We start from the raw sequence: 55,763 nt of genomic DNA on the forward strand, positions 1-55,763 counted from the left end.
ACATCGCTGCGCGATGTGCAAGCGAACCCCCGCGCTGCGCGCGGGGGTTGCGCTCCGCTCCGCGGGAGCGCTGGCGGTTCGCTGCGCTCTCCGCTCAACCCGAGTGCTGCGCACTCGGGTTGGCACCCCCCTGCGCTGCGCTTCGGGGGTGGGGCTGCTGCGCAGCCTGGCCCGGACTGCGTTCGGGCTGTGCGGTTCTTCGCTGCGCTCCGAACCGCGGGCCTCACGCTGCGCGCGAGGCGGTGAGCCGCGCTCCGCGCGGCTTGGGCTGGCAGCAAGGAGGGGTCCGGGGTGATCGGTCGTCAGCTTCTGAGGCCTTGGTAGCGGGGGTGTCCTGCTGCTTCACTCTGAGATTTTCCCGGCGGGCATCCACGGTTTCGGGGAGGGCGCGGGGGCCTGCACAGCACTGCGGAGCATCTCTTTCAGCGTTTTCGGTGGGCCTGCTTCTCCTCCTGAGAGTGCATCAACCGGCCTACTGACACCCGTATATGGCACTCACGGTTCCGCTGCTTGAGGAGCACCACCCAGGCCCCGTCCGGGGTGAGGAAAGCATGGCGGGCCGGCTCGTCTCCGGGCTGAGCGTGCCGGGCGAGGACTCCCGGCAGGTAATGCAGGGCTGCGTCCTTGGCTGCCGCGGTGGCTTGCTCCTGGTCGCCGTTGATGTGGTGAGTGCCTGCCAGCATCCATCGGTGCAGTTTCAGTTCCACGCCGTCGGCGCGTTCGGTCTCTCTGGTGTCCTCTTCGATGAGGACGTACCACTGGTCGGTCATGATCGAATCCTACCTACTGTCGGTGACTGGAAGCGCCTGATGATTTTTGATGCAGCATGTACTGTTGGCAAAAGTCGGTTACATGGTTCAGGCCCGGGAGCGGGATGTGGCTAGCGGGATGTGGCTAGATGCCTGTCTATGAATACTATCCGGATGAATTGGCGCTGCTCGATGTGGTCAGGCGGGCCCGCGGGCTCGCGCTGAACCGAGTGAGGGAGTACCGGCGGGCTGCCCAGGACTGTGAAGGGCACGCACGTCATGCCCCTGCGGAGCCGCGAAGGCCGAACGAACGGGACATCGCCTCGTGCCGGCGCCTCGAATGGGCTGGATCGTTCGAGTCATGGAGGAGCAGCGGCTGGCCGTGTACCTCCCGGACGAGGACCGGAGAGTGACTTGCCGTGAAGAACTGCGGGTGCAGCGTGTGCCTGTAGAGGCTGCCGTGGGCGAGCGTTTCGGTGACGGGCTGCCGGCCGAGGTGCTGCGGTACCGCGTCTACCGGATCACGGCCCAACCCGTCGCCTCTGTAAGAGATCAGCCGCTGATCCGCTGTGTCTTCGCCGGCTCTGAGGGTGCGGCCGTCGAGCACCCCCAGGCCACGTTCAGCCGGTCTGCCAGCCTCTACGAGGACTGCGGCTACCGGATCATTTCCGTCGATCAGGTCCTTCCCGAACCGGGGGCATTTCCTTGATCCAGCTCCGAGAACATCAAGTAGACCAGAAGTCGAGTTTCCGAAAGTGGGTGGGATTCCCTGCAAGATCACCGGTTCCCCCTCAGGGGGCCCGGGGCACGATCGTCTCCGCGACCGGCTCGGGCAAGACGATCACGGCCGCCTCGTGCGCGCTGGACTGCTTCCCCAGCAGTCGGATCCTCGTGACCGTGCCCACCTTGGACCTGCTCGCACAAACCGCCCAGGCATGGCGCCTGGTGGGCCACCGAGCCCCGATGGTCGCGGTGTGCTCGCTGGAGAACGACCCGGTGCTCAACTCACTGGGAGTGCGCACCACTACCAACCCGATCCAGCTCGCACTGTGGGCCGGGTCCGGGCCAGTCATCGTGCTCGCCACTTACGCCTCCCTTGTGGACCGTGAGGACATCGACGCACCCGAGGGCCAGCGGAAGGTCCGCGGGCCACTGGAGGCCGCCCTGGCGGGCGGAGACCGGTTGTACGGACAGCGCATGAGCGGCTTCGACCTCGCGATCGTGGATGAGGCGCACGGAACCGCTGGTGATCTTGGGCGGCCGTGGGCGGCGATCCACGACAACCAGCGGATCCCCGCCGACTTCCGGCTCTACCTGACCGCGACGCCGCGCATCCTCGCTGCGGCCCGGCCGCAGAAGGGCGCGGACGGCCAAGAGGCGGAGATCGCGACCATGGCCGACGACCCGAACGGCACCTACGGCGCGTGGCTCGCCGAGCTCGGGCTCTCGGAGGCGATCGAGCGGGAGATCCTCGCCGGGTTCGAGATCGACGTGCTGGAGATCCGCGATCCCTCGCCGGTCCTCGGGGAGTCGGAGGAGGCGCGGCGTGGCCGGCGCCTGGCGCTCCTGCAGACCGCCCTGTTGGAGCACGCGGCGGCGTACAACCTGCGTACGGTCATGACGTTCCACCAGAAGGTTGAAGAGGCAGCCGCGTTCGCGGAGAAGCTGCCGAAGACCGCTGCCGAGCTGTACGTCAACGACGCCACCGACGACGACCTGGCCGCCGCCGACAAGCTGCCGAAGTCCTCCATCGACGCGGAGTTCTACGAGCTGGAGGCCGGCCGCCACGTACCCCCGGACCGGGTCTGGTCGGCCTGGCTGTGCGGCGACCACCTCGTGTCCGAGCGGCGGGAGGTCCTACGGCAGTTCGCCAACGGCATCGACGCGGCCGGGCACCGGGTCCACCGCGCGTTCCTCGCGTCCGTTCGCGTTCTCGGTGAAGGCGTGGACATCACCGGCGAGCGGGGCGTGGAAGCCGTCTGCTTCGCGGACACCCGCGGCTCGCAGGTCGAGATCGTCCAGAACATCGGCCGGGCACTGCGGCTCAACAAGGACGGCTCCACCAAGGTCGCCAGGATCATCGTGCCGGTGTTCCTGGAGCCGAACGAGGACCCCACCGACATGGTCGCCAGCGCCTCCTTCCGCCCCCTCGTAGCCGTCCTCCAGGGCCTGCGCTCGCACGATGAACGACTTGTTGAGCAGCTCGCCTCCCGTGCCCTCACCAGCGGCAAGCGCAAGGTCCACGTCCAGCGCGACAAGGACGGCCAGATCGTCGGGGCCGACGGCGAGAGCGACGACGGCGGGGGCCAGGAGGAGAACGACGACACACAGGCCGCCGCCGAAGCAGCCCTGCTCCACTTCTCCAACCCGCGCGACGCCACCACCATCGCCGCGTTCCTGCGCACACGGGTCTACCGCCCGGAGTCCCTGGTGTGGCTGGAGGGCTACCAAGCCCTCATCCGCTGGCGGAAGGAGAACGCGATCACCGGCCTCTACGCCGTTCCCTACGACGTCGAGGTCGAAGTCGGGGTCACGAAGGCATTTCCGCTTGGGCGATGGGTCCACCAGCAGCGGAAGGCCCTGCGGGCCGGGGAGCTGGAAGAGCGGCGCAAGACCCTGCTGGACGCCCCGGAGGCCGGGATGGTCTGGGAGCCCGGCGAAGAGGCGTGGGAGACCAAACTCGCCGCGCTGCGCTCCTACCGGCAGGCCACGGGCCACCTTGCTCCCCGCCAAGACCAGGTCTGGGGCGAGGGCGACGGCGAGGCGATGGTGCCCATCGGTCAGCACATCGCCAATCTGCGCCGCAAGGGCGGCCTCGGGAAGGACCAGGAGCGGGCGGCGCAGCGCGCCAAGCAGCTAGCCGCGATCGACCCGGACTGGAACTGCCCCTGGCCACTGGACTGGCAGCGCCACTACCGCGTCCTCGCCGACCTGGTCGACGCCGACGGCAGCCTGCCCGAGATCCAGCCGGGCGTGCTGATGGACGGCGACGACATCGGGCGGTGGCTCCAGCGGCAGTCCCAGGCGGGCACCTGGGCGCAGCTGTCGACCGAGCAGCAGGAGCGGCTGTCCAAGCTGGGCGTACAGCCCGTCCAGACGCCGTCTCCCGCCCCTGCGGCCACGCGTACGACGAAGGGCCCGAACAAGGCACAGGCGACGTTCCAGCGCGGCCTGGTGGCCCTCGCGCAGTGGGTGGAGCGGGAAGGCGTCCACCGGCCTGTCCCGCGCGGCCACGGTGAGCCGATCGTGGTCGACGGCGAGACGGAGCCAGTGATCGTGAAACTGGGCGTATGGGTCTCCAACACCAGGACCCGCCGCGACAAGCTCGCACAGGAGCAGCGCGCTGCCCTCGCGGGACTGGGAGTCGAGTGGGCATGAGTGCTGCTTGATCGGTGCGCAGACCTCTCGGGTCCGTAACCAGGTGTGGCTCGCAGATGGTTACGAGAAGCGGGGCCGACGGACTGGGGTGGCATGAGCGGCGAGAGTCAGGCACCGGCAGCAGTTGGGAGGCTCGCGTTGCCGCGCGGTGTGCTGCGCGTGGGGCCGCTGCAGGGCGAGATGACGCAGTCGTTCCTGACGCGGCTGGCGGCGCGCTACGGCATGGGGTTCGGGGACCTGCTGGCGGCGGTCCTCGATGTGGACGGGCTGCCGAACTCGATGGGCAGGGCACGGCTGGACAGTGAGATCTATCTGAACCAGGAGGCCCGGGACCGGGTAGCACAGCTGTGTCGCGTCCCGCAGGATCGTCTGCTGCGGGCGCTGCCTGCCTGGGCTCAGGAGGAGCCCCGTCGACGGTTCGCTACAGGGCCAGCAGCGCAGTTTCACCACACCGCGGAGAAGGTGCGGTGCTGGGGGCCGGCTTGCCCTGGATGCACGGCGCGGCGTACCGGAATGAGGGAGACCGCTCGCCTGTATCTGGGGCCGCAGCAGCGGGTATGCCTGTCTCATCGCCGGTGGCTGATGCATGTACCGGGCACGGCGGGCCGGGTGGTGGACCTGGCCGGGTGCGGGCAAGTGCTGGACGCCCAGCGCTGTCACGTGAGGCTGCTGCGTCGTTCCGCGCTGGCGTCGGATGCGTTTGAGGTGGCGCGGGCGGTGACCTCGTCGTGGTGGTGGCAGACGTGGCCGCAGGAGCATATGTGGTCGGCGCGGCTGCGGAGCCTGGACAGTGCTGGCTTGGACCAGGATGCGTGGCGGGTTGTGGCTCGGGAACTGGTGGTCTATCCGGAGACCGTTGCCCTGGCCACGCTGCTTGCCAGTGACGGCTTCCGGCGCCGTGTGGTGGCCGATGCGCAGGGCCATGTTCCCTTTCGCCTGGCTGATCTGCCGTCGCTTTTGACTACTGTTGCGGGCTGTGTGCGGAGGCCCTGGTACGTGGAGCAGCTGGCGCAGGAGACGTCAGGTCCTCTCTTTGCGTGGGCGTATCAGTGCGTGCGGGCGCAGGGCGGGACAAGGGCTGCGGAACAGGCGATGTGGGCGGTAGCTCCGGCGCACCGTCAGCGCCCTCTGGTGGACGAACTCGCGGTACGGGCGCGTGTGGGGTCCGGCGGCCGTAGTGCGGGGGGTAAGCGGCGGCGCGGACACAGCCGGCAGGCTGACGAAGCCTTCGCGGCTGGCCTGGTGCATGCCAGCCGCTACGTGCGCGAACACGGCAACCTTGCAGTCCCGCAGGACACCGTGGTCGATTCCTATCGGCTTGGGGAATGGCTGAGCAACGTCCAGGCCAGAGCGTGGGCGATAGCGCCGGACCGTGCACAGGCTCTCGCGGTTTTGGACCCGTGGTGGAACGTCCCCTGGTCGGTGCAGTGGCAGCGCTCGTACTACCGGGCGCGCGATCACGCCGCAGTCGCCGGCCCGCCCGATGCGGCCACGGGATTCCCCGGCACGCAGATCCTCAACGGCGAGTGGCTGTATCTGCAGTGCACCCGCTACAGCACTCTCCATCCTGAGCAGCAGCGTCTGCTGGCGGACATCGGGATCACGGCCGAGGCGGCCTGCACCGCTCTGCCGCGGCGGGTCCCCGTCCAGGCCGGCTTCGAAACGGGGCTGACGCACGCCAGGTCTTACGTCGCCGAGCACGGTCACCTGGCCGTCTCGGGCAAGGACGCGATGTACCAGGGGTATCCGCTGAGATCGTGGCTCGTGCACCAGCGCCGCAGGGCCCGCGAGAACCGGGAACCCACGGAGCACTCCCGCGCACTCGACGCCGTCGATCCCTGGTGGAATCCGCCCTGGGCGCTGACATGGCAGCGCTTCTACGCACAGGCCCGGCGGCTGGTGGAGAGCCGGGGCGGGCTCGATGTGGGGGGCGGCTTTCCTGGAGTCGAAGCAGATCTCGCCCTGTGGTTGTCGCGGCAGTGCGCCGCATATCGGCGTTTGGACCCCGGTCAGCAGCGCCTGCTGGCAGACATCGGCATCACGGCCGAGGAAGCCGCAAAAGTGCAGGGCGGGACGGGGGCACCCCAGGCCGTGAACGAGCAGGTTGCTGCTGCCGGTCTGTGGGCTTTGGACGGCATGACCCATGCTCGTTGCTTCGCCGCGGTACACGGGCACCTTGCGGTTGCCTCCGAGTACGTGCACGACGGGTTTGCCCTGGGCCGCTGGCTGGTGGAGCAGCGCCGCCAGGACCGTCGGCACGCTCAGGCCACCGAAGGCATGTGGCTGCGTGGCCGACTGCTGGCCGAACTGGATCCCTGGTGGAACCCGCCCTGGCCCTATCCCTGGCAGCGGAGTTACCAGCGGGCCCGTAAGCGATGGCGGAAAGGCCAGCTGAAAGTGCCCGGCCCGCATCGCGGCAGGGACGAGGACGAGGTCACAGTGTGGCTGCACCGTCAGTGCGTCCGGCACGACGTTCTGCAACTCGATCAGCAGAGTCTCCTCGCGGACATCGGCATCACCTCTGTCGTCGCCCGCGCAGTGACCGAAGCCGATCGAAGCCCCACCCGCGTAGACACAGGGCTCGCCCACGCACATAGCTATGCCGCCGAACACGGGCACCTCGCCGTGGCCGAACGGACCCGCCACAACGGCTATCCCCTCGGTAGCTGGCTCCTACGCCAGCGACACCGCGTGGCTGACGGGCGCACCGATCCGGCCCGGATTGCCGCGCTGAACGCCCTTGACCCGCATTGGAATCCGCCCTGGCCCCTGGCGTGGCAGCGCGCCTACCACCGGGCACACGCCGCCCCGGCCAGCGGCAACCTGACCGTGGCCCAGCGTCGCTGGTTCACCACCCAGACAAGGCTGTGGGACAGCCTCCATCCCACCCAGCAAGAGCTCCTGGCCGCCCTCGGCGCCGCGCCCGCCACCGAACCCGTACCAGCTCATACAACCGCGCACCGCTATCCACCAGGCGAAGGCCTCCCTCACGCCCGTGCCTATGCCGCCGCTCACGGCCACCTCGCCGTGTTCAAACACGCCCAGCACCACGGCTTCGCCCTGGGGCACTGGCTCATCCAGCAGCGGCGCAAAGCCCGCACCGGCCTCCTGTCCGCCCTCACCCTGCAAGAACTCACCATCCTCGACCCCTGGTGGAACCCGCCCTGGCCCTTCGCCTGGCAACGCAAGTACCACCAGCACCGCACCCTCCACACCACAGGCCAGTCCCTCCCGCCCGAACTTCAGCGCTGGGCCCGCAAACAAACCGTCCTCTGGCACCAACTCCACCCCCACCAACAGGCGCTGCTGAGCACCATCGATATCCGCCCTGAGACTCCGAGTTGGCAAGGCGCCTTGCGTGGAGCGTGACGGTGAGACTTCCGAGAGTGATCACGTAGGGCTAGTCTTTCCTCCTTGTAGGCGAGGGGGCTATATGCGGTACGAGCAGCGCGCCTATGCGCGGGTTAAGTTCCTTGAGCTCATGGCGGAGTTGTACGAGAACGAGTTCGAAGACTTCTTCCACCGGCTCATGTGCTCGAGGTACCCAGACTTCCTGGATGTGCGCACCGCAGGCAGTCTGGGCGATATGTCGGCAGACGGTCTCACACTGCATTCCCGCAAGTTGTATGCCTGCTACGCCCCGCAGACGGTGAAGCCGAGCAAGGTTCGCAAGAAGTTCCACGGCGACCTGGCCGGTGCGCTCGCCAAGCGCAGCGGGCAGTTCAACACGTTCGTGTTCGTGCACAACGATCGACGCGGTGTTCACCCCGAAGTGACAGCAATGCTGTCCGAGGCGGCCACCAGCACGCCGGCCCTGCTGTTTGAGCAGATGGGTAGCCGTCGCTTGTGGCACGAGTGCATGCAACTGGACCAGGTGATAGCGGAAGACGTCCTCCGATGCGAGATCCCGATCAAGGAGATGACGTTCGGAATCGGGATGGATGATCTTGAGCCTCTCCTGAAACAGCTTCAGGAACTCCGGACTTCCTCTGACCCGCTCATGCCTCTGCCAGACGTGCGCATCGAGAAACTGGACTTCAACCGGCTTGAAGGCGAAGCACGCGAGGACCTGCTCCGCGGGATGCGGCAGGCCCACCTCGTGGACGCCTTCTACGCGGGCAATATGCGGGAGCTGGAACACGATGAGGTCGCGCGGGGCTTCCGCGTGTACTACGAGCAGGTTCGCAGACACTGGGCCGATCCTGAAGACGTGCTGTGGCAGCTGCAGATGTACGTGCTGGGCAACGCGCAGCCGCAGCCCAAGGTGCTGCGTGCCGCCCTCGTTGTACTCGCGCATTTCTTCGGGCGGTGTGACATTTTCGAAGCGCCTCCAACTGGCTGGCAGCCCGGGATCGGGATATCGGCATGATCACTCCTACGAAGGGCATTGCGCCTGACCGGTGCCTGCTCGCCGTCGGCGCCCAGGTCCTGCTGCAGTTGGACGAACCGCGGTCTGTCAGTCAGACATGGGCCCGGCTGAAGACCTGGCGGGCCGGTCACGGCCACGCCTCGCCCGTATCGTTCGGCTGGTTCGTCCTGGCACTGGACGTGCTCTACAGCACGGGAGCCATAGAGCTGGACCAGGACATCCTCGTTGCAAGGAGCATGCATGCTGCGCCGCTTGAGCGCTGACGACGGGCGCTTCAAAGAGGTGTCCTTCGTCGAGGGCCTGAACCTGATCGTCGCCTCCACCACCGCCTCCTCCGCAGACACTGACAGCCGCAACAGCGCCGGCAAGTCCAGCCTGATCGAGCTGATCCACTTCCTGCTCGGGGCCCGGGCCACAAACACCACGCTCGCCATGAACAAGGCGCTGCGGCACATCACGTTCAACCTTGAACTGGACTGGCCCGGCCTGAGCAGTCCGCTCAAGGTCCGCCGCAGCGGCCAGCGTGCCGGCTTCGTGACGCTCGACGAGGACGTGACCGGGACGGACGACGGTGCCATGTTTCCCCGCACTGGCGCCGTAGAGCTGCCCGTGGAGCGGTGGACACAATTGATCGAGCGGGACCTCTTCGGTCTGCGCGGTGACCATCCAGGCGTAAGCGGAAGGGTGCTGCTCTCCTTCCTCGCCCGGCGTATTTCGTCGCACGGCTTCAACGAGCCGACCCGTACGTTCTCCCGGCAGTCCGCCCCGGAAGCCGCCTCCAACCTCGCCTATCTGCTGGGCCTGGACTGGCAGCTCGTCGACGAGTACAGACAGCTGGCCGCCCGCAAGGCAACACGTACCCAGCTGAAGAAAGCGGTCGATGACCCCGTGTGGGGGCGCATCGTGGGTTCCACCGCAGACCTCAGAGGCCAGATCACCCTGGCCAAGGCACAGGTGGAGCGGCTCCGTGCACAGGTTGCAGCCTTTCAGGTCGTCCCCGAATACGAACGCCTCAAGGACAGAGCGGACCAGGTCAGCCGACGTATCAAGCAGCTGGCGCAGGAGGATGTGATCGACCAGCACAACCTCGAAGAGCTCCAGGCAGCCGTCACCGAGACCACCGACGTCGAAGTCGACTACCTCGAGCCCGTCTACCGAGAACTCGGCGTCGTCCTCAACGATCAGGTGCGCCGGCGGTTCGAGGACGTGAAGACGTTCCACCACTCAGTGGTCCGCAACCGCCAACGCTTCCTGGAAGAAGAGGTCGCCGAGCTCACCGAGCGGCTTCAGTCGCGCCGCTCGGAGCGGGCACGCTTGGGCGAGGACCAGGCCCGCCTCCTTCGAGAGCTTGCCGAGGGAGGAGCGTTGGAGGCTCTGACGACCCTGCAGACGGCCCTCGGGCGTGAAGAGGCCGCGCTCCAGGCTCTGCGTCACCGCTTCGAAGCGGCTCAGACCCTCGAAGCGAGCGCCCGGCAGATCACCGCGAAGAGCGTGGAACTGCAGCAGGCGGTCGACACCGATCTCCAGGAGCGCCGTCGGCAGACCGACGAAGCCATCCTGCTGTTCTCCCACTACGCCCAGCGCCTCTATGGGGAAGGGCGCGAGGCCTACCTCGCCATCGAGGCCGGCCGCAACAGCCTGACCATCACCCCGCGCATCGACAGCGACGGCAGCCGTGGCATCAGCAACATGGTCATCTTCTGTTTCGATCTGACCCTCGCGGTCCTGGCACACCGCCACGGCCGTGGCCCCGACTTCCTCATCCACGACAGCCACCTCTACGACGGCGTCGACGACCGGCAAGTCGCTGCTGCCCTGAAGCTCGCCGCCGAAGTCACCGTGGAGGAGGACCTGCAGTACATCGTCACGATCAACACCGACAGCCTGGGTATGGCCGCACAGCGCGGCTTCGATCCCGAGCCCTACATCCGCAACCCCCGCCTCACCGACGAACACGAAACCGGCGGTCTCTTCGGATTCCGCTTCAAAACGGCTGGCAAGAGATAGACCAGCGTTGCCCCATCCCGGCGGAGCCTTTGTGGTCGGGTAGCCGGGTCACGTGGCCGTGACCCGGCTACCCGACCACAGCCTTGTGTGACTGAGCACTTGATTTGGCGAGTTGAGTAAAGCCGCTCGCTCGCGTGCATGAAGCCGGGTGATGGGGCTCCGCGTTCATCATCCTGACTTTCGCTGCCGGACTGCACCGGTACTGAACCAGTGCACCAACGTTGCAGCCAGATGGACCGCCATCTGCGCTTCGTCTTGACGCTGCGGGCGGAAGGTGGGGCCGCCAGCATGTCGAGCAACGTGCCCCTTCCAGAGCAGACCGATCAGCTCGGTCAGAGGAGCAACAGAGCCGTCGTTTGTTCCCTCGATCGCAAGTTCCCACTTGTCACTAGCATCCCTGAGGTGTGCATGAACTTTGCCAAGGGTCTCTTTCGTACCTTTCGGCAGCACGACCGGGATGGCCGCAGCCTCAGCGGCTCGGATCGCCTCGTCGTATGCCTTCGACGGATCTGGGTGCCGCCCGTACGTAGCGATCCATGCCGCCCGAAGATGCGTTCCGGTGTCCATGCTCATTGCCTGCTCGGCAGCGATAGCCACCGTGGCGTCGACTCGGCGCTGCAAGCACCGCTGACGCCAATCGACCTCAAAAGCCGAGCCAGCGTCCATGAGCATTTCGTCGAGCCTCTCGACCGCTGCTGCCTTGCTTCCCTTCGGCCAAGAGAAGTCCGGGAGCCAGTCGGCCAGACCGGCTTCCCTCGTGGGTTCAGGGCCTGCGACATCAAGCTCCCACCACAGCCCCTTGTCGAGGTGTAGCACCACGTCGACAACATCAAGTAGCAGTGAGAGATCGCTGGCAGCAACGGCCTCGACAAGCTGCTCGGGATCTGGAGTGTCGAGAGCAATGCGCATCTGCAGAGCAACTCGTCCTGTGAGCTTCGGATGGTCGGCGAGGTACTCGGCAATCCAAGTTTTCAGCGGGCGAATCAGATGATCCGGTACCTCTTCGAACAGAGCCTGTTCCCGCGTCGAGATGTGGCGGCGCGATAAGGGCTGCCAGTCGACATTATTCGGATCTGTCACGAAAACCCCCAAGTGGTCGTTTTTTCGAATGCCACTGTGGCATCGACGAGACGGTCTGCGCGCGGGTTTTCGGCGCTAACTCGCGCGGTTACTCGCCAACTGAAGCGCTCAGTCACAGCCTTGTGACTGACAGGACTCGCTGTTCAAGGTCTACAGGTCGAACTTGAGCGCCAAGAACCCGGCGGCGGTTGTTGCTTGGTGAACCCCTGGCTTGGCAGCAGCGTAAAACCCAGAGCTGGGCGAGGCTCGCGCAGTTGGCCAGCTCGCTTCGATGCTGGTGGGTGTAAGCCGTACCGCCTCCGCAGTAGCGTCTCCCCAGCTGACGTCGTACCAACTGGCGGAAGGACTCCGTGAGTCGACTTACGGAGCCACGGGTAATGCAGTGGCGGCCCATCCCCGCGGGCGCGGGGATGGGCCGCCACTTCAACGAGTCGTCCGGCCTTCTCGCATGAAGGCCTCATGGAGGCTTGGTCTACAAAGACTCTCCCGTCTGTGGGCGCGCGACGCGCTGTCGTGTCAGCACCGTGGCCCGCCGGTGGTGTGGTCCAAGTGCGCCAGGAAGTCCTCAATCTCACGCACGAGAGCTTGCGTTGCTTCAGACAGCCCGACTCCGGCTTCCCCCAAAGCCGAGTCGACCCTGTCTGTAGCTACACGGATACCGGCTGACCGGCATACAAAGCCACTCACGAATGATCTGAAAGCTTCCTCAGCGCGTTCTTTCTCGTGCCCACAGCATGTCGATAGCTCTTCTTCACTTTCGACATCGAGGATATGAAGATAGTCCCGAGCATCTTCGTCACCCTTGAGAGCTGCCCTTTCCCACCAGCTTCGCGCTACATTATCCCTGTCCAGGAGCTCAAGGATTTCTGCCACACGCCGTGTTTCTTGCGGTGTCGCGGAATCATCGATTTCCTTTTTCAGGAGAGCGTGCAGTTCACGGACCGCGCCGATTCGATGGGTTCCGTTTCTGTGGTCTTCCAGGCAGGGGCGGGGGCCGGGGGCCAGCCCGAAGGCTGGCCCCCCTCCGCCTGGACAGGGTCCTCGCTGATCCGAGAGCCCTTTGAAAATGCCTGCTCAGAGCCTTCGAGCAGGAGCCAGAGGGCGAGGAGCCGGATGGTTCCCCGCTCCTCGGGCTGGTGCGTCCAAGCGGACAGGTATGTCATGCGGTGGCCTCCTCGCTGTGCTCGTTGATGGACTTCTTCAGGTTGTTGGCGGCGGCTTTAATGTAGCGCTTCACCGACTCCTCCTTTATCTGGAGGCGCTGCGCAACCACTGCAGGGCTGAGGTCCTGCAGAACACACAGGGTGATAACCTCGCGCTGCCGTTCAGGAAGGCTGGAGACGAGTTCGCCAATTCCTTCCTTAATCATTTCGTAGGCGGCCTCGGGGATTCCGATGCCTGATTCCGTTTCGGGCAGTTCATGAACCGGTACCGTGACCATCCGCTTGTTCCGACGGAACTGGTCAATGACCGCCCTCTTCACTGCGATGCGGCCGTAGGCGGTGAGCGACCCATCCTGTGCAGAGATCGTCGCCCACCGCCGGTACATGTTCAGGTAGACGTCCTGCACAGCATCTTCTGCGCTGTGCAGGTCGCCCGCCTCGACCCGGGCCAGTCGGGAGAACGCCTCGATGGTCTCGAGGACGAAGGACTCGAAGTCCGCTCCCGGTACGGCCTCGCTCACGCGGCCTCCTGCGTGGCGATGGCCCGGTGGCCTGCCGGCTCGGCTGCGTCCTTGCGGAACAGCCAAGCCGGCCGTCCCTGCTCGAAGCGGGCCGCGGCGCCGCCGTCGGGCAGGGACTGCGCCATCGCGACCATGGTGGCACGCTGCTCGCGCTCCGCCCGGGTCTCGATGTGCGCCTTCACAAGCATCTCCACGACGCCCTTGGCTCGGCGCATCGCGAAGAACAGCAGGAGCAGCAGGGGAACCCCGCCCGCTCCTGCCCAGTACGACCAAGTCATCGACCAGGCCTCCCAGTAGAAACGAACTCGTTGATAAAGGCCCAAGGGCCTTCACTTCCTTACACGCCGCCGGAGGCCAGATCCGGATGCCGAAGACCAAGATCTTTTCCCAACTCCCCCTGCCTCCCGGCCTGTCGCATCGTCTTCGCAGGTCACAGGGGTAGCAAGAGGTGACAGGGGAAACGGTCTGAAGGGTCCCGTCGAGTGGAAGTGACGGCGCCGGGGAGAACGGGGCGCCTGGGCATCCGCTGCAAAAGCGCCCGCCGAGACGGCGGACACGAGACCGTGGTGGAGTGACCCATCACCCCGGCCTGCTGCGGACCGCTCCCCTGCCGAGGGAGACGACCTCGTCGCTGATCTGCCGCATCGCGAGCCGTTACGGGATGGAAGCGAAGGTGTTGCGGTCGTGCTGGCAGTGGCGCAACTACCCGCCCGGGCACGACGGAGGAGGCACGCGGGCCGACGCCGAGGTGCTGCTGAACGCGCCCGGACGGCAGCTCCTGGCAGGCCTGTGCGGCGTCGAGGAAGACGTCCTGGCGCGGGCGTTGCCCTCCTGGAGGCAGGAGGACTCCAAGCTGTCGGCCGGAAAGAACGGGGTGCCGGCGGCGGCGTGGCGGACCGGCGGCGCGGTTGCCGGGCCGGTCGCCTTCGGCTGCCGCCTGTGCGCGGCCCGGCGTACGGGGACGGCCGTGCGGGTGGTGCGGTACGCGCCGCGATGGGAGCGGGTGTGCGCCCGGCACCGGCGGTGGCTCCTGGACGCGGACGCCGACCAGCCTCTTGAGCACCTGGACGCGCGGAGTGTGCCGGAAGTGGCCGCGGCGCAGCGGCGGTGGACGGGCGTGGCGCGGCGGGCAGCACGGGCCGGAGCAGATCCGGAGAAAGTGTTCGCTCTGGCTTATGCGGTGGTCGCCCGGTGGTGGGAGCAGGCCCTGCACTGGGATCGGGAGACCATCTGGCCGCGGCGGCTGCACCAGGTCGCGGGCGGCAACGCCGGGACGGAGCTGGAGCGGTGGCGGATCGTGGGTCGGGACGCGGTCGTCTTCCCCGAGGTGGTGGCCGTGGCCGACGCACTGCTGGACCGGCCATGGCCGAGCTGGCGTGGCGCGACAGCGGGGCCGGGCGTCCGCGGCCGCTGCCCGCCGACGGGGCGTTCTGCCGCCGGCTGGGCGAGCGGGTCGGGCGGGGGTGGCTGGGGCCGCTGGCTGCCACCGACTACGGCGGCCCGCTGACCTCGTGGATGGGCGCCGTCATCCGCATCCGCCGCGGCGCGGGGGGCCCGCCCGGCTACGGCAACGATCCGTGGTGGCTGAGGCAGGAGCACCAGCCCGCCACCATGGCCGGACACTTGCGCGTCCTGTCCAAGGAACGCAGCTCGCCCGGTTCGGGCACCACGTGGCGCTCTACGGTGCCGGCCGAGCAGCGGGCACTGATCACCAGCCTGGTCAACGACGCCGAAGAGCAGCTGACCCAGTTGCGCGGTGTCCAGTACGGCAAGACCGCCGACGCCACGCAGCAGTTGCTGGGCAACCTCGGCCATGCCGCCACCCTGATCGACCAGGCCGTACGGGAGACCACAGCAGCAGCCCTCGCGGCCGGGATGGCCCTGGAGGATCTGGCGCGCTGGGCCCGCCTGCCGGCCGACGCCCTGGCCGAAGCACTCCCGGCCCACCGCAACAGGCAGCCGGGAAGGAGCGGTGAGCAAGTGTCAGGAGGCAGGCAAGGTGTGGACGGATCGTGATCCGCAGGGCATACCTCATCGCCCGGCACTCGTGATCAAAATCCGTGAAGCCGCCCGCCGCACAGGCAGGACGGGCTTGACTGGGGCGCGTGGGCAGCAAGGACACAGCGGCCGCAGCAGGTGGCCGCTCACAGCACATACAGACGGACACCGGATCCGAGTGGGAAACGGTCTTCGTCGACCCCATCGGGCAGGTGGTGCAGCAGCGGTGGGCGGACGCGGTTCTCGCGGTGTCCTTCGAGGAGCTGGAGCCGGTGTCGGCGTTCCCGGTGGTGCCGGGGCGGCGGTGGGGTCCTGGGCAGTGGTGGTCAGCCACGACCGGCCGGCATGTGGCGTGCGGGTCGGCCGCGATGCGGGCGCAGCTGATGGTGCTGGACCGCGACCCCGAGGTGGTCGGCCTGGCCGGGCGGCCGGTCCGTCTGCTGTGGCGGGACGCGCGCGGCCAGGTCCGCTCGTGGGTGCCGCAGCTCTTCGCCCGCCACCGCGACGGCACCGCCCTGCTGGCCGACTGCCCCAGCCACCCGGAGGCCGGCGGCGAGCGGGCGCAGCGGGCCGCGACGGTCCTTCAGGCGGCGTGCGCGCAGACCGCCTGGAGCTACCGGCGCCTCGAGCCGCTGGAGAAGACTCTTTCGGCGAACCTGAAATGGCTAGCCGGCTACCGCCACCCCCGCAACGCCGGCCGTCCCCCTCTCGCGGCTGCCGTACGTGAGGTGTTCGCCCAGCCGCGGCCTCTGATCGAGGGCGCCAAAGCGGTAGGCGACCCGATCGAAGTCCTGCCCGCCGTCTTCCACGCCCTGTGGCACGGACACCTCACCACACCCCTGGACGTACCGCTGAACGAGCGGGCCCTCGTCAGCACCGGCGCCGGCGGTGCGAACGGCTGCGGCGGCCCGGGCAGCGGGGATGGACGGTGAGCGTGCGGCGTGGCGGACGGCCGGTGCTGCAGGTCGGAGCGCACGTCCGCTTCCGTGACCGGACCTGGCAGGTCATCGCTGTGGCGGGGCAGCAGGTCCACCTCGCCGGTGAGACAGGCGAAGACGAGACGGTCGTGGCCGGGCACCTGTTCGCCGACCTGTCCTTCGCCATCGTGGGCGCCGAGATGCCCCAGGCCGTGACGCAGTGGGGTCTGTTCGAAACCGCGCCCGAGGACGCGCGGCGCAAGGCGCTGGCCTGGCAGCGGCACATCCGTGAGGTGGAGTCCGGCCTGCCCGGCGGGACGGACAGCGACGGGGTGCCCCGGGCCGAGTACGACCCCGACCGGTTCACGCTCGCGCAGCGCGAGGAGGCCAAGGCGGCGGAGCTGACCGCGATCGGCTTCGGCCCTGTCTCCCGGACCACGGTGCAGCGCATGCGCCTGGCCTACCGCAAGCAGGGACTGTGGGGGCTAGTCGACCACCGCACCACCCGCCGCCCCAGCCCGACCGGGCGCACCGATGAACGCGTCATCGCCGCCATCGAGGAAGCGCTGCGCCGCCAGCGCGGCCGTTCCAAGGGCACCGTCAAAGGCCTGACGCCCCTGGTCGCGCAGATCCTGGAGGACCGGTACGGCCGCGTCACAGTGCCCGCCCCTTCCCAGGCCACCTTCTACCGGCTCGTCCACCAACTCGCCGGTCCCGCCGAACACCCCCACCGCCCCGCCCGTACTCTCCCCTCCCCCACCGGCGGACGGGCGTTCACCCCGACCGTGGCGCTGCGGCCGGGCGAGCAGGTGCAGGTCGACACCACCCGGCTGGACGTCCTGGCCGTCTTCGACGACGGCACCACCGGCCGGCCCGAACTCACCATCGCCGTCGACGTCGCCACCCGCGCCATCCTCGCCGCCGTCCTGCGCCCCGCCGGCACCAAGGCCGTCGACGCCGCCCTGCTGCTCGCGGAGATGGCCGTGCCGCACCCGGCCCGCCCCTCCTGGCCCGAAGCGCTGCGCCTCGCCCACACCCAACTCCCCCAGCTACAGCGGCTGATGGGCCTGGACGAACGCCTTCAGGGCGCAGCCGCCCGGCCGGTCGTGGTGCCCGAGACGATCGTCGTGGACCGGGGCAAGGTCTACCTGTCCACGGCGTTCAGCGCCGCCTGCGAGACCCTCGGCATCAGCGTCCAGCCCACCCCGCCCCACGCCCCCGCCGCCAAAGGCATCGTCGAGCGCACCTTCGGCACCATCAACGCCCTGCTGTGCCAGCACCTGCCCGGCTACACCGGCTCCAACGTCACCCGCCGCGGACCGGACGCCGAAACCGAGGCCTGCTTCAGCGTCGCGCAGCTGCAGGACCTGCTGGACGAATGGCTGATCCACTACCACCACCGCCCCCACGAAGGCCTGCGCCACCCCACCCTGCCCAAGAAGGCCCTGACCCCGAACCAGATGTGGGCCGCGCTGGTCGCCGTGGCCGGCTATGTGCCACTCCCCCTGAGCGGCAGCGACTACCTCGAACTGCTGCCGGTGCGCTGGCAGGCCATCACCGAACGCGGCATCCGCGTCGACCACCGCACCTACGACCACGATGTCCTCGCCCCCTACCGCGGCCAGCCCTCCCCTGTCACCGCGCGCGGCGGCAAATGGGAAGTCCACACCAACCCCCACGACGCCCGCCAGGTATGGATCCGCCTGCCCGACGGACACCTGACAGAGATCCCGTGGATCCACCGCGACCACATCCACCAGCCGTTCAACAGCGCCACCTGGCAGCACATCAAAACCATCACCGCCCGCCACAGCGACCGCGACACCCACGAAGCCGACCTCGCCGACGCCCTCGACCAGCTCATGCGCCGCGCCCACACCGGCACCGCCACCCCCGGCGAGCAACGCCTCCTCACCCGCACCGCACCGCTGAAAACACCCCTGCCCACGGCCGGCACCCGCACGCCCCACGCCCCGGCCCCGCAGGCCGACGGCTCGGACGACGACAGCCTCGATGACCTCGACGGCCTGCCCGACGACGCGGAGCAGGCCAACGGCGAGAACGACCCCGGCGACAACAACGCCGCCGTCCCGTACACCGGACTCGGCCTCTACGACCCCGCCCAGGAAGCCCTCAACTGGTGACCACCCGCCCGCACATCACCACCGCCAGCCACTCCCCCAGCCCGGCAGGCCAGCCCGTCCGCACCACAGCCGACACCCCGTGGGTCGACGCCCACGACGGCGAACCGCAGTGGCCGATCACCACCTGGCAGGGCTGGCAGCACTTCGCCACCACTCCGCCCCTCGCCCCGCCCCAGCCCGGCGACGCGCCTCGCAGCACGGAAGAACGCCTCGCCTACCACTCCGCGTTCGTCACCGTCCGCACCCCCGCCATCGACACCCTCGCCACCCAGGTCCGCACCCTGATGCTGCTCGGCCGTCACCAACAGACCACCGCCCGCCCCTCACTGATCGTCACCGGCCCCGCCGCGGCCGGGAAAACGACCGCCCTCCTCGAAGTCGGACGCACCTGCCACCTCGCCCACACCCGCAAGAACCCGGCCCCGCCCGGACGTGCCCACGAGCAGGTACCGGTCGCGTACCTGCTGGTGCCGCCCGGAGCCACCGCCAAGACCCTCGCCACCGAATTCGCCCGCTACCTCGGCATCCCCATCACCACCCGCATGACCCAGACCCAGATCACCGAGGCCGTCTGCCACACCTACACCCAAGCCGGCGTCCGCCTGGTCCTGATCGACGAGATCCACCGCCTCAACCCGCGCACGACCACCGGCGCCGAAGCCGCCGACCTCCTCAAAGACCTCACCGAGCGCATCAGAGCGACCTTCGTCTACACCGGCATCGACGTCGCCTCAACCCCGCTGTTCTCCGGCGTACGCGGGGCCCAACTCGCCGGCCGCGCCAGCCTCATCACCTGCGGGCCCCTCCCCGCCCGCCACGGAAACACCCGCCCCTTCACCGACCTCATCACCGACATGGAGAACGCCCTCGACCTGACCCAGCACACACCCGACACACTCCCCCGCCACGCCTCCTACCTCCACCAGCGCACCGCCGGCCGTATCGGAAGCCTCGCCCGCCTCATCCGTCAAGCCGCCATCACCGCCATTTGTGACGGCACCGAACGCATCACCAAGAAAGCCCTCGAAGCCATCCAGCTCGACCACCTCGCCGAAGAAGCAAGCCGACCCCGTACCCGCCGAACAGCGACAACGACATGATGCGGACGTGAAGAAGACGACGGGTACACCGGCCCAGGAGGAGTTGGCTGCTGTCTGCGGCCAGGTATGGGACGTCCTGATCGCCGCCCGCGCCGGCTACTTGGCCACCGTCTCAGCGCACTACGACGAGGTCTTCCACGACGTCGTACAGCGAACCGAACGTGCAGGCAGCCTCGGCAAGACGGACATCGCAGCCCTGGTGGTCTGGAAACGGCTCTCCGCACAGACTCGGTGGGTGACAGAGCTGATGTCCCTACCGGACACCCACGTACGAGCCGTCACCGAGCGGGCCGTCACCGCCGTCCGCGACACCGCCCTCACCCGCGGCGAGGCCGCCCGCGCAGGCCGCGGCATCATCTGGGAACTGCCCGGCTTCCGCACCGGCGACGCCCTCGCCTCAGCCATCCTCACCGCAGCAGCACCACAGCGGATGGCCGTCTACGACCGCCGCGTCCAACACGCCCTCGACACCCTCGGCCTCACCCTCACATCCACACCCGGACGCTACGGCCGCTACCTCCAACTCCTCGACGACCTCCTGCACCACGGCGCAACACGAGCCGACGGCTGGACCGCACGCGACATCGACACCGCCCTGTACTGGACCGGCAGACCCGACCCCGCGCCAAGCCGCTGACCAGCACAACTCGCACCGGTCCTCTAGATGCCGGAAGCCCTCGGCACGGCAGGGGCCGCTCTGCCGACCGCTCTGCTGGTGGGTTGGTTCAGGACGGGCCGGGCTGGTCATCGGTGTCCGTGAGCAGGGGTGCGAATTGGTAGTGCCCGCGATAGGTGGCTCGGTTGATGATGTCGCGGGCCAGTTCCTGGTGGTCAGGAGAGGCAAGTCCGGCCAGCAGAACGGCGCGGATGTCGCTCTCCCTGATCCGTGGGGCGTAGTCGTACATGTCCAGCGTGGTGACCCATCGGTGCATCAGTTCCAGGACTGGTCCGAGGTAGTCGGTGGCTGCTTCGGCCAGGAAAGAGTAGATGCGCCGGTCACGGCCGAGGCTTCCGGTCGTCTCGAGGACAACGCTCAGCTGTTCCAGGCGCCAGATGACCGGGAAACCATCATTGCGGGCCAGCGGGCCGATCAGGGCGTGGATCTCCTCGGGTTGCGGTGCAGGTCCATGCGCGCTGTCGTCCCGAGCGGTCAGGCGCCAAATCCACCACTGCATGATGCGGTCGCGGGTATCCGGTGGCAGGTCGCGGTCATGGACGACCTCGCTCAAGAACGAAGCGAGCTGAACTCCAGTCACGGGTGAGGAGTACAGGTAGTCAGCCATGGTGCTCTCGTCGTCCAGTCCGAGCAGACCTGCCAGATAGATAGCCATGAGGTGATCACCCAGCCTCCGGTGCAAGTCCCGGTGATCCTGACCGTCCACTGCGGGTGTGCGTGCTGCGGTGCGGTAGACGTCCATGAGGAGGCTCACGACGGACTCGGTGAGCGACGACATGCTGCTCAGGTAAGCCATCCAGCTGGCACGGCCCAGTGCGGTGTCGAGGTTGAACAGGACCTCGATTCGGCGTCGCATCCAGGCCGGGTCGAGGGCATCGAGTCGGGTGATCAAGGATCCGACGGTCCGTCCGACGGGGCTGGCGCCCGGGGCAGCGGGCGTGCCAGCCGCGTCCAGCAGCAGGGTGTCCAAGGCGGTGAACAGCACCTGGAAGGCTGCGCCGTGTTCACGACGCCGCAGTGCCCACGCGACGGCGGCTCGCAAGGCTGTTTCCAAGCTCTCGTCCCAAACAGACTGCTGGTCGCCGTCAAGGTCGTCTTCTGGTGACCTGGCGGCGCTCCAGACCGACTCGAGTACGTCCCATAGTGCGTCGCCGAGCAGGGTGGGAATCTGCTGGGTGCTCTGCAGCGCCAGTCCCGCCAGCACAAACCGGGCGACGGCCAGGTGCAGGGTGCCGGTGTCGGAGGTATGAGGACGGCTGATAGCCGACTGTACGAGCGGGAGGATGGCGGCCCAGTTGAGTTGCTGGCCGACCTGAATAGCCGTACGGAATCCGTGGAGGACGGCGGCGAGATGATCATCGGCCAACTCGGCGAACTGCGCGGCGTCTACCTGGTAGATGAGGGCCTGGCTGGTCACGGCGGCTTGCAGCTGACTGCAGAAGGCCTCGGCGTTCGTGCCGAACCGGGTTGGTGTGGGCTGGAACTGCCGGGCGTGGCTGATCAGTTCGGTGGCAGTCATCGCAGCCAGGTTCTCCGGCGAGCCCTCCTCTTCGGTCGCCGACCAGGCCAGGGGCTGGGGAATCGTGTCCAACGACGGTGCCAGACCGAGGCTCTCGCACAACTCTCGGTAGCGCCGCAGCTGCTGCTCGGGCAGGACATCGGCCAGTGCGGCATAACGGTCTCGCTGCCAGGCACCCGCCCACTGCTCGACGTACTGCTCCGGCAGCTCCGCACCACCGGAAGTGCTACGGAACCGCTCCACGAACCGTTCGGTGTCCGGCCCGGCGTCGATGACGGCCAGCACCCGTTCGAGAACGGGCGGCCTCAGCGAGCTGGCGTGGGCACGGGCCAAGAGTGCCCACTCACGCTGTGACCGGGCGGCGGTGATCTGGTCGGGGTCCGTCAGGATGCTCTCCACCGCGTCCGGGGCGTTGGCACCGTGACGCTGGAGAATATGCAGGCGGAGCCTGCGGAAGACCAGCCACGGCTGGGACTCCAGGATGGAAAGGACCCGGCGGATGTCTGTGGCCGCCAGGTGGTCTGCCGTGTCGCGGACCGCCTCGGTGAACAAGGCACGGTCGTCTGAGCGCATCCCCCCGTGGCCCGGGTCCAGCACCGGGTACCACACGCCGGACAGGTCCTCCCCGCCAGCGCGGTCAGGGTCCATCCCGGTGGTAAGGAGCGTGCTTGCCAGGCTGTCGGTCAGCACCTCCAACCAAGCCGCCCCCAGGTGACGGGCCAAGGTGGTGTTGTGCGAGCGCAGAATCTCCTGGAGATCGTAGTCGTCGATCCGGCCACCGTGCTGAGCCGCCTGCAGAAGCGCGGCCATCACCGCCAGAGCCTGCTCGGTGTGACCGCCCTGGGCGCAGTGGACCGCGAGTTGGGCGTAACGGTCCGGGGCGATCAGGTAGGCGCCACGGATCGCTTCCACCGCCCGCGGCACCAGACGCGCCGCGTCCGCGGGGGGCAGCAGGAGTGCCACCTCCGCAAGATCGAGGTTGACCCGCGGGTTATCCGTCGAGGGGATCTGCTCGGCGATTGCTGCCACGCCTGCCGGGGCAACGCTGGTCATCCGCACCAGATACGTTGAGGCCGGCCAGGCGGGAAAGACCACCGTGCGCGCTTCATCGTCAGTTTCCGGTGCCGGCGGCGTACTGAAAAACCCGTGCTCGCGCAGGTGCGGCAGCCACCGAGGGGCGTCCAGCAGTCCGAAAAAGCGTTCCTGGGTCAGGTAGTCCTGAGGGAAGGCATTCAGGAGCAGCTTCACATGGGCGTTGCCCGGCTCACGGACGGCAGCCAGGGTCTCCAGACGCTGCAGCACGGTGACGTAGCGGGTCTCGAAGCGGTCGAGCACCACATCGAGCATGTCCTCCAGTTCGGCCAGGCGCACACGGACCGCTGCGTCCATCGGCGTCTGCTCCATACGGACCCGGTGCGCGTAACCGTGCAGTTTCGTCGCCTCTGCCAGCCAGACGACGCCCGCGGGGCTGTCGGTCGGGATGCCCAGCCAGTCCAGCACACCCTTCACCTCGAACAGGTGCCGTCGCTCCTTGGTCGGGTCATTCCGGGTGGCATCGGGCAGAAGGACCTCGCGTAGGGAACTCTCCAGCTCTCGGAACAGGTGCGAGACCAGCATCCCGGTCGAACGCAGCGGCAGATCCTCATCCAACAGGGTGCAGATATCGGCGTACCAGCCCGCGGGCCCGGGCCCGAACCGGCGCAAACGCCTCAGAATCCGCTGCCGCCTATCAAGGTCGACCGGGCCGGGGCGTTGCCCGGACAACCGCTCCAGAAGAACCTCACGGTCCTGCGCCTGTGGCACCGGTGCCACCCCCTATCGGCCGGCCCAGACCAGCGCCCCGACCAGAGAGCTGACCGTCCCAAGGACACGCCGGACTACACCCTGATCGTTCCACAGCCACCCCGTCCTCCCGGCCTCGATGACCGACCTACTCCCCGGCCCCACCCGCCAGCGACCGGCCATCCCAACCACACAGCAAGCCCCTGACCAGCACGAACACGCACCGTTCCATTAGGTACAAGAAACCATCCCCAACACCACACCAGCCTTATCAACAGACACCCAACAACCGCAGGTCAGAAGCCTCTGACCATCGCCGGAGGGACCCCAGAAGCACCCTTCCCTCTTCTCAAAAAATCATCAACACCACAGCTCACACCCAACCCACCACACCAACTGCGAACCCCTCAATCACACCGGGGGTGGAGACGTCGCCGCCCTGACCCGCGAGACTGACCTTGGGGTCGTACGGCATCAAGTGCCGGTAGTTGTACGCCCAGAGTTGGTTGAGGCTGGCCGGCGGTTCCCGCCGGGTGTTCTGCACCAGGGACGTTCCCAGCGTGATACTGCCGCCCGACTCGTATCCCTGCACCTCCAGGACAAGCCCGCTTGCCTTGTTGACCAGGAAACCAGAATCGTATGTCCACAGCTGATTGTCGAAACCGCTGCTCTTCCTCGGCCAGAGAACGACCGAGGCGCCAGGCTCCGCGCTGCCGTCCTTGACATCAAGGACCTGACCGCTGTCCACGTTTCTGATGAAGAAATAGCCCTCAGGGAAATCCCCGGACCCCTGCGTGGCCGCGGGCGCCCGTCCCGGGGTCGCCATCGCCACCGCCTGCGGCAACAGCACCACCGCCAACAGCATCGCCAGCAGCAGCCCACCACTACGCCGCCACACTAAAGAAAACCCCTTCACACCGCCTCCTTCACCGACAATCCGACACATCCGAGACTCGACCATCCCGACAACGGACACAATGAGCACTCCCGATCCTCACCGGATCGGGCGATGAGACGGCCTTCAAACCCCGCAGACCCGGCGAAGACCCCGTACGCGCCAAGCGGGAGGCCGCCGAACTCGCGGCGGTCGACCCGGAATGGAACCCGGCCGCGCTCGGGTCGACGGTCGACCCGCAGCGCCACCACGTCGGCCTCAAAGCCTTGTTGAAGGAGAGCGCGACGCCAGGCGGTGCTCGTGCCCGGGTCGCCTACGTGAGAACTCTCGAAACTGAGACAGCGTCACCCTCCATGAGACAACGCCTCATGACAGCGAAATCTCTCACCCCATGACAGTGAAAGATGACCACCACCAGGCCTCCGACCAGCAACAAGAACCCTCAACCACGACTCCCGCCACTGACTCTCACCACCACTGACACCAACCCGAGAGATCGCAGTCCGTGCTCCCGATCGCCGGGCTAAGAGGTCGCGCAGATAGGCGCGGTTGTGGACCCTGGCAGCAACGCAGGCACAGGTGTTGGTGATCATGGAGTTGCGACGATCTGTGATCACTGGGGGACCCGTGCCTGTACTGCCACCATGGCTGAGCGAACCACTCTGGGGCCAGTTCGCCGCTCTGCTGCCTGAGCGATCGACCTACGCGCCGACCCATCCACTGGGCTGCCACCGCCCGCGCATCAGCGACCGGATCGTCTTCGACAAGATGCTGCAGCTGCTGCGCTTCGGCTGCTCCTACCAGGCGATCGCCGACATGACGTGCTCAGCCACCACGATCCGCAACCGTCGCGACGAGTGGATCCAGCTTGGCGCCTTCGCCAAACTCCAACAGATCGCGCTGGAGTCCTACGACCGGATCGTCGGCCTCGTCCTCGACCAGATCGCCGTCGACGGCTCGATCACCAAAGCTCCCGGCGGCGGTGAGGTCGCGGGGCGTTCACCGGTCGATCGCGGCAAACAGGGTCTGAAACGCTCGGGCATGACGGACGGTTATGGAATACCGCTGGGCCGCGTGCTGGCTGGAGCCAACCGTCACGACTCCCCGCTGCCCGCCCCGACCCTGGACCGCCTGGATGGTCTGGGACCGTTGCCGGACGACATCACCGTGCAGCTGGACGCCGGCTACGACTCGGACAAGACCCGCGCCCTGCTCGACGAACGCGGCCTGTACGGCCGCATCGCGCACAAGGGCGAGAAGGCACCTATCCAGGCAAGTCAGAGGTGGCACGTCGAACGGACCCATGCCTGGCAGAACGCTTTCCACCGACTCGCCCGGTGCTACGAGCGCCGGGCCGCCGTCATCAACGCCTTCTTCGACCTCGCCGACACCATCATCACCGTGCGCAGCCTGATCCGTAGGGCATGGACGACCCATCGCTGGGGCGAACGGCCGAGCCGTCGCCCATGAGCATGCACCTACCCGCGCGGACCTTCCCCAGGCCGACCGTTCGGCTGGAGGTCGGTACCGCTGGAGGCGTCTGGCGATGCCTCGCCCAGGGCGCTGTTGAGTGTTTTCAGTGCGGCGATCACCGTGTCGACCTCTGCGTCGGGGAGTCCTGGGAGCAGCTGCCGCAGCGTCGGTTCGGCATCCCGGCTCCTGGCTTCGCGGGCCTGTGCGCGGGCGTGTTCGGCGATCTTGGCGACAGTCCGGCGTCGGTCGGCGGGGTCGGCTCCCAGCTCGACCAGGCCCCGCTCGTTTAGTGCCGCCACCACCGTGGATACCCGGCTTTGGGCGAAGCCGGTGCGCTGGGCGATGGCCCCCACCGGCTGCGGACCAGCGGTGTAGAGGCACTCCAGCACCAGTAGCTCAGTAGGGCCCAGGTCGGAGGCGTCCTTCATCGCCGAGGTCGCGGTAGCGGTAAGACGCCTGCCGAGATGGTGCAGGTCAGCGAGGTTCATGGGGCTGGTTGGCGGCACCATGCACACCCTCCTTGAGGAAACATCTCCGATGATACATCTACAATAATGCATCACAAGAGATGTATCGTGAGAGATGCATTCCGGGGGCGCGCGCATGAGGGCGCCCAGACATTCCGAGGAGGAGACATGGTCCGGCCGATAGCCCGCGTGCTGCTGTTCCCGTTCGCGATGGCCGTCCTGCTGGTCGGCATCTACACCGCCGCGATGCACGCCCCGACCCCGCACCACCTGAAAGTCGCGGTCGCCGGATCACCGACGCAGACCGGCCCGCTGGCCGCTTCCCTGCGCAAGGCTCTGGGCGACAAGTACGACGTCAGCACCGTCGCGTCCACCGAACAGGCCCGGCAGCTGGTAGCGCACCGGGCTGTGGCGGCCGCCTATGTCCCCACGCCGACGCCCGGTGACCGCGACGCGGGTGCGCCCGGCACGGCGTTCGCTCAACCGCCGCGTCCAAGCGGTCCTTTGCTGTATATCGCTTCGGCCGCCGGCGCCGTCCAGGTCAACCTGGCTGCCGTGCCGTTCGAGAACGTTGCCGTCCAGCAGCACCAGTTCCTCCAGGTCCGCGACCTGGTACCGCTCAGCACCGACGACACCAGCGACACCAGCACCATGTACGCCGCGATCGGTCTGACCCTGGCGGGCTACCTGTCGGCGGTCATGCTCTCGACCGCCTTCGGCACCGCCCTCACCCGCCGGCGCACGGTGGCCGCCCTCGCCGCCTTCGGCGCCGTCGCCGCGATCACTGTTTGGCTCATCACTGGTCCGATCCTGGGTGCCGTGCACGGCTTCGCCCCCGCCATCCTCATCACCGGCTGGCTCACCGTGATGGCCGTCGGCCTGGCCACCGTGTTCCTGTCCCGCTTCTGCGGGCGCATGACCCCGCTGCCCGCCGTCGGGATCTTCATGTTCCTCGGCATGCCCGCCTCCGGAGCGGCCCTGCCCATCCAGAGCATGCCCGCCCCCATCCGCGCCCTGCACGACCTGCTGCCGATGACCTCAACCACCGGCAGCCTGCGCCAGATCATGTACTTCGACAGCGACGGCATCACCCGCTACTGGCTCGCCCTCGGCCTCTGGGCGATCGCCGGCCTCGCCCTGACCCTCGCCTACGACACCCTCAAGGCCCACCGCACCAGCCGCCGCAACAACACAACCGCCCAGCCCCGACAGACCGCCGAACCCGTCCCCTCCCGCTGACCGCGCCCCGCCGCGCACTCACCCCGACACCCACTGCGAGGCCGAACCCATGACCGAAGCACCCCTGCCCTTCCACCACCACGGCCACGACACCGACCCGGCCGCCCCGCCGGAAGACCCACTGACACTGCTCGCGACCCAAACCGAGCTCACCGGCGTCGACTTCACCGGCTTGGACCTACGCGCGGCCCTGAGGCGCAATCAGCATCCCCGCACGTTCACCCGCTGCACCTTCACCGAGGCCAACCTGCGCGGCTCCCACCTCGCCGAATCCGTCTTCACCGAGTGCACCGCTACGGCAGCCGACTTCACCGGCGCCGTGCTCGATCAGGCCCGCTGGCAGGGCGGCAGCGCCGCCAAGGCCAACTTCACCGACGCCGACTGCGGAGACCTCGCCTGCGACGGCGTCGACCTGGCCAACACCAAGTGGAGCGGCGCCCTGCTCGCCGATGCCACCTTCACCGGCTGCCGCATGATCGGAGCCCGCCTCACCGGCCACCGCGGCCTCGGGCTCCAACTCGCCCGCTGCAACCTGGCCGTCGCCAACCTCAACGGCCTCAGCCTGCGCGGCACCCACCTCGTCGGCATCCGCTTCACCGAAGCCGACCTCGGCGGCGTCGACTTCCGCGACACCACCTTCGAAGACTGCCGACTCGCCGACGCTAACCTCCGGGCCACCGACTTCACCGGCGCCGACCTACGCGGCGCCGACCTCGGCGAACTCACCCTTGCCACCGCCGCACAACTCCGCGGCGCCGCCATCTCCCCCAGCCAAGCCGCCCAAATCTGCGCCACCCTCGGCCTGAACGTCATCGGCTGACCCTCAATGGAAACGCAGGCACCGGTCTCCTTGGTGATCACAGAGCGTCGTAACTCCGTGATCGCCAAGACCTGTGCCTGCATTGCTGTCGGGCTACCAACACCACGCCTATCTGCGCGGCCTCTAAGTGTTCGTTGCCCAGTTCGCGGTCACGATGAGGGCGGCGGCGCGGCTGGTCCGTCGGCGCGCTCTCTCTCGATGCGCATCGTTCTGCGAGCCACGTCGAGCTGCGCGCGGATCACCGCATCGAACAGGACCTCCGGATCACCGTCGGGCCCCGCGCTCGCGGACAGCAGCGCGGCGACCTGACTGGCGAGGACGGTGACCAGATCGGCTGTGCCCACCGGCCCGCGGACTTCAATCAACTTGCGCACAGCGTCGTCGATCCGGTCCATCGCCTCCTCGCCCTGGAGGAACAGGCCGAGCCGGTCGGCGAGGAACATCCGGACGATCGCGACGCCGTCGGCCAAGGCGGTGTCCACGTTGAAGTCGGCGCGGGCCTTCTCCGTCTCCTTGAGCACGGCCGGGATCGTGTACGACCGCTGCGGCGGGATGAAGCCCTGCTTCCTCCACTCCTCGTACGGGATGGGGCCGGCGGCATCGCGGCGGGCACGGTGATGCTCGGTGGGGCGGCCGCCCGCGGTGCGGCAGGCGCGACCTACGACCGCCTTGCAGGTGGAGCATTCGACGCGGCGGATCCAGGAGCGCACGAGATCCGTTTCATGATCGGAGCGGAGGTGGCGTCGCCACTCGCCGCCCCACGGGATGCTCTGCGGTCCGTTCTCCACGCCCATTGGCCCCCCTGGGTCCGGTGGTGTGCGCCGTCTTCGGTGCCGTGACGATGACCGTACCGGCGGTGACGCATCCGGTGGGCCCGTGCGCCGGTGCGCTCCCGCCGGGGCGTAAGCGCTCGTTGCCCAGGACTAGACCGTGACGGGATCCTGGGGCCATGTCGAGGGGCATGGGAAGGGTGCAGCGGGCCGTCCTCGCGTATCTGCGCGATGAGCCAGCCGGGCGCAGCAGGATCGACGGCGCCCCGAATCTGACCTCGGTCAGCCAGCTCGCCCGCGTCGTCTACGCGGTGGACGAGCCGAGCGACGCCCAGCGCGCCGCCGTGCGGCGGGCGGTGCGCGGCCTCCAGGCGCTGGAGCTGATCGAGGTCCGCCGTCACGGTGTCGCGTCGGGTCTATCGCCAGCGCCGGGCCCATCCGCGCCGTACGTACCCGCGCTACGAGTACCAGCTCGCCCTCTGCCCCGGCCCGGAAGAGGACTGCGCGGGGTGCGCGGCCGGCGACGTAGCGCGCTTCGACTTCGAACGCGACGACGTCGAACTGTTCGTGCACCACTTCGGCGGCCTCCTCGAGGCGAACCGGCAGCTGTGGCGTTCCACCCTGCACGGCTGGCACTGGTACCCGGTCCAGCAGCCCCGGCCCGACACGGACTACCGCACGTACGAGGTCGAGGTCACCGAACTGTGCGCACGACGTGCCCTCACTGCCGACGAACTCGCCGAGGCCGAACGGCAGGCGCACGTCTTCCTCGCGCCGTTCGTGGCCCGGATCCAGGCCGCGCGCGACAGGCTCAACACCTCGTGATCGCGGACAGGTGTCCGTCGGCTTCGTGAGCGAGGAGCGGCAGGCATACGCGGCCGAGGATCGGATCCACTGCGGCGGATAGCTCGCCGTGCTCCTGGTGCTCCATGGCGTACGTCATCTCGTTGACGTACGTACGAGATCGGACGGCCGCTCGGCCTCGCGGCCGGGCGGGGCGGTCAACGTGCGGTGAGTGCCTGCCGGGCACGGTTGATCACCTGGTGGGCGTCGGCGCCGTAGACGGCGGATTCCTGGAGGGTGTTCCAGACGCGCAGGTACGTGGCAACGCTGTCCGCGTCATCGATCCAGAGTTCTGCGTGCCAGTCTTCGACGATGGCCAGGCGTTCGTCGTAGATCCAGAAGCTGTTGCCGGGGAAGATCTTCAGTGAGGCGTTGAAAGGGATGACCCCGAGTTCGACGGTGTCCAGGCCGATGGCCCCAGCCAGATGATGGAGCTGCGAGGCGAGTACGGACGGTGGGCAGACCAGCGAGCGCAGCGCCCCCTCCCACATCATGATCCGATACTTCCTGCCTCGCTGGTACAAGCCCTCCTGGCGCTGGATCCGGGCACGTACTGCGTCCTCGGTGTCGCGCGGGGAGCGCATGAGTTCGGCGTGCCGGGTGAAGACGTGGCGGGCGTAGTCCGGGATCTGGAGCATGCCGGGGATAAGGCAGTTCTCCCAGATGGTGAGGACTTCCGTCCGGTCGCCCTCCGCCGCAGCCGCGTCCTGGACCGTCTTGTGCCCTGCTGCGAGCTGGCGGCGCCATGAGCGGATGTGCGACTCGAATCCTCTGAGCCGGGCCAGGAGCTCGTCGTAGGTCTCTGGCTGCCCGGTCCCCGCTGCCCACGCCCGGAGATCCTCGGAGGTCGCGGTCTGGCGGCCGTTCTCCAGCTTGCTGACCTTGACCTTGGACCACCCCGGGCCGAGGCGGGTCGCGAGTTGCGTACCGGTGAGCCGGCCCTCAGGGGCGGTGAGCCGCAGTTCCCGGAGCCGAAGTCCGAGATCCTCACGCGCCTGCTGATAGTCCGTGCTCACCGGTACTCACCTGCTCTACTCCCCTACTGCCATCCGTGCCACGAACTCCGGGTATGGGGTGGCGTAGTGCATGGCGACGTCACGCAGCCGGTTGTACTGATTGACGCGCCCGGGTTCCGAGATCAGCTCCACACCCGTCAGGTTCTCCGCCTCGTCCCAGAGGCACAGGGCGACGATGTGCGAGTCGAAGATCCAGAAATCTTCGTCGGGCAGGTTGTGGCGCTCGGCATCCTCGCGCCACATGTTCCGTACCTCTTCGCCCAACTGGGCGTTGTGTTCGGCGTGCGCGAGAAGGTAGCGCTGCCCCTCGGTCGGCGGGTTGTCGACGATGCGCACGCGCGCGACGCTCGCCCCGTCCGCGGTCTTGGCGCTGATGGTGCGCGCCCACGGCGAGTCCATGTCCCACGCCGGTACCTCGCCCCGCACGAACTGCGCGTAGGTATCGGTGGCCCGGTCGACGGCGTACCCGCGGCGCATCTCCAGGTGCCATGCACTGTGCCGGAAGTTCTCGAACATCCCGGCGAACGTCTCCGGGTCGAGAATGCGCGGGGTGGTGTCGCGGTCCTTGGGGCCGAAGTCAATCAGGGTGTTGCGCGGCATGACGATCGGGATCTCGTCTTCGTCGATGTGCTGGAGCTGGGCGAGGGCCGCAGGGTCGGTGAGGCGCGGCCCGTGCACGATGACCTCACCGGTGTCGAGGTCTTCATGCACGGCCGGGCAGGAACCGCCGCCGCTTCCCGTGCCGTTGAAGCGCAGTCGTCGCGCCATGATCAGTTCCTTTCGTTGAGGACTGATCCATCCAGCATCACCGAGGCCAGTGCTCTCCGTACGGACCTTGGCATGCCTCTGTGGATAACATCGCGCAACTCCGTCAGATGGTCAAGAAACTTCGAGAAACTCCCCTGGTGCTCCTCAACTTGCCGTCCGTAGCGTCGAATTCATGGCTACTGGACACGACCGCGATGCGATCGACCCGTACACCGCGACCGAGACCCTGCGCGAGGCGCTCACGGCGGCCGGCATCGTGCTCCCGTCCCTGGGCACCGACGGCGCATCGCCCCACCTGGGCCTCGTCACTCTGGGAAACATCCGGGCCGACGTTGCACTGAAGCTCGCGGACACGCTGCGCCGGGGGTGCGCATGACCCAGCAGCCGCCCCCGGACACCGGCGCCCTGGTCCTCGATACCGCCACCGGCCGGATCGGGATCGTCATGGGGCACGTCGGCCCCTGCGTGCAGCTCCGTCCCCCGAGCGGCGGACAGGAGTGGGATGCCGATCCCGACCACATCCAGGCGGCCGGACCGATAGAAGAACTGCGCGCCAAGGTTGGACAGATCAACGCCGAACGGCGGCTGCGATGACGCGCACCCTGCTCCCGGATCCCGAAGCGCTGACCATCGACCAGCAGCAGGGATGGGCGTGCGCCCTGTGCGGGGCGCGCCTGTACGAGGACCGGTTGATCGGCACCGTGTCCATGCCTACCGGATACCCCGAGCGTACGGAGGAAGTTGACCTCTGGGCGTGCTCGCCGGAGTGTCAGCCAAGGGCCGGCGCACAGGGCGGCGCGTCATGAGCGAAACCTGCCGCGAGTGCGGCCAGTCGACGCCTCAGCCAATCGCGGCCGCCCTGGAACACGTCAACTCGTGCGGCGGACACGTCGTCTACCTCTGCCCCGCGTACCGCCTGGTCCTGAGGCTGCTGCCCCTGAACCAGCACCCCAAGGGCAGCGACGGGCGCCCCCTGTACGAGGCGCCCGGCCCGCCGCCCTGCTCGGGCGCCGTCCTGGAGAGCCTGCCCGGGGTGCGGGTGCTGTCGGTCGGCAACGAGCTGCTGATGCCCGCCACCTACGACGACAGCACGGCGTCCGCAGACCTCATCAGCTGCCCGCGCGACGACGAGCCGCCCGCCCTGGTGCCTGCGGACCGGCTCGCTGAGCAGCTGCAGGAGCCTGCCCGCGAGAGGGCGCCGTTGTCATGAGCGAGGAGCGCCGCCACAGCATGCTGCACGATCCCGACTGCGTGGTCACGGCGGGACTCCCGACCGACCGCGGCGCGCATGAGCGGCTGCTGCGGGCGGTGTTGTCGTGGACCGACCCGGCCGCGCTGCCGCCCGACGACTACGAGCAGGTGGGGCTGCTGCTCACCGGGGCCGGGCACTCCGTCGCCGACGACGTACGCCAACGGGCGGACAAGCTCCCCGCGGATGATCCCCGTCTTGAGCTCACGCGCAACGTGCTGGACGAGGCCGACCGTCGTCTCACCGAGCCCGGCCGCAACACCCTGGACGGCGTCAAGCGCCGTGCCCGGATGCTCCAGGAGACCAAGGCCAAGGACAACGCGGCGCCCGACGCACCGGCCGGCTCGCCAGCGCCCTGAACGTCGCCCGGCGCCTCCCCCTGTGGGCCCGGACGACCACGAAGCCCCCGGCAGCCGCCTGGACCCTGCGGCCGCCGGGGGCTTCTTCATTGGGCTCATATGCCAGGGCCGGCGTGTCCGAGAACGACCGGGGATTCCCCGAGCGGCCCGTCCTCGATCCAGAAGCCGTTCACCGACAGGATCGTCCGCAGCGCCTGGCTCATCGCGGCCTGCTGCGCGCTCCACACCTCGGCAGGCATCTCGGCTTCGGCCGGAGGATCCTGCTGCCAGATCACCCGCAGCGCATCAGCGCGGCCGGGGGCAGGGGCCAGGCCGACGCCGGTTGCTTCGCCTTCCGCATCCGCGTCCATGTCGTACGGCGTGAGGCCCGCCTTCAGTACGACTTCGAGGACCGCCACCGCGAGCTCCTTCTGCCCCGGAGTCAGCGCCGCGCCCTCGAGGACCGATCCTTCGGCGTAGTAGCGCGCCTGCGTCGGCCAGTCCCCGCCCCGCCAGTCCATCCCGTGCCCCTCCTCGTACGTGCTGGCCCTGCTCCCCAAGTCTCCTCCCGTACAGCGTCCAGCACCGCTTGCTACGGATATCGGCGGGCCCTGCACAGGGTGACCTTGGGCAGGGCGGCGCGGGCGTTCTTCTTGCGAGCCGCTCAAGCGTGCCCGGCAGCCGGCTCCCACAAGGGTCGGGCGAGCCCAGTCCCGTCGCAGTGGAAGATCGGGCGTAGCCCTCTGGAAGATTCCCTGCGCCTGCAGCAGCTCTCTGCGTCGAGGTTCGGTCGAAGTCCTCCTGTGCTGGGGTCGCCTTTGGACATGAGGGTTGTCGGACCTGCGGCGACCCCCTGTCCGGCGGGTCTGACCTGCGGAAACGCCGGGCCCTTGGTGACGGGGCGCGGAGGGGGTGATGGAGGGGTCCACGGAGGGAGTCTTCCGGGCCCGGACAGGGCTCTGCTCAGGCTCGCCGGCGGTACTCGCCACAGGATGCTCCTGGAGGGTGGGGCGGGCCTATCCCGCCATTCACCTCCTACAGGCTCGGTTTTCGGCTCCCGTGTGACGCCGATCTCGGAAAACCTGTGGGCTGTGACCGCATCGTGATAGGTGAGCGGCTGCACCATAGACGATGGGGATCGGACGGGGAGGTGGCCTCTATCGGGGTTCCGCAGGACGCGCATGTCCGTGAGAGCAGAGGAAGTCCGTGCTGCCCGATCATCCAGTCCCAGCGGGAGACCTGTCGGGTGCATTCTTCTGAGCAGATGTGCTCAGAGGCGGGGGCCAGTGGCAGATGAGGCGTCCCCCGGAGTGTGGACACAGGGGTTCATGCTGCGGTTGTGAGTCTATCTGCCCGCAGGTGCTGTTGTTCGAACTCGGCGGGTGAGAGGTAGTTGAGGGCACTGTGGCGTCTGCGGGCGTTGTAGTAGGTGAGCCACTGGAAGATCTCCAGCCTCGCCTGACGCACCGTCGAGAACAGCCGCTGGTGCATCGTCTCCCTCTTGAGGCCCTGCCAGAACGACTCGGCGAGGGCGTTGTCGTAGCTCGAGCCGACCCGGCCCATGCTCCTGCGGATCCCGAAACCGTCGCAGACCTGCGCGAACGCGTCCGAGGTGTATTGCGTGCCCCTGTCCGCGTGGAAGATCATCCCGGCGACGTTGCCGCCGCGGCTCGACACGGCCATCTTCAGGGCGTCGATGACCAGCTCGGCACGCATGTGGGTGGCCATCGAGTAGCCGAGCACCCGGCGCGAGCAGATGTCCAGGACGCAGGCCAGATACAGCCAGGTGCCTCCCACCTGCACGTAGGTGATGTCGCCGCACCACTTCTCGTCCAACTGCCGGGCTGAGAAGTCACGGCGGACGAGGTCGGGGGCCGGTGGTGCGAGGCGGTCGGGGACCGTGGTGCGCTTACGCCGCCGCAGGTGACGGCCCTCGATCCCGTTGATACGCATCAACCGCTCGACCCGCTTGCGGTTGACGGCGTGCCCGAACCCGCGCAGCTCGGCGTGGACGCGGCGCACTCCATACGTTCCCTTGTGCTCGGCGTGGATCTCGCGGATCTCCGCGACGAGACCGTTCTCGGCGGCCCACCGTTCTTCGCGGGCATCAGCCCCGGCGAGCCACCGGTAGAAGCCCGAGCGGGAAACCTGAAGGACCCGGCATATCCGCTGCACGCCGAAGTCGGCGCGGGTGTCGGAGATGAAGTCCCAACGGCAGGGCTTCACTTCACCTCCCGAGCGAAATAGGCGGCTGCCCGGCGCAGGATCTCCCGCTCGAGTTCCCACTCCTTCTCGGCCTTGCGCAGCCGTCCGATCTCGGCGCGCAGCCGGGCCAGTTCCTCATCCCGGCCCTCCACCGCCTCCTCGCCGCAGCCGCGGCCGGCCTGCTCGTCGGCCTGCCGCACCCAACTGCGCAGCGTCTCGCCGGTCACCCCGACATCCGCCGCGACCGCCGCATACGTGCGCTTCCCGCCCGCCGCGCGGTACAACGCCACCGCGTCACTCCTGAACTCCGCCGGATACGGAGACTTCCGTCCCACCAGGACACCTTCCCTTGGATCTGCAAGATCCATTGTCAGAGTGTCCACACCACAGGGGTCGCCTCAGTCACCCCCGGACCCGAAGGAGGCGCCACCTTCCTGCTGCGCCTGCCAACAGCTGAATCGGGGAGTGCCTAATCAACGGCTGGCTGGGTCTGTACCGTCAATGGTCCTGGCTCACATCGGGACCGTCAGCGTTCCACAGGGCCATTGGCGAGAGCATGCCGGTGGCCCCCGCCGGGACGGGGGCGACCGAGCACAGTGGAACTACGGCATCGGCCCGAAGGCACCCGGGCGGCCCGGGCCGGAGTCGCCCCGTCCGTCCGGGCGGTCTTGGCCCGACTCATCCCGTCCGTCCGGGCGGTCCTGGGCGGAGTCATCCCGTCCGTCCGGGCGGTCCTGGGCGGAGTCACCTGGTGTGTCGGGGCGGTCCCGGCCGGAGTCGAGCTGACTGGGATCGTCAGTCATCCCGTTGGTGGAGTGCTGGCCGGTACCAGCCATGCCGTCATCGTCAGCGGCTGCGACGCCCGCCCCGCCCAGGATGGTGACAGCAGCCAGAGTCACAGCGGCGAGGACCGTACGGATACGCATGGAAGCCCTTTCGGCAGAGGTCTAATCGGACAGAAAAGAAGTCCCCCCTGCTCTCCGGTGCACAACGCCGCCCGTCGCGCTCCCACCCGAATGAACGAGCGACTCTGCCGCGGACCTTGCGACCTCAAGACCATGTGCTTTGACGCCACGCCCCAGGAGCGGAAGCCGATCACGCCGGGACTGCCGGACCGTGCCTGCGCGTACCGCATCCAGGCACTGCATGGCGGCCTCCACGACTTCGGGCTCCAGCAGCGGGGCCCGTCCCGACTCGGCGACCTCACGCTTGCCGGCCTCGAACTGCTCCAGCGCTGCACAATGTGACCGGGCGTCCACTCGCCGCATCCCGGGGTGAAGGCGTAGGGCAGCAGCGCGGGCGGGCCGTTACTGAAGGCCTCCACGGACACAGAGGTGATACCCAGCGCCTCCAGCCCCTGGCTCGACGACCGCCAGCCAGTCGCCCCGGTGCGGGGCGAAGGAATCGTTGGGCAGGAACACCCCGGTGAGCGAGCACAGCCGCTCCTATGCGTAGCCGTACTGGAACGGATGCGCCTGGTCCTCGCTGAACAGCCCACCGTGGACGACGGCGTGCAGAGCCTCGAACGCCGTGGGGGCGCCCCGCTCGATCTCGGCACTGAAGCAACCGTCGTCGCGAGCCAAGTCGTCGCCGAAGTCGTTGCGGACCACCAGCAACATGTCGTCGCCGGACCCGGTCAGGGCACGCGTGGCAGCAAGGTCGAGATGCCATCCTGCCTCTGCCGCTGTGGCGCTGAGACCAGCAGGTTTACGAAGTTTCCACAGGTGACGGCCCCTCAGCGGTGCCGAGGGACGGGGCCGGGAGATGCCGTCACCGCGGAGGGCGGCGACGTCGGCGTGGGCCACCTCGACGGCCTCCCGCACACCTACAGCGTCGGCGAACAGCGCCATGTGTGATCCTGACGGGGCTGACGTGTCCAGCCCCGGTGCTTGAACGAGCGCCGCAGGCAACACCTCCCCACGCCACGTACGCGCTTGCTGAAGCGCTGCGCACGGCGTTGCATATTCCACCGAGCGAATGGCCGACTGCCCTTGACCACCATCAACCCACACCCCGCCACCGGGCGGATGCCGGGACGGACCTGGACCATCCGACTGGCGGGCCACGCCGACCACACGGCAACGCTCACCTGCAGCACCACGGCCTGCCGGATGCCTCCACGCTCGCCGGACCTGGCCAGGCTCCGTGCGTTCGCCGCGGCCCACGCCGCCGCCCACGCCCGCGCCGCCGGCACCCGGCCCCATGCCGCCTGCGCATGCCGCGCCCACGAATGCGCCGCCCACGAGGCGAGCCCGGTGTCCTGTGCGGGACAGAGCGTGCTGATCCTGCGTCACGACCCGTCCATCGCCCAGGTCTGGACCCTGTCCGAGGTCTGCGCCGCCTGCGCCGCACAGACCCCCCACACCCAGATCATCGCCCGCACCACCCCCCGCGGGACAAACCCGACCGCCGAGGCGCAGCACGCGGTCCGGCCCGTCGCCGGAGGCTTCTCCGCCCCCGCAGGCCCCGGCGGCCCGCCCACCGAACCCGGCACCCGGCGCGCCCCCAAGGCCCGCCACTACCGCGACCAACGGCGCCACACCTGACCCGCACGGCCCACGGGCCGACGGGCTCCCTCCATCAGCTGCCGTCGTACGTCCGCACCCCGGGCCGGCTCGCATAAGCCGCCTCGAAGAGATTTTCAAGCGCAGGGCCTGCCGGTCCAGGGCTTCCCTGCCTGGAGGTTGCGGTGACGGCCGGCCACCAGGCGCACAGGTCCGCTGCGCTCCAGCCGGAGTGGCTGAGGCCATCGCGGGGCAGGCCGGCCTGTGTCGGGGTGTTTCGGTAGGCCGACGCCCGCTCCGGCGGACCGGGCGCCGGCCACGTTCATACCCCGTGGCCGGTCAGGGCGCCCTGCGCGGGCCGTCGCTGCATCAGGGGCCAACACGCGGTGTGTACACGGTAGTTGTCGGCCATCCGTGACGATCGCCCGGACGCTCGACGGGCTCCCGTGAAATCCTGCCCTCGCCCCGGGGCAGGCGGTCGGCCCTATGCCGCCGTGACGGAACGCCACGCCCCGGGGCCACGCCCCCAGGCAGCCCAGCTACGCGGACCATCTGCCCCAGCTCGCCACGGCCGGTGACCTGTCCCCCGCGAGCCGGTTGACCACGGCATGAAGAAGACCCTGCCCGCCGTCCTCGCGGCCGCCGCGCTGGCCCTGTGCCCCGCCCCTGCACACGCCAACGCCACCGTCGAAGACGGCAGAGCCGGCATCCACGTCAAAGGCTCCGGCCCGCGCGTCGACACCGTCGACGGATTCATAGACGGCCACGACGCCGGCGCCCGCGCCCAGTTGTACGCCTTCGCCGCAGGCTCGACCCCGTATGACGTCACCGGCTGGAAGAACGCCACCCGCCGCAGCTGGGCCTGACCACGACCTCGACCGTCAGCTGGGCGTGGAAGGGCGGGCGTACCTTCGACAACGGAACACGCCTGTGCATCGCCTTCAATAATGCCCCCGGCGACAACCCGTGCGCCGTCATCCACCGCGCACCGCGGCGCCCTCGGCCTTGAGCTCCTTCTCCCGGTCCTCTGCCGCGCCCAGCAAGTAGGACACCGCCGACGACCACACTTTGCCGCTCGGCTCGCGCCACACCAGCTTGTAGTCCTTCACCTGGACTCCGTTCCTCACGTCCCGGCCCGCCACCGCAGGCGAACACGTGATCCATCGTGGCATCCGGCGCCGACACTCGCGTCCACGCCCGGAGGCAGCAGCGCGGTCTCTCTTGCGCCTCGCCGATCTGTGGCCCCCGGGCCGATGCCCCGGCCAGGTTCACGCCGGCATGTGCATCGCCGCACCCCGCGCGTCCCTTCAAAGGCCGCAAGCCGCCAGGAGAACCGGTCCTCGCGGAAAGTCGCAGGTCGCAGCTATCGAATGAGAACCGCGCATCGGCCATGCTCACTGCGGCCCCGCTCCTCAACTCCCCTTGCGTGGCTAGCTCCTGCCTCCTTCACTCTGCTGCTCGGGATCGGACAGACGCGTTCGTCCACGTCCGGCCCCGCGCCACCCAACCGCGGCCCGTAAGGCTCCGCCCCTGTCGGTGTGCTCCCGCACGCCCTGTCCCGAAGGATCTCCGTGCCCGCCAACCCCACTCCCCTCTCGCCGACTCCTCCCGCCGGCGGTCCTGCCCAGCCCCCGGCCGCACCGACGGCACCGGTACCGGCGCCCTGGCCGGCATCCCGGTGGAGGAACATCGCGCTCGCTCTCGGCGCTCTCGCCTACCTCCAGTTGATGGCGATGGTGGTCGTCCTGTGGATCCCGTACCCGTCCGTCCGCGGACCGCTCCAGGTGATCGGCGGGATGCTCGTCTTCGCCGGCATGGCTGTGCCCTCCTGGATCAGCGCGGTACGACGACGATGACCGCCCCCACCCCAAATCCCGTCACCGAAGCAGTCGTCCACCGGTGCCCCCCGTGAGCACAGCACGGGGCTGGCCCGAGCCGTCGGGAAGGTGGCAGGCTCGAGCCCTGCCTGCGTGAAAGGAGCCCGCAGCATGACCGACATGCCCGCTGACCGACCTCACAGCCGTCACGAGGAATGCACCGACTGCCACGCCATCCCCTTTGTGGACAACACCCGCACGATCACGGCTACCAAAGACGGGCAGGTCACCGAGACCTGGCACACGCCCGACTGCCCTGGCTACACCGTCACCAAAATCCTCATGGAAGACGGCGTTCGCCGTGCCAAGGAACGGGACGCCTGGGCGCAGGACATCTTCCCCGCCGTACGGGAGCGGCTGCTCAAAGACGCCGCTGCGCGTGCCGGCGGCGACGAGGCAGCGCCGTTCGTCGCTGCCCTGACCGACCTCGTACAGGCCATGGCAGACCTTGCAGGAGACGGTCGGCTTCTCGGCCTGTCTGAATTCGCTGAGATCCTCCAGCGCCACTTCCCTGCTGGGCCTCAGCGACCGGCCGGCCACCTGTGACTGCTGACTTCGGCTGGTCAGTGGGGCGTTGGTGGCTCGGGCGGTTTGAGCGGGGCTCTGGCACTGATCTTGGGAGCGGTCGCGGAGGGTTTCCCCAGTGTTCGATTGAGGGCCCGACCTATCAGCTTGCATGGTCGCCTCGTAGCCTCCGTGTATGACTGGTGATCCGTTCGAGTGCCGCTGTGTTCTCTGCCATGACTACGGCGACCGTGGCGAAGCCGACCAGATGGACCTGATGATCAACTCAAACGTGCAGCAGCACGGCTGGCATGTGGTCATGGTCCCCGAAGACGAGGTCGGCCCGGGTTTTGCGTACACCATCGGCCTCGCGCACACTCATGGTGTGCCTGAGCTCGCCATGTTCGGACTCGACATCCACGCCATGCACCGCATGCTCAACATCCTCGGCGACAAGGCTGCCGCTGGCTGCGTCCTGGAGAGCGGCCAAGAACATCACGACGTTGTGGACGGCTATCCAGTCGCTCTCAAGAGCGCGGACCGGCGTTGGTACAGGGCCTTCTTCGGGCGGGCCATCGGGTTCTACCGGCGGCCTCCTCTGCCCGTCCTGCAAGTTGTATGGCCCGATGCGGAAGGGTGCTTCCATTGGGAAGAGCAGGCGGACCAGAGGCACCGTGAGTCCCAGCCGCAACTATGGCTGCCGCCCGCTGATCACCCTGCCGGGGTCTGGACCGCAGAACTCTGACCACCGGACGCAGGGGTTACTGAAGCAGGATCAGCTTGCGGAGCAGTTCGAATCCGGCCCGGCCGTACAGCTGCCTTTTGATCTTTTTCACGCGTGTCACGGCGCCCTCGGTACCGCCAGAGCTCCAGTGCACGGTCAGTCCCGCGGTCACTGCGTCGATGTCGGAGGTCAGTCGGGCTGCGAAGCCGGTCATCCCGGGTAGCTGTGTGGCGCGGGCGGTGTCGATCCAGTGCGGCAGGTCGGCTCCGGTGCGCTGGGTGAGCATCCGGGCGAAGCCCCGGACGAGTCCGTGTGTTTGCTCCAGCTGAGGGCAGCCGTCGAGGACGGCCTTGAGCTGCTGGATCTCGTCCTCGGCGAGCGTGTCGGGGTGCCGGGTGATCCAGCCGACGACGGTGCGCACGGATGGTGCGGCGGGGTGGGGATCGAGGCGTTGGGCCAGGTCAGACGAGTGCGGGCCCAGTCCCGCAGGCTGCTGTAGGGCAGCGCAAGATCTTGTTCGGCGAGCTCCTCGCGCAGGCGCCAGATGGTGATCTGGCCGTCGGTCTCGTCGATGCGCCGCTGGAGGGGGAGCCGGTAGGTGTCGAGACGGCTGACGCGGGTGCGTCGCCCGGTGACCATGTCCTGGGTTCCGCCTCGCGCCCGGGCAGTACGTCGATGGGCCGGTGGCTCTCACCGTCCGTGATCACGGTGGCGTACGTGTGCCCGCGGCGTGTGGCGAAATCATCGACACCGAGCACGCGTGGCGTGCTGACCTGCGGATCAGGCAGTGCCATGACCCGGCGCAGCACGGTCATCCGGCCCGCGTTCACGCCCAGTTGGGCTGCCAGTCGGGCGCCGGCGCGTCCGGCCAGGGCGAGTCCGATGCGCTCCAGTGTGTGGTTGAGGCGGGTGGTGAAGCGGGCGTGCGGGGTGGTCAGGCGCGGGAATCGTTCGGCGAAGGTGCGACGGGGGCAGTCCACGATGTCGCAGATGAAGCGCCTGACCGTCAGCAGGATCGCGACGCCCTGCCCGCCGATCGGGAGATCCTTGAGCGTGCGCTGGTAGGAGTCGTGCACCCGGGACGCGAACTGGCCGCAGTCCGGGCACGCGGCGCCCGCGGCCCGGCCTCGGGCCACGATGTCGATCGTGCCGAAGACAGCGGTTGCCGCCTCGACGTCCACGTCGTCGTTCCCGTCGAACACCAGCGAGTCCCAGAAGGACGTGTCAGCCTGCATGACCAGCACCGTCACCGGCCGCAGGCGATATCCTCCGGGCTCGGCGCGGACCTGATGGAGCGTCACTATCGCGGTTTCCGGGGTGCGGCGTACGCGGTCTCACATCACGTCAGCACCCCTCAATCGAACACTGGGGTAACCCTCCGCGACCGCTCCCCAAGATCAGTGCCAGAGCCCCGCAAACCGCCCGAGCCAGCGTTGGGGTGTCGAGGGCGGGTCCTGTGCTGCGTATGCGGAGGGCTCCGGATCCGGTGGTGCGGCCCCGGGCCGCTTCCACGCTCCGCAGGAGCGTGGCGAGCAGCGTGTTCTGCTTTGCGTGGGATCGGGTGGAGCGTCTGGGACCACGGCCAACTGCGCGTGGACGCCGCGGTGCCTGCCGTCATGCGCGAGGACGCCGGCCTCGTCCGCACCCTGCGGGCCAGCATCGACCGCTGACGGTCTGCACTACCGGTCCCCTGGCCGAAGGGCGGGGTCTGGTCTGGGGCTTGCGGCGAGATCAGCCGCTGTGCAGGCCGGTTATCAGACCCCACTCGTACGCTGTCCCCGCTACCACGGCTGAGGTGGGGAGGGGTTCATGGCACGACAGCTGACATACGATCAGCGGCTTGCCCTGATCAACAAGTGGAAGACCCCGCCGGGGGCTTGCGAGCAGGACCGGCTGGAACGGGCCGAGCGCATGGTCAAGGACGCGATCAGCCAGCACAAAGCGTTCCAGGGGTCCGACATCACCGTCAGGGCGAAGGGCTCCTACCCGAACAAGACCAATGTCCGTGGCGACAGCGATGTGGACATCATGGTGAAGCTCAACGACCCGTTTCACACTGCTGGTGTGGCAGCGTGGTGGTACGGCCAGCCGAACCAGTTCACAGGTCCGTGGACAGCAGCGACTCTCCGCAAAGAGGTGCATACCGCCCTTACTGCCTATTTCGGGTCGGTGGACGAAGACCACAATCTCGCCTTCTACATCCCTGAAGTCATCGGCAGCCGTCCCAGCATCGACGTGGTGCCGTGCTTCAAATGGGTGCAGTACGACTCCACAGCGCCCGGAGGCGAACGCGTGGGGAGCGTCGTCTACGGACGCGACGGCGCGCGGGTCATCAATTGGCCCGAGCTCCAGCTGGCCAACGGCAAGGCGAAGAACACCAACACCAAGAACCGGTACAAGTTCGTGGTGCGGGTCCTGAAGAACGTGGAGAACGACCTCGCGGCCGAAGGCGTGATCAAGGCGCTGCCGTCGTACTTCTCCGAGTGCCTGATCTACAACGTTCGGGACGACATCTTCCTCGCCGGCGGCCTGGACGACGCGGTCCGCGCGTGCCTGGTGGAGGTGCACCGGCAGGTCTCCTCCTTCTGGAGCCTCCTGTGCATGCGGGAGCCGAACGAGATGAAGAAGCTCTTCGGTGATGGCCAGAAGTGGAACGCATTCCATGCCCGCGAGCTGATCGAGGGTGCCTGGCGCTACCTCGGCTACGGAGGCTGACCATGAGCACGGCCACCACTCTGCGCACCGGCGCCACCATCGCCGCCACCCTCTACACAGCCGTCCTGGTCATCTTGGGCCTGTACCCCTCACAGTTCCGCTACCTGCTCGCCTACATCCCGGCCGCCATCGGGTACGGCGTGGTCGTCTTCGACAAGTGGGCGTGGCACTGGCCCGGCATCCACCGCCTCACCGCACGCCCCTGGGTCACCGGCACCTGGCGCGTCATCCTCTCGCCGAGCCCGGAAAGCCACATACCCGCAGGGGGCAACAAAGGGCCGATCACCGCGTACATGACGATCGAACAGACCTTCTGGGGCCTGCACGCCACCCTCCGCACCAAGGAGAGCACCTCCTCACGGTCGAGCAATGCCACGCTCACCGCCCCGGAGAACTCCGGGACCTTCGAGATCGGGTTCCTGTACGACAACAAGCCCCGCATGGAGCACCAGCCCCGCAGCCCCCGACACGAAGGGGCCTGCCGAATATCGGTCACGGGCCTCACTCCCCTGACAGCCACCGGGCACTACTACACCAGCCGATTCACCGCCGGCGACATGGACTTCACCCTGCTCAACCGCTCCACCCACCACTCCACCTTCGCCGAAGCACAAGCCACCGATCCCGAGCGCACTCCCAGCTGACCGCATACGCGGGAACTACGAGCGGAGGCCGCCCCCCGCCGGAAGCAGATCAGACCTGAGTCAGACCCCAGCACGGCTTCGGCCCGGCTCCCCCCTGGCTGCTGGCTTGCATTGGTGCGGCGCCGCCCAGTGTGATGATCACGGTTCTCCCTCGCAGGAGTGAACCGGTCGCCGCTCAGCTCGACTTCGCCCAGCAATCCTCGCTACGAAGATCACTCCATGTGAGAGATCTCCGGAGGGGTGCCGATGCGCGCAGGAACCAAGACACTCACCGCGGGGACCGCCGTGCTGGCCGCCCTCGCCACCTGGCCGGCGGCCGCGACGGCGGCCACAGGCGAGGAACCCTGCCGGATCAATACCGACGCCGCCGTCATCCGCCAGGCTCCGTCGAAGAACGCGGCGAGGGCCGGGATCGGCTACCGCGACCAGACGTGCCGCTTCCACGGCTACACCCGCGATGTGGCCTGGGCGCACATCACGATGAAGGGATCGGGCGTGGACGGCTGGGTCAACCGCGACCTGATCTCCACAGCCAAGGAGCAGCTCGCCCCCACCGGCCCCTGATGCGCTCCATGCACCGGCTTCGTCTGCTGCTCGCGGTTGGCGTCGTCCTGCTCGCCACGGGCTGCGTCAGCCTGGGCTCCAGGACCGTGCCGCACGGCAGGGAGCCGCACGGCAGGGAGTTCCTGCCCGACGGCGGGCGCCTCACCACCGTGGCCTCCGGACCATCCTGGCCCGACCCCGTACAGCCGCCCGCCCGCGAGACACTGGCCCCCGCCTACGGCCCATCCCCCGCCACCCCGGCCCCGGCCCCGGCCCCGGCCCCGGCCCCGGCCCCGGCCCCGGCCCCGGCCAGCAGCGTAGGGCCGGCGGACCGAACTGCTCGTGACCACCCGCAGCCGGCGGCCGCTCCTGCCCATCACGGCCAGGGCCGGATCACGGCCCGGCACTCCGCACCCGCGCCCCGCCCTCGCCGGGCCCTCCCGGCCAACCCTCAACCCAAGTACGACCCTGGTGCCGTCTGTTCCTGGGCGCAGGGCATCCGCCTCGACCCGTCGGTCGTCCGCGCCTGCCGCCAGCAGCTCGGACACTGAAGTCGGCTGCTGCGCAGGCAGCAGAGCGGGACGCCGCATCCGCGAGGTGAAGCAGGGCGGAGGCACGGCGGCTCACGATGCCTGCGCAGCTGCCCCGCGCCGGGCCTCCGTCGCGCCGGTGCCGCTCATTGGTCATGGCGAGCGGGACTTGGTGGTCTATCTGGCGGAGGAGGCCGGCGGCCGGAGATCGGTGCGGGCGCCGCGTCCGGGGCGGTGCGTGTGGGCGGCGATGACCTGGTCGGCGGCGTAGAGGGATTCACCGCCGCGTCCCGGTCCCCGGCCCTCGGCAACGCGAGCGGCAGCGCGCCGCAAGCAGCGGCCTCGCGGGCCGTCCGTTGATCTTGGGCTGAGAAGGGGCCGTTCCTGACAGTGGGGCTGGACGTTGTGCATGGGTCGGTCCCGCGGGGGGCGGCCCCGCTATCTGGTGTGCGTCGGCGCCCGGGGGTGTCGTATGGTGAAACCGGTTCCTGTGCCGAGGTTTCGGTGGCAGCGACCGGACTTCTTGTTCCTTCTGTGTCGATCTTGGGGTGACGTCTTATTAACCAGGCCATGTAGTCGTCCGTGTTCCCCGCGTGCTGTGTTGTCGCACGTGTCCGGGGGCGGACGTCGCGCTGGCCTGTGTTGCGTCACCCATCCCCGCAGTTTTCCTTCCCGGGTGCAGCTCGGCCGTCTGCCCCGGGCTTTGGTGTTTTCCGGCCCCGGTGCGGCTGCCGGCAGGGCTCCCCGATTCCTTTGGATCAGGAGTTTTCCCGTCGTGTCTTCCTCCGCGCTCGGCAACGAGCCGCAGCACACCACCCAGCGCCCAACCCACCCAGCACCTCACCGCCCGAAAATGGCCCTGGCGGCCTGGATCGCCCTCCTGGTGCTGCTGACCGCCGAGCTCATGGACATCCTCGACCAGTCGGTCGTTCTGACCGCCCTGCCCGCGATCCAGGAGTCGACCGGCGCCGGACCGGTCACGGTGCAGTGGCTGACCACCGGCTATTCACTGCCCATCGCCATCGGGCTGATCACCGGCGGGCGCCTCGGCGACCTTTACGGCCGACGCAGGATCCTCCTCATGGGCGCCGTCGTGTTCACCGCGGCCTCGCTGCTGTGCGGACTCGCTGCCGGGCCGGGCGTGCTGATCGGTGTCCGCATGCTCCAGGGAGTGGGAGTGGCCCTGATGATCCCGCAGGTCCTGGCCACCCTCCATGTCACCTTCGAGGGGAAGAACCGCAGCAAAGCGTTCGGCCTGTACGGGGCTGTTCTCTCCCTCGCCAACGTCCTGGGCCCGGTGGTGGGCGGCCTGCTCACCGAGGCTGACCTGTTCGGGCTGTCCTGGCGGCCGATCTTCCTGATCAACGTGCCAGTCGGCCTCGCCGTGATCCTTCTGGGACGCTGGTTCATCCCCGAGTCGACCGCCAGGAAGACTGACCGGCCCGACCTGACCGGCATGGCATTGTCCGCACTGGCCATCGTCCTGATCGTCTTCCCGCTCACCGAGGGGCACCTCCATCACTGGCCGCTGTGGTGCTTCGCCCTGCTTGGCGCAGGACTTCTGGTGCTGGGCGTCTTCCTGCGCCACCAGCAGCGCAGGCAGGACAACGCACCCCTCGTGCCCCTGTCGTTGTTCCGGGGCAGGCAGTTTTCCGGCGGCATGGCCGCGCAGCTGATGCACGGCCTTCTGTGCGGGCTGTTTTTCATGACCTGGACCCTCTACCTCCAGCGCGGCCTGGGCATGAGCCCCTTCCACGCGGCCCTGGCCTTCGTACTGCTCTCCCTCGGAGAGCTGGCCGGCGCGACAATCGCGGCGAAGAGCAGCGGGCGCTTCGCCCGCCGCCTTCCCCAGGCCGGAGCCCTCATCACGATCGCTGCGATGGCCGCCTACGGACTCCAGGCCGACGCAGGTCAGGCAGACCTGACCCTGCTGGCGATGACTGCCCCGGTGGTACTGATCGGCTCCGGCCTCGGCATGGTCGGCGGCCCGCTCGCCGATCTGTCGCTGGCCAGGGTCCCGCACGAGGACGCCGGGTCCGCCTCGGGCCTGTTCAACACCGCCATGCACCTGGGTATCGCCCTTGGTACCGCGCTGACCGCCCTGGTGTTCTTCGCTACCACCGACGGTTCACCCGACGCCGGACCCAACCGCGACGCGTTCATCACCGTGCTGTGGTGGGTCGGCAGCCTCCTCGCCCTGATGTGGGCCCTGATGTTCTGCCTGCCCAAGCAAGCAAACAACCAGACTGAATGAGCCACCCCCAGGTCCCGGCCACGAAGTCGGCCGGGACCTGAGCCCTCAGCCTTTCTCGTTCATCGGCGTCTGCGGCGTTGCGGCAGGGGGCGCAGGCCCCGGCTGCACGGCAATCACCACGAGGCCAAACAGCTGACCTCCTTCTTCGGCGGCACCCGCATCCGCCCCAGCTTCCGCCCCCCGCTCGAACGACGCCTTGTCAGCACCTGATCCCGAGCCTCTTCAGGAACTCCGTCCGCCGCCCCCGAACGGTGCTCGGCCCGCGTCCACCGCACATCGGGATGGTTCAGAGAAGCTATCTGACCAAATAGGACGAGACATGCCAAACCCCCTAAACCCCCTGGTCGGACTCAGCCTATGCGGCAAACCGCCGCCCGGCACATGCTGGCCGGACGGACGCCGCCCCTGCCGGAAACACACCGTTCTGAGCGGGGGCTAGTTCCCCGTCGTACGCCTCACACCGTCTTGATGCCGCCGCCCTCTACGACATAGTCGCCTCCGGTCATGCTTGCCGCGCGGTCTGAGACGAGGAACGCGACGACGGCCGCGACTTCGTCGGGTTCGACCATGCGGCCGGTGGTCATGCCCATGGCCGCGGGCACCCCGGACACGAATTCGCGGTGCCCGACGCCGTTCGCCTCGGCGAGGCGGGCGCCGAAGCCGTTGTCGTCCTCCCACATGCCGGTACGTGTCGGGCCGGGTGAGACGGTGTTCACCCGTATACCCCGGGGTCCGAATTCCTCGGACAGTGCCTTGCCGAACGCGTTGAGGCCCGCCTTCGCGGCGCCGTACTCGATCGGGCCCGTGCCCGGCAGGCGCGCGCTCATCGACGAGATGTTCACCACGCAACCGCGGCGCTCCAGGATGCTCGGCAGCAGTCGGCGGGTGACCCGGACCGTGCCGAACAGGTTGACCTCGAAGCTCTGCGCCCACAGGGCGTCGTCGGTCGCGAGGAACCCCTGCAGGGTGAACGCGTCTCCGCCGCCCAGGTTGTTGACCAGGATGTCCACGCCGCCGAGTTCGGCGAGCGCCTGCGCCCCCAGTTCCTCGGCGCCTTCTGGCGTACTCAGGTCGGCCGCGACCGGGTGGGCGCCGGCCTCCTTCAGTTCGGCCGTAATCGTTCGGGCCGCGCCGACAACGCGGACCCCCTCGGCGACGAGCTGCCGTGTGATCGCGAGGCCAACGCCTCGGCTTGCCCCGGTGACGACCGCGGTCTTGCCGACGAGATTGAGTTCCATGGCAGACTCCTTGCAGATTTTTGAATCACAGGTACAAAATGAATGCGAAAAAAAATTCTGGCCACCAAGTCGAGACAACCAACTACAACGACCCCATTGCCGCGTCTACGACCCGCCTCAGCTGCTGGGCGTCCTCGGCGGTCTTGGCCAGTACCCGCATGCCGATCACCGTCGCGAGCAACCAGGCGGCCAGCGCCGCCGCGTCACGTCCGCCGTCGATCTCGCCGGCCCGCTGGCCCTCCTCGACGGCCGCCCGGAACGCGCTCTCCGTGCGTGCGAACATCTTGCGCACAGTGTCGGCCGTCGCGGCGTCCGAGGGAGCCAACTCGGCGGCGGTGTTGACCGCCATGCAGCCGCGCCGATCCTGGTCGCCCAAGTCGAGCTCGACCAGGGCCTCCAGCGCGCCCCGCAGCCGGTCCTTCGCCGAACCGGGATGGTCGAGCAGCTCCGCCAGCCAAGCGGCCTGTGAGTCGCGGTAGCGCGCCAGCGCGCGTTCGAACAATGCATGCTTACTGCCGAAGGTGTTGTACAGACTGCCCTTGCCGATGCCGATCTCGTCCACGAGGTCCTGAGGCGCCGTCGCTGCGTACCCCTTGCGCCAGAACACGCCCATCGCGCGCTCCACCGCCACGTCCGGATCGAACTGCTTCGGCCTGCCCATGCTCTAACCGTAGCACTGTTTTTGACCCCAGGGTCAAATATATGTCGCTCCTCGACGGCCGACGTCAACACGGTGTTTTTATCGGGGTGAATCGCGTACAAAGCCAGACGAGGACGTCGCGGTCGTCTTCGACCACCTCGACTTCACTCACCGGGCCATCCGCGACCATGTGGCGTTCGAGGACCACCGCACGATGCTGGTCTGCTTCGCCCTGGCCCGCCCGCAGGACCGGCCCCTGTCCACCAACGACTGCGGACCGGCCGGCGGCCCCATGCACCCGGTGCGCACCTGCATCGTCCAGACCTTCAAACACGCGATGGAAGAGGGAGTCGTGCCACCGATCGCCTCCGTCGCCACCCGTTACTTCGGACCCGCCCTGGTCAGCGGGGAGACCTGGGGCTAGCTCAGCCACGACCGTCTCTTCCCCGGGCTGACCGGCTCCGCGGCTCGGATCCCGAGGCGCCGGGCGAGCCGATCAGGGTTGCGGCCGGTCTCCAACGTGCGGGAGACGACCGGCCGCTCAAAACGCCCTCGCGAGCACTCCCATTGACATCAGGGCTCCTCCGGCTCCTGCGCGCGTTGTGCTGCGTTCGGTGCGGGTTCGCCGCGGTCAGGAAGGCGACGCGGCTGTGGGCCGGCTCGCGTCGCTCCGCGCCCGGCTCCTGCCGACCAGGGCCCCCGGCCGATGGCCGTCGTGCGACGTGGCCGATGCTGTCCTGGACCATTCCCGACGAACACCCTGGGCAGCCATGACCGACTATCTGCAGGCCGTCTTCGACATGCTGGGCCCAGCCATCAACCGTGACGACGAGCCTGCTGATTGGCTGCGCTTGGAGCAGGAGATCGGCAGCCCCCTCCCCACGGACTTCAAGGAGTTCGTCGCACGGTATGCCCCCGCTGAACTGAACGACCGCCTCTACATCCACCATCCCGGATCGGATGCGTGGAACTTGTTGCGCTGGATGCGGGAGACCGTGGAGGCCTTCGACGCGTGCGCGTGGGAGGAGGCCACCGCGGCCTCTCTCAATCCCGGGCACCTGGTATTCGGGAAAGGCGGCCTGATCCCGCTGGCGTCAACGAACGGGGGCGAGTACCTCTTCCTGCTGCCCAGACACGGCAACACACCCCTGCTCGTCGTCCACGTCGGAGACGATGACGACTTCTACGAGTACGACATGAGTTTCACCGAATGGCTCTACCGCTACCTGTCCGACGAGGACATGACCGGGCCGAACAGCAGCAGCGGCTGGGACGGCGCTGCGCAGGTGAGCAAGCTCCCCGCCTGACGGGGCCGATGGTGGTGGGCCAAGGCCTGCCGTGAGACCGCTCATGCGATGAAAGATCGGCAGGCGCAGGGGTCCGTAGGTCGGCCTATTCGTCGTCGAAGTCGAGGTCGAGGTCGGGGTCTTCTTCGGTGTGCAGGCGGGTGTCGAGGTCGGTTGCCCAGGCGTTGGCCCAGGTGCGCAGGTCTGCGAGTTGCTCGGGGGTGAGGCCGTAGTCGTAGAAGGCTTGGTCGTCCCACCATTCGGCGCCGGTGAGGTGGTCGCGCAGCTCGTGGAGGTTGAACTCGGTGCGGGCGTGTCGGCGGCCGAGGGTTTCGAGGTCGGCGGTGGTGTGGTGGCGGGAGGCGGCGTGGACGTCGATGAGGTCGCGGACGGCGCTGCGGTCGGCCAGTGCCCGGACTTTGGTTCCGATCACGTCGTCGAGGGAGAGGACCGGGCCGTACTCGGTGGTGGTGGGCGGAGCCCAGAAGGCCTCTTTGAGGACGTCGACCTCGCACTCCTCGCCGGTGTTCGGGTCGGTGACGATGAGCCGGCCGGAGAGCGGGTCGGTCTCGATCTGCCGTACGGCCCAGCCGCGTTCGGTGAGGCCTGCGCTGACCGTGTGGATGATCTCGTCCATGGGGGCGGGATTCTCGGTGGCGACGTCGAGGTCCTGGCTCAGGCGCTCGACCAGCCCGTGCGCTTGCACCGCATAGCCGCCGGTGACGACCAGAGGGTAGACGGTGCCGATGGCAAGCACGTCAGCCAGCAGTCGGCGGTGCAAGTCGTTCAGGTTCATGCAGCGGTCGCGGTCCGGGCGGGCGTCAGCTCCGGGAAGGCGTCCTCCCACACGTCACGGACCAGGCGACTGATCAAGGTCCGCAGCACCGGCCACTGGGCGATGAGCAGGTCCCTGTTCAGGAAGTCCACCACGTCCTGCTGCTGTCCCTCGGCGAGGACAGTCCGGTACAGGCCCATCCGCGGGCGCAGGGCGTCCACGTCGAAGGAGCGTCGACCCGACCAGACCACATGCAACGGCAGGTCGACCACACCGTGCGCGGGACCTTGCAGGTCCTCCAGCCGGGCGGGCAGCCGCCGGGTATAGCGGGCGCGCAGGATCTCGCCGGCATTGGGCACCGGGAAGCGGGAGGACGTGACAGCCATGCCCCGATTATCCCCTGCCGGAGCGGGCCGGTCACCCCGGACACCCAACTGGATGCCCGGCGCGGTAGGACTGGGGCTGGGCTCGGGCGGCTGGGCGGTCCGAAGCCTGCGCCGCTCGAAAGGTTGTCGTTGCAGGTCATGCGGCGGCGTCGACGGACCGGTCGACCTGCTCGGGGAGGGTTGCAGCACGGCGCACTCGTATTGCCAGCCCTGATTCGGCTCGTGGGGGGCCATCCCCGCAACTACCTGGCCATTCTCGGTGCCACCGCCTGTACCGCTCGAAAAGTCATCGCTGCACGTCATGAGGCATATCGGTACTGGTTGATGGTGCCGCCGAGGACACGGGTTCGCAGGAGCCTGCGGCCATCGAGATCGGTAACGGTGGCGGGCTGGTCCGGGGCGTTGGGCGGACGTTGATCTCGGGCCTGGTGGGGCCGATGCCTGTTGTAGTGATCTTGATATTCGGCGAGGACTCGGCGGGCGTGGGCTTCGTTGACGACCAGGACGTGGTCGAGGGCTTCGCGTCGGATGGTGCCGATCACCCGCTCGCAGTGGGCGTTCATCCGGGGTGCTCGTGGGGCGCTGAGCAGGACGTCCATGTCCTCGGCCGTGAAGACGGCGTCGAAGGATTCGGTGTACTTGGCGTCGCGGTCGCGCAAGGCGAATCGCAGGGACTCCATGCGGGTCCCGAGGCCGGCAGCGAGATTGCGCGCCTGCTGGGTCGCCCATTGTCCTGTGGGGTGGGTGGTGACGCCGGTGATGTGTAGCCTGCGGGTTCCGTGTTCGAGGAACGCCATGGCGTACAGGCGTGTGCCGAGTACGGTGTCGACGTGGAAGAAGTCCGCAGCGATGATGCCCTCGGCCTGGGCGGTCAGGAACTCCCGCCAGCTTGGTCCGGATCGGCGCGGGGCCGGGTCGATGCCGGCGGTGGTCAGGATCTGCCAGACCGTGGACGGTGCGATCGGATGCCCCAGCCGGGCGAGTTCACCCTGGATCCGGCGGTGGCCCCACTGCGGATTCTCGCGCGCCAGGCGCAGTACCAGCTTCTTGAGCGCGGCGGCTGTGGGTGGTCGACCGTTCCGCCCCCGACGGGCTGAGTAGCGGTAGTTCGTTGACTTGGGAGCGGGGTGGCGGTAGTCCGGGTGGTGGGGGTGGTGGTGATGACTGCTCGTCGTCCGTGTCCGCCGGCGCCGGGACCGCTGGAGGACTATGCCGCCGGTTTCGACGACCTGTTCGCCTCCCTGGCCCAGCGCCGGGGCTTCCGCGAGTACCTCACGGGGCTGCTCACGCCGCGGGACCGGAACACGACACTGACCTGTCTGGCCGGGGCGGAACCGGTGGTGGGTGCCCGGGATCCCGCGGTGCAGCGCCTGCAGTTCTTCCTGTCCGAGTCCCCCTGGGAGGCCGGGGAAGTCAACGACCGGCGGCTGGAGTTGCTGCGCGGGCAGCCGGACACCGCTCCGCACGCGGGCGGGGTCATCGTGATCGACGATTCCGGGGACCGCAAGGACGGCACGGCCACCGCGCACGTGGGCCGCCAGTGGCTGGGACGGTACGGCAAGACGGACAACGGTGTGGTCACCGTGACCACGGTGTGGACCGACGGACGCGTGTACTACCCGCTGCACACACAGCCCTACACCCCCGCCCACCACTTCCCGCGTGGCCAGCGTGATCCCGCCTTCCGCACCAAACCGCAGATCGCCGCGGCTCTTGCGGCCCGGGGCAAGGAGGCGGGCTTCGCCTGCCGGGCGGTGGTCGCCGACTGCGCCTACAGCGTCAGCGACGACTGGTACCTCGCCCTGCGCGAGGCCCAACTGCCCTACGTGGTTCACCTTAAGCCGCACCGCGGCACCTGGGCGCCCGCCCACCAGCCGCACACCCCCATCGACGCCGCCCGCACCCTGGCCTGGCACGATGCCGAACACCCCGGCGACTGGACACCCATCGAGCGCCACTTCCGCGACGGGCACACCGACACCTGGTGGGCCGCCGACGCCACGCTCGGCGGCTGGGGCCCCGACAGCCGGGTGCGGCTGGTCGTGGCCACCACCGACCCGGGCACCCTGCCCGAGAAGGCCACCTGGTACCTGGCCACCAGCCTGCCCCACCCCGCTGCCCCGCATGCCGCCACCAGCACGCACCCGCCGGCCGACCTCGCCGAGATCGTCCGCCTCTACGGGCTCCGGCCGTGGATCGAGCAGAGCTACAAACAGATCAAGGACGAACTCGGCTGGGCCGACTTCCAAGTCCGCTCCGCCCGCGCCATCAAACGCCACCAAACCCTGGTGAACTGCGCCTTCTCTTTCTGCTGGGATCAATGGTTCACCCCACCCGGCCCGCTTGACACCACCGCACCCGACCCCTGCCCCGACGACCGGGCAGAGAGGGGGCAGCCCCATGCCCCACCAGCCCCAACCTCCCTGCTGGCCAAGGGCCTTACGCGCCGTCCGGGCATGGCTCACCCCCGCCGCCGTCCTGCAACCCTGGTGGCAGGCATGGACCCCGGCCGCCCCCCGGGCCGGCCCGCCACCGCGGACCGCCCCAACCCCCATCCGAGCCACCCGCTAGAACCCCCGGTCCGGGCCGACCTCCGCGCGTCGGCCCGGACCGGCGAAACGAGCCCCCTATGCCCGACACCGCACCCGACGTAAACGTGCACCTCGCCCTGCACCCCCAGCACCCCAGCGCCGTCGTCGCCACCCTCACCGGTCACACGCTGCACACCGCCCGCGCCACCCTCGCCTCGGAAGGCTTCCGGCCGGTCAGCGACGACACGATGCTCCTCGTCCGTATCGACCACGAGGAGCCCCACTACGCCAACATCACCGCCAACCTCCTGCGCGACGCCAGCATCACCGTAGACATCAGCGACCAGTGCAGGAGGAGATCGACACCGAGTGGACCTGGGCCGACCACCCGATGACGTGGCTCGACCGCGACGAGATCCGGCTCGTGTCCGCAGACGCCCAGAAGATCCATGACGACATCGCCTCCGGCCTTCTCGTCATCCACCTGCACGCTCACGACGGCCACACCACCGTCGCCGTGGGCACCTACCGGCACGCCGACAGCGTCCACCTCCACGGCGAGAACCACCTGCGGGTCGTCAGCGGCTCGTACGACACCCCCGGCGAAGCCATCGCCGATTTCGAGCGCCTGTACGGCGACGCCGTCCGCCCCGGCCCGCCGCCACCCACCGACACCGAACAGCAGACCACCCAGGCCCTCACCGCCTTGTCGACATCAGCGTCGGCCAACACCCCTGACGCACCCGCGGAACCGCAGGCGGCGAAGACAGAGTGGGTGCCGGTGCACGCCGCCGACCCCGGCGACCACGAAGCCCTCTTCAAGGACTTCCTCAACTCCCAACCCGCCTGGGAAAAGTACCGCCCGTACGACGAGACCACCATCGCCAACCACGAATCCCTCACCCTGCGCGTGGAGTTCGCGCACGAGACCGGGCCACGCGACATCAACTGGACCGTCGCCGCCTACGAGACCCCGGTCAGCGACCGCCTGTGGCACAGCACGGCCACCGCCTCCACACCGACCGCGATCATCAGCGCACTGCTGGACACCGTCGCCGCCGAGAACGTATGGGGTCCGCGCCTGTCCCCCCGTGCCACCGAGGCCGCTATCGCCGCAGCGACCCGT

The 55,763-nt window shown here is 68.5% G+C and carries 59 protein-coding genes and 1 pseudogene (1 of these 60 running past the window's edge); 38 read left to right on the forward strand and 22 right to left on the reverse strand.

Features of this window, described 5'->3' with window-relative positions:
* Positions 1-422 precede the first annotated feature (422 nt).
* Positions 423-770 carry a hypothetical protein gene (locus tag OHA17_RS00005; RefSeq protein ID WP_331721207.1) on the reverse strand — a complete coding sequence of 116 codons (348 nt, stop codon included), beginning with the start codon at positions 768-770 and terminating at the stop codon, positions 423-425.
* A 340-nt stretch (positions 771-1,110) separates the two neighbouring features.
* Here OHA17_RS00005 and OHA17_RS00010 point away from each other — a divergent pair, with 340 nt between their 5' ends.
* The 6 genes from OHA17_RS00010 to OHA17_RS00035 all read left to right on the forward strand — a co-directional run bounded on the left by OHA17_RS00010 (position 1,111) and on the right by OHA17_RS00035 (position 10,503).
* The gene (locus OHA17_RS00010; protein WP_331721208.1) at positions 1,111-1,458 is read left to right on the forward strand and encodes a hypothetical protein; all 348 of its coding nucleotides are present in this window, start codon (positions 1,111-1,113) and stop codon (positions 1,456-1,458) included.
* The gene (locus OHA17_RS00015; protein WP_331721209.1) at positions 1,455-4,127 is read left to right on the forward strand and encodes a Helicase associated domain protein; all 2,673 of its coding nucleotides are present in this window, start codon (positions 1,455-1,457) and stop codon (positions 4,125-4,127) included. Before OHA17_RS00010 ends, OHA17_RS00015 begins: the two co-directional genes overlap by 4 nt.
* Before the next feature lie 93 nt (positions 4,128-4,220).
* Entirely contained in the window at positions 4,221-7,496 is a 3,276-nt protein-coding gene (locus OHA17_RS00020) for a Helicase associated domain protein (RefSeq protein ID WP_331721210.1), read from the forward strand.
* A 64-nt stretch (positions 7,497-7,560) separates the two neighbouring features.
* The gene (locus tag OHA17_RS00025; RefSeq protein ID WP_331721211.1) at positions 7,561-8,496 is read left to right on the forward strand and encodes an ABC-three component system protein; all 936 of its coding nucleotides are present in this window, start codon (positions 7,561-7,563) and stop codon (positions 8,494-8,496) included.
* On the forward strand, positions 8,493-8,759 hold the full coding sequence (locus tag OHA17_RS00030; protein ID WP_331721212.1) for an ABC-three component system middle component 6: 267 nt from the start codon (positions 8,493-8,495) through the stop codon (positions 8,757-8,759). The genes OHA17_RS00025 and OHA17_RS00030 overlap by 4 nt, the downstream gene beginning before the upstream one ends.
* Entirely contained in the window at positions 8,737-10,503 is a 1,767-nt protein-coding gene (locus OHA17_RS00035; protein WP_331721213.1) for an ABC-three component system protein, read from the forward strand. The genes OHA17_RS00030 and OHA17_RS00035 overlap by 23 nt, the downstream gene beginning before the upstream one ends.
* 168 nt (positions 10,504-10,671) lie before the next feature.
* Here the strand turns inward: OHA17_RS00035 and OHA17_RS00040 are convergent, their stop codons facing one another.
* From OHA17_RS00040 to OHA17_RS00050, 3 genes are all read right to left on the reverse strand, one after another.
* On the reverse strand, positions 10,672-11,583 hold the full coding sequence (locus tag OHA17_RS00040; protein ID WP_399385015.1) for a hypothetical protein: 912 nt from the start codon (positions 11,581-11,583) through the stop codon (positions 10,672-10,674).
* 1,159 nt (positions 11,584-12,742) lie between these two features.
* Positions 12,743-13,267, reverse strand: a complete 525-nt coding sequence (locus OHA17_RS00045; RefSeq protein ID WP_331721216.1) for a sigma-70 family RNA polymerase sigma factor — start codon at positions 13,265-13,267, stop codon at positions 12,743-12,745.
* Positions 13,264-13,545: a hypothetical protein gene (locus tag OHA17_RS00050; protein ID WP_406502812.1), complete on the reverse strand. Its 282-nt coding sequence runs from the start codon at positions 13,543-13,545 to the stop codon at positions 13,264-13,266. The genes OHA17_RS00045 and OHA17_RS00050 overlap by 4 nt, the downstream gene beginning before the upstream one ends.
* Positions 13,546-13,838: 293 nt before the next feature.
* On the opposite strand from OHA17_RS00050, the gene OHA17_RS00055 reads away from it, so the two are divergent.
* From OHA17_RS00055 to OHA17_RS00080, 6 genes are all read left to right on the forward strand, one after another.
* Positions 13,839-14,774, forward strand: coding sequence for a hypothetical protein (locus OHA17_RS00055; protein WP_331721218.1), 936 nt, complete (start codon positions 13,839-13,841; stop codon positions 14,772-14,774).
* 8 nt (positions 14,775-14,782) lie between these two features.
* On the forward strand, positions 14,783-15,283 hold the full coding sequence (locus OHA17_RS00060; protein WP_331721219.1) for a hypothetical protein: 501 nt from the start codon (positions 14,783-14,785) through the stop codon (positions 15,281-15,283).
* 137 nt (positions 15,284-15,420) lie between these two features.
* Entirely contained in the window at positions 15,421-16,197 is a 777-nt protein-coding gene (locus OHA17_RS00065; protein WP_331721574.1) for a TnsA-like heteromeric transposase endonuclease subunit, read from the forward strand.
* Positions 16,194-18,326 carry a Mu transposase C-terminal domain-containing protein gene (locus OHA17_RS00070; RefSeq protein WP_331721220.1) on the forward strand — a complete coding sequence of 711 codons (2,133 nt, stop codon included), beginning with the start codon at positions 16,194-16,196 and terminating at the stop codon, positions 18,324-18,326. The genes OHA17_RS00065 and OHA17_RS00070 overlap by 4 nt, the downstream gene beginning before the upstream one ends.
* Positions 18,327-18,442: 116 nt before the next feature.
* Complete coding sequence (locus tag OHA17_RS00075; protein ID WP_331721575.1) at positions 18,443-19,426, forward strand: TniB family NTP-binding protein; 984 nt, start codon at positions 18,443-18,445, stop codon at positions 19,424-19,426.
* Between the two features lie 7 nt (positions 19,427-19,433).
* Positions 19,434-20,063: a hypothetical protein gene (locus tag OHA17_RS00080; RefSeq protein WP_331721221.1), complete on the forward strand. Its 630-nt coding sequence runs from the start codon at positions 19,434-19,436 to the stop codon at positions 20,061-20,063.
* A gap of 88 nt (positions 20,064-20,151) precedes the next feature.
* Here the strand turns inward: OHA17_RS00080 and OHA17_RS00085 are convergent, their stop codons facing one another.
* Positions 20,152-23,424: a hypothetical protein gene (locus OHA17_RS00085; RefSeq protein ID WP_331721222.1), complete on the reverse strand. Its 3,273-nt coding sequence runs from the start codon at positions 23,422-23,424 to the stop codon at positions 20,152-20,154.
* Between the two features lie 352 nt (positions 23,425-23,776).
* Positions 23,777-24,319, reverse strand: a complete 543-nt coding sequence (locus tag OHA17_RS00090; RefSeq protein ID WP_406502815.1) for an RICIN domain-containing protein — start codon at positions 24,317-24,319, stop codon at positions 23,777-23,779.
* A gap of 606 nt (positions 24,320-24,925) precedes the next feature.
* Here OHA17_RS00090 and OHA17_RS00095 point away from each other — a divergent pair.
* Positions 24,926-25,768, forward strand: coding sequence for an IS5 family transposase (locus tag OHA17_RS00095; protein WP_406502817.1), 843 nt, complete (start codon positions 24,926-24,928; stop codon positions 25,766-25,768).
* Between the two features lie 8 nt (positions 25,769-25,776).
* Here OHA17_RS00095 and OHA17_RS00100 read toward each other — a convergent pair whose 3' ends face one another.
* Positions 25,777-26,280 (reverse strand): MarR family winged helix-turn-helix transcriptional regulator, encoded by a 504-nt coding sequence (locus OHA17_RS00100; RefSeq protein WP_406502819.1) that lies wholly within the window; start codon positions 26,278-26,280, stop codon positions 25,777-25,779.
* Between the two features lie 126 nt (positions 26,281-26,406).
* On the opposite strand from OHA17_RS00100, the gene OHA17_RS00105 reads away from it, so the two are divergent.
* Both OHA17_RS00105 and OHA17_RS00110 read left to right on the forward strand, forming a co-directional pair.
* Positions 26,407-27,477: an ABC transporter permease gene (locus OHA17_RS00105; RefSeq protein WP_406502821.1), complete on the forward strand. Its 1,071-nt coding sequence runs from the start codon at positions 26,407-26,409 to the stop codon at positions 27,475-27,477.
* A gap of 49 nt (positions 27,478-27,526) precedes the next feature.
* Complete coding sequence (locus OHA17_RS00110) at positions 27,527-28,297, forward strand: pentapeptide repeat-containing protein (RefSeq protein WP_406502823.1); 771 nt, start codon at positions 27,527-27,529, stop codon at positions 28,295-28,297.
* Between the two features lie 149 nt (positions 28,298-28,446).
* Here OHA17_RS00110 and OHA17_RS00115 read toward each other — a convergent pair whose 3' ends face one another.
* A complete protein-coding gene (locus OHA17_RS00115) occupies positions 28,447-29,091 on the reverse strand; it encodes a hypothetical protein (protein ID WP_406502825.1) in 645 nt (214 codons plus the stop codon).
* A gap of 378 nt (positions 29,092-29,469) precedes the next feature.
* On the opposite strand from OHA17_RS00115, the gene OHA17_RS00120 reads away from it, so the two are divergent.
* The gene (locus OHA17_RS00120; protein WP_406502827.1) at positions 29,470-29,892 is read left to right on the forward strand and encodes a hypothetical protein; all 423 of its coding nucleotides are present in this window, start codon (positions 29,470-29,472) and stop codon (positions 29,890-29,892) included.
* Positions 29,893-30,068: 176 nt separating this feature from the next.
* Here OHA17_RS00120 and OHA17_RS00125 read toward each other — a convergent pair whose 3' ends face one another.
* Both OHA17_RS00125 and OHA17_RS00130 read right to left on the reverse strand, forming a co-directional pair.
* Positions 30,069-30,926 (reverse strand): DUF5753 domain-containing protein, encoded by an 858-nt coding sequence (locus OHA17_RS00125; protein WP_406502829.1) that lies wholly within the window; start codon positions 30,924-30,926, stop codon positions 30,069-30,071.
* A gap of 15 nt (positions 30,927-30,941) precedes the next feature.
* Complete coding sequence (locus OHA17_RS00130) at positions 30,942-31,694, reverse strand: DUF6879 family protein (RefSeq protein WP_406502831.1); 753 nt, start codon at positions 31,692-31,694, stop codon at positions 30,942-30,944.
* Positions 31,695-31,866: 172 nt separating this feature from the next.
* Between OHA17_RS00130 and OHA17_RS00135 the strand changes: the two genes are divergently transcribed.
* From OHA17_RS00135 to OHA17_RS00155, 5 genes are read left to right on the forward strand one after another with little or no spacing between them, the layout of a single operon-like run.
* Positions 31,867-32,070 carry a hypothetical protein gene (locus tag OHA17_RS00135; protein WP_406502833.1) on the forward strand — a complete coding sequence of 68 codons (204 nt, stop codon included), beginning with the start codon at positions 31,867-31,869 and terminating at the stop codon, positions 32,068-32,070.
* Positions 32,067-32,288 (forward strand): hypothetical protein, encoded by a 222-nt coding sequence (locus OHA17_RS00140; protein ID WP_406502835.1) that lies wholly within the window; start codon positions 32,067-32,069, stop codon positions 32,286-32,288. The genes OHA17_RS00135 and OHA17_RS00140 overlap by 4 nt, the downstream gene beginning before the upstream one ends.
* On the forward strand, positions 32,285-32,500 hold the full coding sequence (locus tag OHA17_RS00145; protein ID WP_406502837.1) for a hypothetical protein: 216 nt from the start codon (positions 32,285-32,287) through the stop codon (positions 32,498-32,500). Before OHA17_RS00140 ends, OHA17_RS00145 begins: the two co-directional genes overlap by 4 nt.
* Positions 32,497-32,904 carry a hypothetical protein gene (locus OHA17_RS00150; protein ID WP_406502839.1) on the forward strand — a complete coding sequence of 136 codons (408 nt, stop codon included), beginning with the start codon at positions 32,497-32,499 and terminating at the stop codon, positions 32,902-32,904. Before OHA17_RS00145 ends, OHA17_RS00150 begins: the two co-directional genes overlap by 4 nt.
* On the forward strand, positions 32,901-33,302 hold the full coding sequence (locus OHA17_RS00155) for a DUF6415 family natural product biosynthesis protein (protein WP_406502841.1): 402 nt from the start codon (positions 32,901-32,903) through the stop codon (positions 33,300-33,302). Before OHA17_RS00150 ends, OHA17_RS00155 begins: the two co-directional genes overlap by 4 nt.
* 95 nt (positions 33,303-33,397) lie before the next feature.
* Here the strand turns inward: OHA17_RS00155 and OHA17_RS00160 are convergent, their stop codons facing one another.
* From OHA17_RS00160 to OHA17_RS00170, 3 genes are all read right to left on the reverse strand, one after another.
* Entirely contained in the window at positions 33,398-33,841 is a 444-nt protein-coding gene (locus tag OHA17_RS00160; protein ID WP_406502843.1) for a hypothetical protein, read from the reverse strand.
* Positions 33,842-34,607: 766 nt separating this feature from the next.
* Positions 34,608-35,821, reverse strand: a protein-coding gene (locus OHA17_RS00165) for an IS3 family transposase (RefSeq protein ID WP_406502845.1) whose coding sequence is annotated in 2 segments (ribosomal slippage) — positions 34,608-35,572 and positions 35,572-35,821 — 1,215 coding nt in all. Because the reading frame shifts where the segments join, the coding sequence is not laid out codon by codon here.
* A gap of 267 nt (positions 35,822-36,088) precedes the next feature.
* Positions 36,089-36,412 carry a hypothetical protein gene (locus OHA17_RS00170; RefSeq protein WP_406502847.1) on the reverse strand — a complete coding sequence of 108 codons (324 nt, stop codon included), beginning with the start codon at positions 36,410-36,412 and terminating at the stop codon, positions 36,089-36,091.
* A 132-nt stretch (positions 36,413-36,544) separates the two neighbouring features.
* On the opposite strand from OHA17_RS00170, the gene OHA17_RS00175 reads away from it, so the two are divergent.
* Positions 36,545-36,733 carry a hypothetical protein gene (locus OHA17_RS00175; protein WP_406502849.1) on the forward strand — a complete coding sequence of 63 codons (189 nt, stop codon included), beginning with the start codon at positions 36,545-36,547 and terminating at the stop codon, positions 36,731-36,733.
* A 198-nt stretch (positions 36,734-36,931) separates the two neighbouring features.
* Here OHA17_RS00175 and OHA17_RS00180 read toward each other — a convergent pair whose 3' ends face one another.
* Positions 36,932-37,336 (reverse strand): hypothetical protein, encoded by a 405-nt coding sequence (locus tag OHA17_RS00180; protein WP_406502851.1) that lies wholly within the window; start codon positions 37,334-37,336, stop codon positions 36,932-36,934.
* 141 nt (positions 37,337-37,477) lie between these two features.
* On the opposite strand from OHA17_RS00180, the gene OHA17_RS00185 reads away from it, so the two are divergent.
* A complete protein-coding gene (locus OHA17_RS00185; protein ID WP_406502853.1) occupies positions 37,478-38,032 on the forward strand; it encodes a hypothetical protein in 555 nt (184 codons plus the stop codon).
* Positions 38,033-38,598: 566 nt separating this feature from the next.
* The gene (locus tag OHA17_RS00190; RefSeq protein WP_406502855.1) at positions 38,599-38,856 is read left to right on the forward strand and encodes a hypothetical protein; all 258 of its coding nucleotides are present in this window, start codon (positions 38,599-38,601) and stop codon (positions 38,854-38,856) included.
* Between the two features lie 108 nt (positions 38,857-38,964).
* Here the strand turns inward: OHA17_RS00190 and OHA17_RS00195 are convergent, their stop codons facing one another.
* The gene (locus tag OHA17_RS00195; protein WP_406502857.1) at positions 38,965-39,099 is read right to left on the reverse strand and encodes a hypothetical protein; all 135 of its coding nucleotides are present in this window, start codon (positions 39,097-39,099) and stop codon (positions 38,965-38,967) included.
* A 462-nt stretch (positions 39,100-39,561) separates the two neighbouring features.
* Here OHA17_RS00195 and OHA17_RS00200 point away from each other — a divergent pair, with 462 nt between their 5' ends.
* The 3 genes from OHA17_RS00200 (at position 39,562) to OHA17_RS00210 (ending at position 41,116) form a co-directional block, all read left to right on the forward strand.
* Positions 39,562-39,846, forward strand: coding sequence for a hypothetical protein (locus OHA17_RS00200; RefSeq protein WP_406502859.1), 285 nt, complete (start codon positions 39,562-39,564; stop codon positions 39,844-39,846).
* Between the two features lie 132 nt (positions 39,847-39,978).
* Positions 39,979-40,413 (forward strand): hypothetical protein, encoded by a 435-nt coding sequence (locus OHA17_RS00205; RefSeq protein WP_406502861.1) that lies wholly within the window; start codon positions 39,979-39,981, stop codon positions 40,411-40,413.
* Between the two features lie 154 nt (positions 40,414-40,567).
* Positions 40,568-41,116 carry a DUF4262 domain-containing protein gene (locus tag OHA17_RS00210; RefSeq protein ID WP_406502863.1) on the forward strand — a complete coding sequence of 183 codons (549 nt, stop codon included), beginning with the start codon at positions 40,568-40,570 and terminating at the stop codon, positions 41,114-41,116.
* A 16-nt stretch (positions 41,117-41,132) separates the two neighbouring features.
* Here OHA17_RS00210 and OHA17_RS00215 read toward each other — a convergent pair whose 3' ends face one another.
* Together OHA17_RS00215 and OHA17_RS00220 are read right to left on the reverse strand one after the other, a co-directional pair.
* A complete protein-coding gene (locus OHA17_RS00215; RefSeq protein ID WP_406502865.1) occupies positions 41,133-41,516 on the reverse strand; it encodes a transposase in 384 nt (127 codons plus the stop codon).
* A gap of 40 nt (positions 41,517-41,556) precedes the next feature.
* Positions 41,557-42,330: a transposase family protein gene (locus OHA17_RS00220; protein WP_406502867.1), complete on the reverse strand. Its 774-nt coding sequence runs from the start codon at positions 42,328-42,330 to the stop codon at positions 41,557-41,559.
* 312 nt (positions 42,331-42,642) lie between these two features.
* Between OHA17_RS00220 and OHA17_RS00225 the strand changes: the two genes are divergently transcribed.
* The 6 genes from OHA17_RS00225 to OHA17_RS00250 all read left to right on the forward strand — a co-directional run bounded on the left by OHA17_RS00225 (position 42,643) and on the right by OHA17_RS00250 (position 47,781).
* The gene (locus OHA17_RS00225; protein WP_406502869.1) at positions 42,643-42,765 is read left to right on the forward strand and encodes a hypothetical protein; all 123 of its coding nucleotides are present in this window, start codon (positions 42,643-42,645) and stop codon (positions 42,763-42,765) included.
* 139 nt (positions 42,766-42,904) lie between these two features.
* Positions 42,905-43,810: a nucleotidyltransferase gene (locus OHA17_RS00230; RefSeq protein WP_406502871.1), complete on the forward strand. Its 906-nt coding sequence runs from the start codon at positions 42,905-42,907 to the stop codon at positions 43,808-43,810.
* A gap of 2 nt (positions 43,811-43,812) precedes the next feature.
* A complete protein-coding gene (locus OHA17_RS00235; RefSeq protein ID WP_406502873.1) occupies positions 43,813-44,454 on the forward strand; it encodes a hypothetical protein in 642 nt (213 codons plus the stop codon).
* Between the two features lie 246 nt (positions 44,455-44,700).
* A complete protein-coding gene (locus OHA17_RS00240; protein WP_406502875.1) occupies positions 44,701-45,018 on the forward strand; it encodes a hypothetical protein in 318 nt (105 codons plus the stop codon).
* 8 nt (positions 45,019-45,026) lie between these two features.
* Positions 45,027-45,548: a hypothetical protein gene (locus OHA17_RS00245; RefSeq protein ID WP_406502877.1), complete on the forward strand. Its 522-nt coding sequence runs from the start codon at positions 45,027-45,029 to the stop codon at positions 45,546-45,548.
* Positions 45,549-46,302: 754 nt separating this feature from the next.
* A complete protein-coding gene (locus OHA17_RS00250) occupies positions 46,303-47,781 on the forward strand; it encodes an MFS transporter (RefSeq protein WP_406502879.1) in 1,479 nt (492 codons plus the stop codon).
* Between the two features lie 455 nt (positions 47,782-48,236).
* Here OHA17_RS00250 and OHA17_RS00255 read toward each other — a convergent pair whose 3' ends face one another.
* Complete coding sequence (locus OHA17_RS00255; RefSeq protein ID WP_406502881.1) at positions 48,237-49,019, reverse strand: oxidoreductase; 783 nt, start codon at positions 49,017-49,019, stop codon at positions 48,237-48,239.
* An 82-nt stretch (positions 49,020-49,101) separates the two neighbouring features.
* Positions 49,102-49,680, reverse strand: a complete 579-nt coding sequence (locus tag OHA17_RS00260; RefSeq protein ID WP_406502883.1) for a TetR/AcrR family transcriptional regulator — start codon at positions 49,678-49,680, stop codon at positions 49,102-49,104.
* A gap of 169 nt (positions 49,681-49,849) precedes the next feature.
* Between OHA17_RS00260 and OHA17_RS00265 the strand changes: the two genes are divergently transcribed.
* Together OHA17_RS00265 and OHA17_RS00270 are read left to right on the forward strand one after the other, a co-directional pair.
* Positions 49,850-50,083 carry a hypothetical protein gene (locus OHA17_RS00265; RefSeq protein ID WP_406502885.1) on the forward strand — a complete coding sequence of 78 codons (234 nt, stop codon included), beginning with the start codon at positions 49,850-49,852 and terminating at the stop codon, positions 50,081-50,083.
* Between the two features lie 346 nt (positions 50,084-50,429).
* Positions 50,430-50,966 (forward strand): SMI1/KNR4 family protein, encoded by a 537-nt coding sequence (locus OHA17_RS00270; protein ID WP_406502887.1) that lies wholly within the window; start codon positions 50,430-50,432, stop codon positions 50,964-50,966.
* 85 nt (positions 50,967-51,051) lie between these two features.
* Here OHA17_RS00270 and OHA17_RS00275 read toward each other — a convergent pair whose 3' ends face one another.
* The 3 genes and pseudogenes from OHA17_RS00275 to OHA17_RS00285 all read right to left on the reverse strand — a co-directional run.
* Positions 51,052-51,741, reverse strand: a complete 690-nt coding sequence (locus OHA17_RS00275; protein WP_406502889.1) for a nucleotidyl transferase AbiEii/AbiGii toxin family protein — start codon at positions 51,739-51,741, stop codon at positions 51,052-51,054.
* Positions 51,738-52,106 carry a hypothetical protein gene (locus tag OHA17_RS00280; RefSeq protein WP_406502891.1) on the reverse strand — a complete coding sequence of 123 codons (369 nt, stop codon included), beginning with the start codon at positions 52,104-52,106 and terminating at the stop codon, positions 51,738-51,740. Before OHA17_RS00280 ends, OHA17_RS00275 begins: the two co-directional genes overlap by 4 nt.
* 299 nt (positions 52,107-52,405) lie before the next feature.
* Positions 52,406-53,206, reverse strand: a pseudogene (locus tag OHA17_RS00285) (integrase core domain-containing protein); the annotation flags it as partial.
* 60 nt (positions 53,207-53,266) lie between these two features.
* Between OHA17_RS00285 and OHA17_RS00290 the strand changes: the two are divergent.
* The 3 genes in view from OHA17_RS00290 to OHA17_RS00300 are tightly spaced (each overlapping or abutting the next) and all read left to right on the forward strand, a layout consistent with a single transcriptional unit that may run on beyond the window.
* The gene (locus OHA17_RS00290) at positions 53,267-54,760 is read left to right on the forward strand and encodes an IS701 family transposase (protein ID WP_406502893.1); all 1,494 of its coding nucleotides are present in this window, start codon (positions 53,267-53,269) and stop codon (positions 54,758-54,760) included.
* Positions 54,736-55,032: a hypothetical protein gene (locus OHA17_RS00295; RefSeq protein ID WP_406502895.1), complete on the forward strand. Its 297-nt coding sequence runs from the start codon at positions 54,736-54,738 to the stop codon at positions 55,030-55,032. The genes OHA17_RS00290 and OHA17_RS00295 overlap by 25 nt, the downstream gene beginning before the upstream one ends.
* Positions 54,984-55,763 carry the 5' portion of a DUF317 domain-containing protein gene (locus OHA17_RS00300; protein WP_406502897.1) on the forward strand. The gene runs 360 nt beyond the window's last position, so the window shows 780 of its 1,140 coding nt (coding positions 1-780); it begins with the start codon at positions 54,984-54,986; its stop codon lies off the right edge, out of view. The genes OHA17_RS00295 and OHA17_RS00300 overlap by 49 nt, the downstream gene beginning before the upstream one ends.

Source organism: Streptomyces sp. NBC_00212, from assembly GCF_045206365.1.
Taxonomy (GTDB): domain Bacteria; phylum Actinomycetota; class Actinomycetes; order Streptomycetales; family Streptomycetaceae; genus Streptomyces.

Coding starts and splice junctions, on each gene's coding strand:
- OHA17_RS00175 (WP_406502849.1), top strand. CDS start 36,545: ATGTGCTTTGACGCCACGCCCCAGGAGCGGAAGCCGATCACGCCGGGA.
- OHA17_RS00170 (WP_406502847.1), bottom strand. CDS start 36,412: ATGCGTATCCGTACGGTCCTCGCCGCTGTGACTCTGGCTGCTGTCACC.
- OHA17_RS00060 (WP_331721219.1), top strand. CDS start 14,783: ATGGGCGCCGTCATCCGCATCCGCCGCGGCGCGGGGGGCCCGCCCGGC.
- OHA17_RS00050 (WP_406502812.1), bottom strand. CDS start 13,545: ATGACTTGGTCGTACTGGGCAGGAGCGGGCGGGGTTCCCCTGCTGCTC.
- OHA17_RS00150 (WP_406502839.1), top strand. CDS start 32,497: ATGAGCGAAACCTGCCGCGAGTGCGGCCAGTCGACGCCTCAGCCAATC.
- OHA17_RS00155 (WP_406502841.1), top strand. CDS start 32,901: ATGAGCGAGGAGCGCCGCCACAGCATGCTGCACGATCCCGACTGCGTG.
- OHA17_RS00105 (WP_406502821.1), top strand. CDS start 26,407: ATGGTCCGGCCGATAGCCCGCGTGCTGCTGTTCCCGTTCGCGATGGCC.
- OHA17_RS00205 (WP_406502861.1), top strand. CDS start 39,979: ATGACCGACATGCCCGCTGACCGACCTCACAGCCGTCACGAGGAATGC.
- OHA17_RS00180 (WP_406502851.1), bottom strand. CDS start 37,336: ATGGCGCTGTTCGCCGACGCTGTAGGTGTGCGGGAGGCCGTCGAGGTG.
- OHA17_RS00220 (WP_406502867.1), bottom strand. CDS start 42,330: ATGCAGGCTGACACGTCCTTCTGGGACTCGCTGGTGTTCGACGGGAAC.
- OHA17_RS00290 (WP_406502893.1), top strand. CDS start 53,267: ATGACTGCTCGTCGTCCGTGTCCGCCGGCGCCGGGACCGCTGGAGGAC.
- OHA17_RS00275 (WP_406502889.1), bottom strand. CDS start 51,741: ATGAACCTGAACGACTTGCACCGCCGACTGCTGGCTGACGTGCTTGCC.
- OHA17_RS00145 (WP_406502837.1), top strand. CDS start 32,285: ATGACGCGCACCCTGCTCCCGGATCCCGAAGCGCTGACCATCGACCAG.
- OHA17_RS00210 (WP_406502863.1), top strand. CDS start 40,568: ATGACTGGTGATCCGTTCGAGTGCCGCTGTGTTCTCTGCCATGACTAC.
- OHA17_RS00025 (WP_331721211.1), top strand. CDS start 7,561: ATGCGGTACGAGCAGCGCGCCTATGCGCGGGTTAAGTTCCTTGAGCTC.
- OHA17_RS00190 (WP_406502855.1), top strand. CDS start 38,599: ATGAAGAAGACCCTGCCCGCCGTCCTCGCGGCCGCCGCGCTGGCCCTG.
- OHA17_RS00035 (WP_331721213.1), top strand. CDS start 8,737: ATGCTGCGCCGCTTGAGCGCTGACGACGGGCGCTTCAAAGAGGTGTCC.
- OHA17_RS00115 (WP_406502825.1), bottom strand. CDS start 29,091: ATGGGCGTGGAGAACGGACCGCAGAGCATCCCGTGGGGCGGCGAGTGG.
- OHA17_RS00255 (WP_406502881.1), bottom strand. CDS start 49,019: ATGGAACTCAATCTCGTCGGCAAGACCGCGGTCGTCACCGGGGCAAGC.
- OHA17_RS00010 (WP_331721208.1), top strand. CDS start 1,111: ATGGAGGAGCAGCGGCTGGCCGTGTACCTCCCGGACGAGGACCGGAGA.
- OHA17_RS00280 (WP_406502891.1), bottom strand. CDS start 52,106: ATGGCTGTCACGTCCTCCCGCTTCCCGGTGCCCAATGCCGGCGAGATC.
- OHA17_RS00005 (WP_331721207.1), bottom strand. CDS start 770: ATGACCGACCAGTGGTACGTCCTCATCGAAGAGGACACCAGAGAGACC.
- OHA17_RS00135 (WP_406502833.1), top strand. CDS start 31,867: ATGGCTACTGGACACGACCGCGATGCGATCGACCCGTACACCGCGACC.
- OHA17_RS00295 (WP_406502895.1), top strand. CDS start 54,736: ATGCCCGACACCGCACCCGACGTAAACGTGCACCTCGCCCTGCACCCC.
- OHA17_RS00270 (WP_406502887.1), top strand. CDS start 50,430: ATGACCGACTATCTGCAGGCCGTCTTCGACATGCTGGGCCCAGCCATC.
- OHA17_RS00230 (WP_406502871.1), top strand. CDS start 42,905: ATGGCACGACAGCTGACATACGATCAGCGGCTTGCCCTGATCAACAAG.
- OHA17_RS00130 (WP_406502831.1), bottom strand. CDS start 31,694: ATGGCGCGACGACTGCGCTTCAACGGCACGGGAAGCGGCGGCGGTTCC.
- OHA17_RS00245 (WP_406502877.1), top strand. CDS start 45,027: ATGCACCGGCTTCGTCTGCTGCTCGCGGTTGGCGTCGTCCTGCTCGCC.
- OHA17_RS00100 (WP_406502819.1), bottom strand. CDS start 26,280: ATGGTGCCGCCAACCAGCCCCATGAACCTCGCTGACCTGCACCATCTC.
- OHA17_RS00030 (WP_331721212.1), top strand. CDS start 8,493: ATGATCACTCCTACGAAGGGCATTGCGCCTGACCGGTGCCTGCTCGCC.
- OHA17_RS00240 (WP_406502875.1), top strand. CDS start 44,701: ATGCGCGCAGGAACCAAGACACTCACCGCGGGGACCGCCGTGCTGGCC.
- OHA17_RS00110 (WP_406502823.1), top strand. CDS start 27,527: ATGACCGAAGCACCCCTGCCCTTCCACCACCACGGCCACGACACCGAC.
- OHA17_RS00235 (WP_406502873.1), top strand. CDS start 43,813: ATGAGCACGGCCACCACTCTGCGCACCGGCGCCACCATCGCCGCCACC.
- OHA17_RS00140 (WP_406502835.1), top strand. CDS start 32,067: ATGACCCAGCAGCCGCCCCCGGACACCGGCGCCCTGGTCCTCGATACC.
- OHA17_RS00260 (WP_406502883.1), bottom strand. CDS start 49,680: ATGGGCAGGCCGAAGCAGTTCGATCCGGACGTGGCGGTGGAGCGCGCG.
- OHA17_RS00020 (WP_331721210.1), top strand. CDS start 4,221: ATGAGCGGCGAGAGTCAGGCACCGGCAGCAGTTGGGAGGCTCGCGTTG.